Below are 54,823 nucleotides of genomic sequence, written 5' to 3'. Positions count from 1 at the left end.
GTCTCGGTCATCCCCCAGCCGCCGAGCAGGTCGTGGCCCGTGATCGCCTTCAACCGCCGCGCGGTCTCGACGGGCAGCGGCGCGCCACCGGAGGCGCAGTAGCGCAGGGACGAGAAGTCGCGCGACTCGACGCCGGGCACGGCGGAGATCGCGATCCACATCGTGGGCACGCCGGGAAAGCTGGTCGCCCCCGCCTCGATCTCGCGCAACGCCGCCTCGGCGTCGAAACGGGTGTGCATGACCATGGTCTGCCCCCCGCGCACGCAGCGCAGCATCACCGCCGACAGCGAGTAGATGTGGAACAGCGGCAGGAAGAGGAGCACCCGTTCCTCCGCCTCCCGCATAAGCCCCCACGCGCCGAACCAGAGGTCGTAGCTCTCCACTGCCGTCGACAGGTTGCGGTGCGTCAGCATCGCGCCCTTGGGCATGCCCGTCGTACCCCCGGTGTATTGCAGCAGCGCGAGGTCGTCGAGCGAGACGTCCGGAAGACACGGCTCCTCGGACAGGGAATCAACCGCCTCGGAAACTGATTCGAGAAACGAAGCAAAGTCGTTGAATTCGCAGTCCCGCGGCATGGCCCCGGTGAGCGGAGAGGGGCCAAAGGCCGCGTCCTCGCCGACGACCAGCCGGTCGGCCGATCCGGCGCGGACGAGTTCGCCTGCCCGTACCGCGAGGTCGCCGATGTTGGTCGTCACGAGCAGCCGCGCGCCGCTGTCGGCGAGCTTGTGGCGCAGCACCGCGCTGCCGTCGAGCGGCGACAGGTGCACGACGGTCGCACCGGCCTTCAGCGCGCCGAAGAAGGCGACGAGGTGGTAGAGCGTGTTCGGCAGCAGCAGCGCCACGCGCGTCCCGTGCTCGACGCCGGCCGCGCGGAAGGCCCGGGCGGCCGCGTGCACCTGCGCGGCGAGTTCGCCGAAGGTGAGGGTGGTCTCGCGGAAGACCGCCGCCGCACGGTCCGGCCACTTCCGGGCCGCCTCGTCGACGATGGCGTGCACGGGAAACCCGGCAAGCATCGCGTCGGGCGAGAGCCCTTCGGGGTAGGAAGCGCGCCAGGGAGCGGCGGCGAGGTCCATCGTCAGGCGGCCTTGCCCGTGCCGGAGGCCTTGCGGAAGCTGCCGCTCGTCGCCGCGCGCCTCAGGAGATCGGACGGCTTGAAGACGTCCTTGCCGGTCCTGCCGTGCCAGTATTCGAGCCGTTCGACGATCTTCGGCAGGCCTTCGAGTTCGGCCCAGAACATCGGCCCGCCCTTGCCGACGGGGAAGCCGTAGCCGTTGATCCAGACGATGTCGACGTCGGAGGAGCGGGCGGCGATGCCTTCCTCCAGCACCTTCGCACCCTCGTTGATCATCGGGTACATGGTGCGCTCGGCGATCTCCTCGGCGGAGATGGTGCGGCGGTTGACGCCCTTCTCGCGCGCCTTTTCCTCGATCAGCGCCTCGACCTCGGGATCGGATTTCGGCGCGCGCGAGCCGGCCTCGTAGATGTAGAAGCCCTTGCCCGTCTTCTGGCCGTAGCGCCCCGCTTCGCAGAGCGCGTCGGCGATCGCGGCGGTCTTGCCGAGCGACTTCCTGTTGCGCCAGCCGATGTCGAGCCCCGCGAGGTCGCCCATGGCGAAGGGACCCATCGGCCAGCCGAAATCGGTGAAGACCTTGTCGACCTGCGCCGGCGTGGCGCCTTCCAGCAGCAGGTCCTCCAGTTCGGCCGAGCGGGAGGCGAGCATGCGGTTGCCGACGAAGCCGTGGCAGACGCCGACGACCACCGGCACCTTGGCGATGCGGCGCGCGACGTCGAGCGCGGTGGCGAGCACGTCCGGAGCGGTCTTCGCTCCGCGGACGATCTCGAGCAGCTTCATCACGTTGGCGGGCGAGAAGAAGTGCAGGCCGAGCACGTCGGCCGGCCGAGCGGTCGAAGCGGCGATCTCGTTCACGTCGAGATAGGAGGTGTTGGAGGCGAGGATGGCGCCAGGCTTCGCCACGGAATCGAGCCTGCCGAAGACCTCCTTCTTGACCGACATTTCCTCGAAGACGGCCTCGATGATCAGGTCGCAGTCGGCGAGGTCGGCATAGTCGGTGGTGCCGGTGAGCAGGCCCATCCGCTTGCCTTTTGCCTCCTCGGTCATCGACCCGCGCTGCACGGAGATGGCGTAGTTCTTCTCCATGTTGGCGACGCCGCGGTCGAGCGCTTCGCGCGTCATCTCCAGGATGGTGACCGGGATGCCGCCGTTGAGGAAGGACATGGCGATGCCGCCGCCCATGGTGCCGGCGCCGATGACGCCCGCGCGCTTCACCGCGCGCGGCTTCACGTCGGAGCCGATGCCCTCGACCTTGGCCGCCTCGCGCTGGGCGAAGAACAGGTGCCGCTGCGCCTTCGACTGGTCGCCCTCGACGAGTTCGACGAAATAGGCGCGTTCGGTGGTCAGCGCCTCGTCGAAGGGCAGGGTGAGCGCGTTGCGCACGGCATCGGCGCAGCGCTTCGGGGCGTCGAGGCCCTTGGTCTTCTTGAGCGTTTCGGCGATCTGCGCGTCGAACCCGGCCATGTCGGCGCGGGCGGTGGCGAGCTTGTCCTCGCGGTCGCGCACGGCCACCAGCGGCCTGCCTGCAGACAGGGCGTCGCGGGCAAACACAATGGCGTGGGCGACGAGATCGTCCTCGAACACGGCGTCGACGAGACCGTCCGCCAGGGCAGTCTTGGCCCCGATCGGGTTGCCGGAGACGATGGCCGGCAGCGCCTTCCCGGGCCCGATCAGCCGCGGCAGCCGCACCGTGCCGCCGGCGCCGGGCAGCAGGCCGAGCTTGACCTCCGGCAGGCCGAACTGGGCGCGGGCGTCGGCGACGCGGAAATGGCAGCCCATGGCGAGTTCGAGCCCGCCGCCGAAGGCCGTGCCGTGGATCGCAGCCACCGTCGGCTTCGTGAAGGTCTCCAGCGTGACGATCAGCTCGCGCAGGTTGGGCGAGGCGGTGGCCCTCGGCGTGTTGAATTCCGTGATGTCGGCGCCCGCGATGAAGGTGCGGCCGGCGCAATGGATGACCACCGCCGCGACCGCCGCGTCGTCGCGCAACGCACGCAATGCGGCGTCCAGAGGCTCGCGCAGGTGGTGGGACAGCGAATTGACGGGCGGGTTGTCGAGCGTGACGACGGCAATGTCGCCCTCGCGGCGGACGGTCACGTACTGGGACATCGAGTATACTCCGGAATGGCAATCTTGGTCTTGGGGGCGGGGCGCGGTCTCTTCGCCTCGCCGACCCGCAGGTCTTCGCGGCGCGCGGCTCTAGCCCGCGAACCGCGTCTCCCGCAGGAAATTGTGCATGAGGTTGGCGACGGCCTGCGGCTGCTCGATGCAGGGCAGGTGGCCGGCATCCGGAATGATGCGGAACCGGGCGCCGCGGATCAGGTCGGCGGTCGAGCGCACGAGGTCGGGCGGGGTGGAGCCGTCCTGGTCGCCGACGATGGCGAGCACGGGCAGCGAGAGCGCCTTCGTCTGTTCCGTGTAATCGGTGTCGCGCAGCGCCGCACAGGTACCGGCATAGCCGTCGACGGTGGTGCGGGTGAGCATGGCGGTGTAGCCGACGAAATCGGGGTTGTCCGGGGACCGGTAGGCCGGCGTGAACCAGCGCTGCATGATGGCGTCGGCGAGCGAGGCGATGCCGTTCTTCGTCACGCCGTCGATGCGCTGGTTCCACATCTCGGCGGTGCCGATCCTGTGGGCGGTGTCCATCAGAACCATCACCTCGACGAGATCGGGCCGCTTCGCCGCCAGCCCCTGCGCGATCACGCCGCCGACCGACAATCCGACGACGGCCAAAGCCTTTACGTCGAGATGATCGAGAAGCGATTCAAGGTCGCCGACATGGTCGGCCATCGCATAGGGCGCCGGCGTCGCCTCCGACAGGCCGTGGCCGCGCTTGTCGTAGCGGATGTGGCGGAAACGGTCGCCGAGACGCGCGACGACCTCGTCCCAGATGCGGAAGTCGGTGCCGAGTGAATTGGAATAGACGATCGCGGGCTTCCCCGCGTCGCCACGGTCCTCGTGGTGCAGAACGACGCCGTTCACGCGTGCAAACGCCATGGATGTCCTCCCCTGACGCGCGACATACTACCGGGTATGTTGCGGAGTGCAAGAGGCGGGCTGTGCCAAAGAGAGGGTGTCAGCCGTTTCCGGTGAGCGCGGGCGCGATGTCGGTCGCAGCGAAGTCCCCGCCGATGAAGAGCAGCGGACATGCATGCTCCCTGGCGAGGGCATAGGCATAGCAGTCGCCGAGGTTGAGCGCCGCTGGATGCACGCCCTTACCCCAGCGATCATAGGCGGCGGCGACCCGCTCGGCGGAGGCTCTCGATACCGGTACGACCTCGAAGCCCAGTCCGTCGATCAGTTCCCGCATGTCCTCGCCGACGTTACGGCGATCCGCGACGACGAGCGCTTCGGCGACCGTCCCGCCCGATATGAGCAGGGCGTCCGCGCCGGCGATCGCCGACATGCACGCTTCGGCGGATGGCTCGTCCAGCACGATCGCCATCAGCGCAGACGTGTCGACCACGATCACGCTGGCAGACCGGAGTCGTCGTAGAGGAAATCCTGGCTGCGGACAGCATCGGGTCCTGCGGTCGCCTTTGCGGCGCCTGAACGGCTCACCTTCTCCATCAGCGCCCTGCGCTGCCCGGCGTCCGGTGCGGCACCCACGACGACGAGGCGAACCGCCGCCTGACCGTGGCGCGTCAGGATGATCTCCTCGCCCGCTTCGGCGCGACGGACGAGATCGGTCAACCGCGCCTTGGCGTCACTGATCGATACCTTCATCATGGCTCTCCGAGAACTGGGAGGAATCTGGTCCTCACGATGGTCCAAGTCAACATCGAACAGCGCTTGTCGCAGCCACTCGACACCGCGCCGCCGCCGCGTCCGTCGCAATCCCTCCTTGCCACGCGCCGCTGAGCCCGCTATACGCACCGTCATGTCGTCCACGCGCATCCACGCCAAAGCCTCGTCCGCCCGGTTCTTCGCCGGCGAGACGCTGCGTGCGCTGTCCTCGACGCTGCTTCTTCTCGGTCTTATCGGCGATCGCCGGGTCCGCTGACAGGGAGCGCCCGGCGATCGAATCGACGCCGACGCGCCGTGCTCCCGACACTCGCATTTCAGCAAATCCGTGATAAGAGCGCACCGGCCTGACGGTCCGGCAGCGCGGGAGCAACGACCATGAACAAGCCCGAAACCTTCGCCCGCCAGCACCCCGCCCGGGGCATGCCCGACGCGCCGCGCAAGTATCATCCCTATCCGGCGATCAACCTGCCTGACCGCACCTGGCCCGGCAAGCGCATCGAGAAGGCGCCAATCTGGTGCTCGGTCGACCTGCGCGACGGCAACCAGGCGCTCGTCGATCCGATGGGGCACGACCGCAAGTCGCGCATGTTCGCGCTGCTGCTCGACATGGGCTTCAAGGAGATCGAGATCGGGTTTCCGTCGGCCTCGCAGACCGATTTCGACTTTGCGCGCTGGTGCATCGAGGAAGGCAACGTTCCCGACGACGTCGACCTGCAGGTGCTGGTCCAGTGCCGGCCCGAACTGATCGCCCGCACCTTCGAGGCGCTCCAGGGTGCCAGGACGCCGATCGTGCACTTCTACAATTCCACAAGCGAACTGCAGCGGCGCGTCGTGTTCGAGAAGGACGTGCGCGGCATCAAGCAGATCGCAACCGACGCGGCCAAGATGATCACCGACATGGCAGCGAAGGCCGGCGGCGGCTACCGCTTCGAATATTCGCCCGAGAGCTTCACCGGCACCGAATTGGAGGTGGCGCTGGAAATCTGCAACGCGGTCGCGGAGATCGTGAAGCCGACGCCCGAGCACCGGCTGATCCTCAACCTGCCGGCGACGGTCGAGATGTCGACGCCCAACATCTATGCCGACGAGATCGAGTGGATGTGCCGCAACCTCGACAACCGCGACAGCATCATCGTCTCGCTGCATCCGCACAACGACCGCGGCACCGGCATCGCGGCGACGGAACTCGGCCTGATGGCCGGCGCCGACCGCGTCGAAGGCACGCTGTTCGGCAATGGCGAGCGCACCGGCAACGTCGACGTCGTCACGCTGGCGCTCAACATGTACACCCAGGGCGTCGACCCGCTGCTCGACTGCAGCGACATCAACCGCATCAAGGACGTATTCGAATATTCGAACCAGATGCCGGTGCCGGAGCGGCACCCCTACGTCGGCGAACTGGTCTACACCGCCTTCTCCGGCTCGCACCAGGACGCCATCAACAAGGGCATGAAGGCCAAGGCGAAGGCCAATACCGAACTGTGGGAGGTTCCCTACCTGCCGATCGACCCGCAGGACGTCGGCCGCACCTACGAAGCGATCATCCGCATCAACTCGCAGTCGGGCAAGGGCGGCATCGCCTACATCCTGCAGGCCGATTACGGGCTGAACCTGCCGCGCAACCTGCAGGTGGAGTTCTCCAAGGACATCCAGGCCATCACCGACTCGGAGGGCAAGGAACTGTCGTCGAAGCGCATCCACGATCGCTTCCTGGAACTCTACGTCGCGCAGCCGGGCGGGCGGTTGAAATTCGTCGACCACCACACCTATCCGGACACGGCGGCGAAGGGCAGGCGCATCGTCGAGGCGACGATCCTGGACGGCGGCCGAGAGATGACGATCTCGGGCTCGGGGACCGGTCCGATCGACGGCTTCGTCGACGCGCTGTCGCGCCACATCGGCGTGCCGATGACGGTGCTCGACTATTCGGAGCACTCCATGCAGAGCGGGTCGAACGCGGCCGCGATCAGCTATCTCGAAATGGAGCATCCGGGCGGCAAACTTTTCGGCGCCGGCATCAACACCAACATCGTCGCCGCGTCGCTCGAGGCGGTCGTGTCGGCAGCCAACCGGATCCTGGCGAAGCAGGAAGCTGCCTAGCCACGCATCATCCCGGGGAGGGGACGGATGACCACTGACATCCATGCGCGCGTGCAGGGGAAGGGACCGGAGACGGTCGTCCTGCTGCACGGCTTCGGCGGTCATCACGACGGCTGGTACGACATCCAGCCGGCGCTTGCCGCCGGCGCGCGGGTGCTTGCCTATGATCTGCCGGGGCACGGGCGGTCCCTGGCCTATCCCGGGGCCGGATCCGCGCATGTGGCGGCAAAGGCGATCCTGGCCGATCTCGCCGCCCGCGGCCTCTCGCGGGTGCATTTCGCCGGCCATTCCATGGGCGGCGCGATCGCGGTGCTCGCCGCACTGCGGGCGCCCGAGGCGGTCGCGTCGCTCACCCTGATCGCGCCGGGCGGCTTCGGCCCCGAGATCAATTTCGACCTGCTCCGGCGCTATGCGGCGGCGACCAACGCCGACGAACTGCGTGCCTGCATGAACGAGATGTCGGCGCGCGGCTTCCCGATGCCGACCAAATACGTCGCGGGCCTGATGGCGGTTCGGGCCGTTCCCGGGCAGCGCGAGAAACTGATCGAGATCGGTGCCCTCATCACCAGGGGCGAACGCCAGGGCGAGATCCCGCGCGACACGCTGGCGACGCTGGCCATGCCGACCAGGGTGCTCTGGGGCACCGAGGACTCCGTCCTGCCATACCGGCAGACGACGGGACTGCCGGCCGGAATGGCGCTGGAGACGTTGCCGGGCAAGGGACACATGCTGCTGGAAGAAGCCACCGAACCGGTCATCCGCGCCATCCGCAGGTCGCTGCGCTCCTGAAGGCGATGCGTTCCGTCACAGCAATCCGCACAGCTTCGGCTGTCGCCGCTCCCGGTTGTCCCTGAACGGAGCGGCGCCATCGTCGAGAGACCGGCGCCGAGGCCGTGGGACCGGCGCACCCCTAGGCCGAACGCGCCCAGCGCGAACGGCTCTCCGCCGTCAGCAGAGTCTGCGCGCTCGCCCAGACGACGACGTCCTGTCGCCGGCCGTCGAGCTGGTTGCCGCCGAGATCGTCGAAGCCGGCCAGCAGCGACTCGGCTGCCTCGGCATCCTCGCGCCGCATGTCCGACACGAGGTCGCCGCTGACGACGGCCGCACGGCCGAGGAGCCGTGTCAGTTCCTCCAGCCGGCTGGCGACGTTCACCGTGTCCCCGATGACGCCCAGTTCCAGCCGCCGGTCGGTGCCGATGTTGCCGACGACGACCGAGCCGTAATGCGCGCCCACGGCGATCTGGATCGGCTCCTCGCCGCGGCCGATCCGCCGCGCGTTCAGCTGGGCGAAGTCGTCGAGGATCGCCTTGACGCACCTGAACGCGTTGAGGGCGTCCTTCGACGTCGGTTCGGGGGTTCCGAAAGTCGCCATCACGCCGTCGCCGATGAACTTGTCGAGCGTGCCGCCGTGCCGGAACACCGCTTCCTCGAGCAGCCCGTGAACCTCCCGCAGCATGGCGATCGTCTGAGCCGGCGTGTGCCGCTCCGACCAGCGCGTGAAGCCGACGAGGTCAGCGAACAGGATCGCTGCCCTGACCTCGCGGATGTGCTGCAGCGGCTCGTCCTCGCGCGCCAGCTGGTCGACGGTGGCCGGCGGGAAGTAGCGGGCGAGGTTGAGGCGCTGGCGCTCGATGACCGCATAACGCCAGACCAGGCGCCGCGAACGCGACACGCCGGCCGCCAGCACAAGGGAGACGATGAGGAAGATCACGACCGTCTGCAGCATGACGCCGAGGTCGACCGTCGTCGGCGTGCCGATGATGCGCAGCCGCGTCTGAACGTCGTTCAGCCCGATGGCGCCATTGCCTGGCCAGATCACGATGCTGTCCGGCAGGGAGGCCAGCCAGGCGACGCCAAGGGTCCAGCCGACCGCTCCGACGATGCCGCCCCAGATGACGAGGCGCGGGCTGTCGGCGAAGGCGAGGCTCGACAGGAGCAGGAACAGATAGAGCGAGGTGTCGAAATGCAGCATCATCTGCGGCGGCAGGTCGGGTGGCGCCAGCGGATTGGGCACGACGATCATGAAGGTGAGGGCGACGAAGTCGAGCGTCACGAACATGTAGGGGTGCCATTCGCGCAGCCAGCCGCGCCTGTCGAGCCATGTCGGAATGAAGCCCGTCAGGATGAAGAGCAGCATGGTCCCCTGGTAGAAATAGGCTTCGGGGTAGGGGACGATGAAGTAGGTCAGGACGAAGGCTACGAGCAGAGAGAAGGTGCGGCCGCGGAACTGCAGCTTGCGGCCTTCCCGCTCGTGGCTGCGGAACGTCTCGTCGAGCAGCCGCGGAAAGTTCACGCGCCGACGCATCCTCCGGCCCGCGATTGCCGTCCCCACGCGATCCGCCAGTGCCATCGTCGATTCCGTCCGTTTCCCGACTCCCAAGATAGGCGGGGGAGGACGAAGTTGAAACCGTGCACTGCCTCCTTCTGCCCGTGCGTTTACGATGCCGCGAATTCGCCTTTTGTTCGCCGGTGCGGCTGTGTTAACGTTCGGTTAATTGTGTGCAGGCGCGTGGAGCCATCGGATGAACGACAGGGACAGCGTCGCTGACCGCCAGGGACGGCTCTCGCAGGCGATCCGCGAGATCAGGATCGCGGCGGCCGAGCGCGAGGACGTCGTCGTCGACATGCGCGAGGCCGCCCGGATGCGGCTGGAACTGCTGGCGCAGGAGCTGGCGCCCGTCTTCGCCGAAGTGCCCGACGAGGAGATCCTCTTCGACTTCGCCATTTCCTCCGGGCTGCAGCCGCGGCTCTGGATCGACGCGGTCAGCCATGTCGCCATGGGCCGCGACCGCCGGACCTACCGTTTCGTCCGCGACACGCGGATGGGCCGCATCGTGCTCGCCGAATCGACCGACATGCGGCCCGTGGCGCAGCAGGTCACCCGCTACATCGCCGAGCGGATGGTCGAGCGGCAGCGCTGGCTCGACGGTCCCGTGGAACCGGTGCTGGCGCAGCGCGACCGCGCGCCGGCCAATGATGGATCGTTCCGGTCTGCATCGCGCGGCCGCGGGCGGCAGAGCGCGCACGGCGACGTCCCGCCGCCGCCCCGGGATGGCCGGCAGGGGGGCTCGCTCCTGTCCTATGCAAGCCGGGGCCACGATGCGGAGGAAGAGCTGAGGGAGGAGGAAAGGCCATACCGGATGGCGCCGCGCCCCGGGCGGCTGCGCGCCTTCCTTTCCGGCGCGGGAGTGGTCCTTGCAGGCGCGCTCGCCGGCCTCGCCGTGCTCGCGGCCGTCTACTACGATCGCATCACCGCCTACTTCGCGTCGAACTGAGGCGACGCGAACAGATCCGTCGGCGTCCCTCCCTCGACTTTCAGGACCGGGAACTGGCCTCTGATGCCACGGCGCGAATGCATCACGCGCCAGGCGCCGGGTTTGCCGTCGATCTCGACGAGATTGTACTGTGCCGGCTGCTTTTCCCCGGCAGTTCCCTGGCCCGCGGCGGTGACCCCCAGCACGGGCACGCGGTGACCCTTGCCGCGGATCCACGACAGGGTCGGGTCGTGCGTGTGCCCGTGCAGGACGAGTTCGGCGCCGTGCCGGGCGACGATCTTCTGGAACAGTCCGATGCCGTAGAGGCGCTTGTGGGCCGTGGTGAGGCCGCGCACCGGAGGATGATGGATCATCACGATCCGGAAGAGGCCGCGCGCGGCGGCGATGTCGAGCAGCGTGGCCACACCCGCGGCCTGTTCCTCCCGGAAGGTGCCGAGCGCCAGGAACGGTGCCGTGGCATGAGCGGACGAAACCCCGATCAGCGCCACGTCGCCACAGGTTCGCAGGTAGGGAAAGCCGGATTCGCTGAGGCGAACGGGCGTCTTCTCGCCGGTCATCCAGGGCCGCCAGGCCCTGCAGGCCTTGTGAAGCGCGCCCGGAACGTAGGCGTCGTGGTTCCCCGGCACGACCGAGAGGCGGTCGGGCTCGCCTGCCATCGCCAGCCATTCGCGGGCGACGTCGATTTCGGCGTCGAGCGCGAGGTTGACGAGGTCGCCGGTAACTGCGAGGTGGTCGACGCCATGCCGGGCGATGTCCTGCAGCAGGGCGTCGGTCACGCCGTTGTGGATCGCCTTGCGGCGGTTCCGCTGCCAGTTGACGTAGCCTGTGATCCGCTTGGAGGCGAGTTCGCGGTAGGAGATATCCGGCAGGGGACCGAGATGCAGGTCTGAGAGATGCGCGAGACGGAACATCGCAACCTTCTAGGACAGGGATCGCGAGCGATCCAGTGCGAATGGCGGCGGCGATGAGCCGCCCCGACGACGCCGGACCATTCGGCCGCAGCCGGCTCGCGCGCCTGCGCGGACGCCTGTTCCACGTCTGGTTCCTGCTGCGGCGGCCGATGACGCTCGGCGTGCGGGCGCTCGTCTTCAACGAAGCGGAACGCAGCGTGTTCCTCGTCCGGCACACCTACGTGGCGGGATGGCAGCTGCCGGGCGGCGGTGTCGAGACGGGCGAGACGCTGGTGGAAGCGCTGCGGCACGAACTCATCGAGGAATGCAACATCGAGATGCGCGGTCCGCCGAGGCTGGCGGCGATGTACTACAACCGCGCCGCCAGTCGCCGAGACCATGTCGCGCTCTACGTCGTCAGCGACTTTCACCAGACCGCTCCGAAAATCGCCGACAAGGAGATCGCCGAAGGCGCGTTCTTCCGCCTCGACGCGCTGCCGGAGGGCACCACGCGCGCCACGCGCGCGCGGTTGGCCGAACAGCTCGAGGGTCTGCCGCCATCGCCCTACTGGTAGGCGGTGCCGCCGGCTTCCGTCCGGTCGAAGCGGTCGCGGTCGTGCGGCAGGGCATAGTCGATCGCCGGCCCGCGCGGCACGATGCGTGTCGGATTGATGGTCTCGTGGCTGCCGTAGTAGTGATGCTTGATGTGGTGAAGATCGACGGTTTCGGCCACGCCCGGCACCTGGAAGAGGTCGCGGGTATAGTTTCGGAGGTTGGGGTAGTCGGCGATCCGGCGCAGATTGCACTTGAAGTGGCCGACATAGACCGGGTCGAAGCGCACCAGCGTGGTGAACAGCCGCCAGTCGGCCTCGGTCAGGGTGTCGCCCGCCAGGTAGCGGTGCTTCGACAACTGCTCCTCCACCGCGTCCAGCGCGCCGAAGAGTTCGTCGAAGGCCTCGTCGTAGGCCTCCTGGGTCGTGGCGAAGCCGCAGCGATAGACTCCGTTGTTGATCGCCCCGTAGACGCGCCCGTTCCAGGCATCGATGTCTCCGCGAAGCCGCTCGGGATAGAAATCCACCGACGCGTCGCCCCAGGCGTCGAAGGCCGTGTTCAGCATGCGGATGATCTCGGAGGATTCGTTGGAGACGATGGTCTCCTCCTGCTTGTCCCACAGCACCGGCACCGTGACGCGGCCCGAATAGGCGGGATCGGCCCTAGTGTAGATCTGGTGCAGGAACTGCGAGCCGTACAGGGTGTCGCCCGTGGAACCGTCGCGCTCGACGAATGTCCAGCCGTCCTTGCCCATGAAATGGTCGACGATCGAGACGGAGATCACGTCCTCGAGCTTCTTCAGCGCACGGAAGATCAGGGTGCGGTGCGCCCATGGGCAGGCGAGGGAGACGTAGAGATGATAGCGGCCGGGTTGCGCCTTGAACCCGCGCGTGCGGCCCTGTCCCGGGACGCCGTCGGTGGTGACGAAATCCCTGAACTGCGATTCGGAGCGCTGGAAGCGCCCGCCGCTCTTCGAGGTGTCGTACCACTTGTCCTGCCACGTTCCGTCGACCAGCAATCCCATCGATCGTCTCCCTTTCGCTCCGCCCTAACCTAGGCAGCTTGCGCACCCACCCCAACGGCCCGGGGTCTGAACAGTTCGTCACCCGGCACCATGGAACGAAGCGACTTAATCAATTGCCGATGGACGATGCCGTGAAATGATGGTAGCGAGCCAAGGCCTGAGAGGAACGACCGTGTCCCCAACCCGTATCGCACGACGACGAATGAGCGCCCGCGCCTGACCGGCGCCGATGTTTCGCGTCTTGCCGCCCCTGCGGCATCCATCCCGACGATACGGACGAATCCCATGCACGAGATCAGCTATCTGGCCGAAACGGCCGCGCACGACCATGAGATCGAGGAGATCAACGCCGAGGCCTTCGGTCCCGGACGCTTCGCGCGCGCGGCCTACAAGATCCGCGAGGGCGGGCCGCACGAGCGGGCGCTGTCCTTCGTCGCAACCCATGACGGCCGCGTGATCGCCACGGTACGGCTGACGCGCATCGCGGTGGGGCAGGGACGTTCGCTGCTGCTCGGCCCGCTCGCCGTGCGGCCCTCGTACAAGGACCTCGGCATCGGCCGCAGGCTCGTGCGGATTGCGATCGACGCCGCGCGCAATACCGGCTGGTGCTCGGTCATGTTGGTGGGCGACGAGCCCTATTACGGCCCCCTCGGCTTCCGGCAGGTGCCGATCGGCCAGATTTCGATGCCGCGCCCGGTGGACTACCGCCGGCTGCTGATCCACGAGATCGAGGCCGGCGCGCTGGAGACGCTGACGGGCGAGATGCGGCACGCCGATTGCGTGGCGCCAGCGCCGGCGGCGGCCGTCGGACGCCTGGCTGCGGCGGGCTGAAGGTCGGTCTCTACCGCCCCTCGCGCCACCACATCGAGCCAAGCGCCAGCAGAAGCAGGCCGAGACCGAGGAAGCCGCCGAACAGCGGCACGCGGTCGACCGACCGGAGGATCGAATCCTCGGTCGTGCGCAGCCCGATCCAGTCTCGGCCCGCGGTTGCGCCCGTCGCGCGCACCGGAACGATACCGGGCATCGACAGGCCGCCGGCGAAGCCTTCCAGCCGCCGCACGCTGCCGCCGGTGGCCTCGGCCAGCGGCTGAAGCACCTCGGTCGTCGAGACGGTTTCGGCGAACTCCAGCGCGTTCACGGGCCCGACATGGGCAAGCGTGGCGAGATCGCCGTTGGCCACCTGGTAGAGGCCGATGTCCGCGACGACCGTGCTGGCGGTGAAGATGCCCGGGCTCTCGGCTTGCAAGGGCACGTCGATGCGCGCACCGGCCGGCGTGATGACGCTGGCCACGCCCGGGTCGTCGCTCATCGACTGGCGGCGGATGTCGAGCGTCATGCCGCGTCCGGAGGCGGTGAGGCGTTCCTCCTCCAGTTCCGGCTCCTTCATCAGCCAGTGCGCGATGCGCCGGTAGAGCGAGACGTGCGGGCCGCCACCCTCGAAGCCGCGCGCCCAGAGCCAGCCCTGGTCGGACAGGAACATGCCGACACGGCCCTCGCCCTTGCGGTCGAGGATGAGCAGCGGCTGGTCGTTCGGGCCGTCCATGACCACCTGGCCCTCGGGACGGTCGATGCCGATCAGGCGGAACCAGCGGCTCCAGGCAGGTGGCTCCTGCCCGGAGCCTTCCAGCCCGCGCGTAACGGGATGGCGCTGCCCGGTCTCGGTCAGGCGCGGGTAGAAGCCCTGCTCGATCACCTGTCCGGTGGGCAGGCCGGGCAGCGCCGCCATCAGCGGCGTGCGCGAGATCGACTGGGCGCCGGCATATTCCGGCCCGGCCGCGACCAGCAGCGCGCCACCGTTCTCCACGTATTCCGCGATGTAGTCGTAATAGAGGATCGGCAGCACGTCGCGGTGCTGGTAGCGGTCGAAGATGATCAGGTCGAAGTCGTTGATCTTCTCGACGAAGAGCTCGCGCGTCGGGAAGGCGATCAGCGACAGGTCGTTGATGGGCGTGCCGTCCTGCTTCTCGGGCGGCCGCAGGATGGTGAAGTGGACGAGATCGACGGCGGCATCCGACTTCAGGAGGTTGCGCCAGGTGCGCTCGCCGGCATGCGGCTCGCCTGAGACCAGCAGCACGCGCAGGTTCTCGCGGATGCCGTCCACCAGCGCGATGGCGCGGTTGTTGGTGTCGGTGATCTCGCCGTCCAGCCGGTCGATCGACAGTTCGACGATGTTGCGCCCGGCGCCCGGCACGATGATCTCGAGCGACATCTCCTCGCCGACGATCGCCGTCTCAACCGCCACCTGTTCGCCGTTCACGCTGACACGGACGTCGACCGCCTCCTGGCCCCCGGCCGTGTCGGTGACGCGGTAGGTCATGGCGAGCGGCCGGTCGACGATGCCGAAGCGCGGTGCGTTCTCGAAGCGCACGCGCCGGTCGCGCTCGTCCTCCGAGCCGGTGATCAGCGCATGGAGAGGCGCGTTCGACCCCTCCAGGCGCGCCGGCACGTCGTGGACCTGTCCGTCGGTGACGAGGATCGCTCCGGCGACCCGCGACTGCGGCACGTCGCGCAGCACGCTGTCGAGCGCGCCGAAGAGCCGCGTCTCGGTTCGGTCCTCGGTCTCGCTCGCCCGTCCGGCCTCGACGACACGCACGTCGAACTGCGGGAAGCGGGCGAGCCTCGCCTTCAGTTCCTCGACGGCAGCGTCCGTCGTGGCGGCCCTGTCACCGATCTCCTGACTCTGGCTGCGGTCGGCGACGATCGCCACGACGCTCTGCAACTGCTCGCGCTCCTCGTCGAGCAGGACGGGGTTGAGCAGGGCCAGCGCGAGCGCGGCCATCGCCGCCGCCCGGAACGGCGCGCCGCGCTGGCGCAGCACGAGGCCTGCGAGAGCCAGGAGAGCGAGCGGCACGAGAACGGCGCCGAGCCATGTCCAGTCGAGCAGCGGCTCGAAGGCGATGGACCAGTTCATGTCGGTCTCCCCGCGGCGCCAGTGGAGCGGATCATTGGCCGAGCCTTTCCAGCAGGATCGGAACGTGCACCTGGTCCGACTTGTAGTTGCCGGTGAGCATGTACATCATGATGTTGACGCCGGACCGCAGCGCGTAGACGCGCTGCATGGGGTCGGCGGGCACGGTCGGCAGGAGCGGATCACCGCTGGAATCGATTGCCCAGGCGCCGGCGAAATCATTGGCGGTGATCATGATCGGCGAGACGCCGTCGCCCGTCCGCACCGGTCGCTCCTCGATGTTGGATGCGTCGAGCGAAGCCTCCACCCAGAGCGGACTGCCATTGTAGCGGCCCGGGAAGTTCTGCAGGATATAGAAGGACTTGGTCAGCACATGGTCGTCCGGCACCGGCTCCAGCGGCGGCACGTTGAGACCGGCGACGATGTCGCGCAGTCGCCGTGTGGCGGGGCTGGCGGAACCGGACAGGCCGATGCCCGTCGAGAACTGGTCGCGCGTGTCGAAGAGAACCGTTCCGCCCTGCTGCATATAGGCGTCGACGCGGGCGACGGCGGCGTCGCTCGGCATGGGCGCGGTCTCGTCGATCGGCCAGTAGATCAGCGGATAGAAGGAGAGCTCGTCTGTCTCCACGTCGACGCCCGCCGGCTCGCCCGGCTCCAGCGCGGTCTTCTCGATCAGGAACCGTGTCAGCCCGGTCAGTCCGGCGCGGCTGACCGCATCGACGGATGCATTGCCCGTCAGCACATAGGCGATGCGCGTCCTGGAGATCGCCTCGACCGCATCGACGTCGTTCATTCCGCCTTCCGGGGCGGCGTCCTGCGCCAGCGCCCGTCCCGGCGCCGGAAGCACGAGCCCGAGCGCGGCGAGCGCGATCAGTCCCGCCGCGGCGCTGCCCTGCCGTCGCCGGCCGATCCGGCCGCCGCGCCGGAAGATGCCGCCCATCCAGAACACGGCGAGCGTGTCGAGCACCATCAACGCCAGGGCGAGCGCGACCAGCAGGCCCTTGAGATCGCGGGACTCGTCGGCAGCGTAGGCGAATTCACTGACCGGCAACGGCGTCTCGGGCCGCACGATCGGGCTGAGCACCGCGTCGGCGGCGAGCAGGTTGTGCGCGACCACGCCTTCGTCGGTGCCGTAGAGCCCCGGCGGATTGGCGATGGTGACGCCCCGCACGACGCCTGCGCCCACGGGGAGGGGTTCTGCATCCGGCGGCGGCGGCACCAGCGCCCCATTGGCGGCTATCATGCGATAGGGGGCGAGCGACTGCTCACCAGAGCGCCCGGACGCGTCGATGACGCCCTGGTTGCGCGACAGTTGCACGACCCGGCGCAGCATTTCCACGAAGCTTCCGGAAATCGGCAGGTTCGACCATGTCGCCTCCGGCGTGACGTGGAAGAGCACCAGCGTGCCGTCGCCGCGGCGGGCACCCGTCACCAGCGGCGTACCGTCGGCCAGGCTCGCCCAGGTATGCTCGAAGAGATCGGGCGTCGGCTCGGCCAGCACCTGGCGGGCGACGGAGACCTCGCGCGGCGGCGTCAGATCGGCGAAGGGGCCGCTCGCGGGGAACTCCGCCACGGCCTGCGGCTCGGTCCACGACAGGGATCCGCCCATCGAGCGCTCGCCGAGGCGCAGACGCACCGGCAGCAGTTCGGGATCGTTCTCTGCCGCGGCGAGCCGGGATCCGGCGAAGCGGACGAGCGTCCCGCCTTCGTTCAGCCACTCGATCAGCGCGTCGCGGGCATCGTCCGGCAACGTGCCGACGTCGGCCATCACGATCATCGCCGGCTTCTGCTCCAGGATCTGCGGGATCGCTTCGGCGAGGTCCGGTGTCGTCGGCTCGACGAGGTCGGCGAAGGGCTGCAGCGCGCGGCGGATGTAGTAGAGCGGCGACAGCAGCGGCTGCGCCTGATCGGCCTCCGACTGCGAGATCAGGCCGACTCGGCGGCGCTTCGAATTCTCGTCGAGGAGGCGCACGGCTGCAGCCTGGCTCTCGCCGTCGAGACGGATGGCGGCGAAGTCGTTGCGCAGTTCGAACGGCACGCGGATTTCGCCGACGGCCGTCGTCTCCCCCGGGCCGAAGGAAAAGACGGTGTCGGCGATACGCCGCCCGCGATCGTCGAAGGCGCCGCCCGTGATCTGCCGCGGAGCGGGGTCGCCGGCCGGGCGCACCGCCGTGGCGAGAAAGGCTTCGGGCTGGTTGTCGACGGCCGTCAGCCCTGCCATCGCCAGGCGGTCGGGCTCGATCCAGACGAGCCGGCCGGCGTTCTCTCCGAGCAGGGCGGAAAAGGCTGCCTGGTCGCCGGCGGTGGCAAGCCCGTCGGACAGCACCGCCACGGTGGCGCCGGGCGCCGTCTCGATGACGGCGGCGACGCGGCCGTAGACGCTTGCGCGATCGACCGGAACGGGACGTGGTTCGGCGGCGCGGAGACGGTCGACGGCCTGCTCGGCGTCGAAGGGGCCGATCTCGGCGTTCGGCTTGTCCGCCGTGAAGGCGAGGATGACCGGCGCTTCCGAGGCGCCGGCGTCGGCGATCAGCCGCTCCGCGGTGGCAACGCGCAGCTCCCAGTCGCCGGCGGTCGCCCAGCCATTGTCCATGACGATCGCGACCGCGCCGCCGCCCGTCTGCAGGCGCTCGCGCGGATTGAAGACCGGATCGGCGAGGGCGAAAATCACCAGCGCCGCCATCAGGAGGCGCAGGAGCGTCAGCCACCACGGACTCTGGTGCGGCGTCTCCTCGGGCTTCAGCACCCGCATCAGGATGCGCAGCGGCGGAAACACCTCGGTCTGCGGCTTGGGCGGCGTCAGCCGCAGGAGCCACCAGATCACAGGCAGCGCCAGCAGGCCGAACAGGACCAGCGGCTGGCCGAAGGCGAGGAAACTCATCGCGCGCCTCCCTGTCCGATGCCGCCCGACATCGCCATGTGCAGGCGGACCAGCGCCTCGGAGGCGAGCCGGTCGGTGTGGTTGACCGTATAGCTCCAGCCGAGCCGGGTGCTCCAGGACATCAGAGCCTCGCGCCGCGCGACGTAGAGACGGCGATATTCCTGCGACAGCGTCTCGGCGCGGCCGGCGGTGTATTTCTGCTGCGTCTCGGGATCGACGAACTCGGTCCGGCCTGAATAGGGGAAGGTCTCTTCGGCCGGATCGGCGATCTCGACCAGATGCACGCGGACGCCGTGCCTTGCCAGCACGTCCAGCCACTCCATCGTCTCCTCGACCGGGTCGAGGAAATCGCTTGCGACGACGAGGTCGGAGAAGCGGCGGATGCCAAGGAGATCGGGGCGCGCGGGCACGTCCGCGGCCTGGGCCAGCACGGCCGCCAGACGCTCGGCGCCGTTGCGGGCCGTAAAGGGATCCGACAGGCTAGGCCAGGCGATGCGCTCGCCGCTGCGCGACAGGAGCTCTGCCATCGCCAGCACCAGCACCAGCGCGCGCGATTCCTTCGAAACGCTCGCCGACGCGGACTTGTAGAGCATGGACGGCGAGGGATCGGCCCAGAGCCAGACCGTGTGGGCGGCTTCCCATTCGCGGTCGCGCACGAAGGTGTGCTGGTCGTCGCGAGCGGAGCGGCGCCAGTCGATTCGCGACACGGCCTCGCCTTCGACATAGGGACGGAACTGCCAGAAATTCTCGCCGACGCCCCGCCGGCGACGGCCGTGCCAGCCGGAGATCACCGTGTTGGCGATGCGGCGCGCGTCGACCAGGAGGTCGGGAACGAGCGAGGCCCGCAGCCTGCCGCGCGCCAGCGCGTCGCGCGTGGTGACCGGAGCGGTCTGCTCGCCTATTCGGGCCATCAGGCGGATGCTTTCACCAGGCGGGCGATGACGTCCCTGACGTTCATGCCTTCGGCGCGCGCGGCGAAGGTCAGCGCCATGCGGTGCTGCAGGACCGGCTCCGCCAGGGCATGGACGTCGTCGACCGAGGGAGCCAGCCGCCCGTCGTAGAGGGCACGGGCACGGGCACAGAGCGTCAGCGCCTGGCTGGCGCGCGGGCCGGGTCCCCAGGCGACATGCTTGTCGGTCTCCTTGTTTCCGCTGCCCGGTCGCGCCGAGCGGACCAGCGTGAGGATCGCCTCGACCACGCTCTCGGGAACCGGCATGCGCCGCACCAGCGTCTGGATCGCCCGCAGCCGCTCGGCCGACAGCACGTTCTCGGCGCGGCCGTCGGCCATGCCTGTCGTTTCGAGCAGGATGCGGCGCTCGGCTTCCAGTTCGGGGTAGAGGATGTCGACCTGCATCAGGAAGCGGTCGAGCTGCGCCTCGGGCAGGGGATAGGTGCCCTCCTGCTCCAGCGGGTTCTGCGTGGCGAGCACGTGGAACGGCGCCGGCAGATCGTGCCGGGCGCCCGCGACGGTGACGTGGTATTCCTGCATGGCCTGCAGCAGCGCCGACTGGGTGCGCGGGCTGGCGCGGTTGATTTCGTCGGCCATCAGCAGCTGGGCGAAGATCGGCCCGGGCAGGAAGCGGAAGAACCGTTTCCCGGCCTCGTCCTGCTCCATGACTTCGGAGCCGAGGATGTCGGAGGGCATCAGGTCGGGGGTGAACTGGACGCGGCGCGGGTCCAGCCCGAGCACGGTCCCGAGCGTCTCGACGAGCTTCGTCTTGGCAAGTCCGGGCACGCCGACCAGCAGGGCATGGCCGCCGGCCAGGATCGCCACCATGGTCCGCTCGACGACGATCTCCTGACCGAAGATCACCTTGCCGACACCTTCCCGGACCCGGGCGAGATCGGCGAGGGCGGCTTCCGCCTCGGCGATCATGTCCGCATCACTGATCGCCTTGTCTTTCGCCATAACGCCCATGCGTGAGTTCCTCTGCTGTATCCGCGAACCAAGCGCCTGTCCCCGTCGATCCCCCGATCCGCGCCTTCCCTGCGTGTTCACGGAACCGAACTTAAATCAGCCCCGCAGGCTGACAAGCGAAACGGGAGTGACTATTTCGTGACCATGGCCGACCCTGAACACGAATCCAAGAGCGACCTCGGCGACGCCCCCATCCACGGCGGCGAAGGCGGCGGATTGAAGGCGGCTGCCGATCCGGCGGGATTGGCGGCACTGGTCTCGCGCGCGGCGCGGGCCGGAAAAGGTCCGCCGCCGGTCGAACGGTGGAATCCGGCCTTCTGCGGCGATCTCGACATGGAGATCCGCGCCGACGGGACCTGGTTCTACATGGGCACGCCGATCGGCCGGCCTGCGCTGGTCCAGCTGTTCTCGAGCGTCCTGCGCAAGGACGAGGACGGCAGGACCTATCTCGTCACTCCCGTCGAGCGCGTCGGCATCCGCGTCGTCGACGCGCCTTTCGTGGCGGTGGAGGTCGACGTCGCGGGCGAGGGCCGCGACAGGATCATGACCTTCCGCACCAATGTCGGTGACGTCGTGGAGGCCGGGCCGGACCATCCGATCCGTTTCGTCGACGAGCCGGAGACCGGCGGACTGAAGCCCTATCTCATGGTGCGCGGCCGGCTGGAGGCTCTGGTGTCGCGGCCGGTGATGTACGAACTCGTCGAGCACGGCGAGGAGATCGAGGTCGACGGGAGGGCGATGTTTTCCATCCGTTCGAAGGGATGCGTGTTTCCCATCATGCCGGCCGCGGAGCTGGAAAGGCTCAGCCGCTGATCATGGATGCCGCGCTGACCAGATCCTTCTCCGCCGCGGATTTCCGCCGTCGTGCCGCGCGCGAGCAGGCACCGCATGCGGAAGAGTTCGGGGATCACGTGCTGAACCCGTCGATCGCGCACCTGATCCGGCCGGCTGCGCTGCGGGACGCGGCGGTGCTGGTGCCGGTCGTCGACCGCGGCGAAGATGCGACGCTGCTTCTGACCAAGCGTACCGAGAAGCTGCGCAGCCATTCCGGCCAGATCGCCTTCCCGGGCGGCCGGATCGATCCCGAGGACGAGACGGCAGTCCATGCTGCACTGCGCGAGGCGGAGGAAGAGATCGGGCTCGACGGCGCCTTCATCGAGGTCGTCGGGCGAATGCCGGACTACGTGACCGGCAGCGGCTACCGGATCGCGCCCGTTCTGGCGGTCGTGCGTCCGGGCTTCCTGCTTACCATCAATGCCGACGAGGTGGACGACGCCTTCGAGGTGCCGCTCTCTTTCCTGATGGATCCTGCCAACCATCGTCGCGAAAGCCGGGTCTGGCAGGAGCAGGAGCGATTCTTCTACACGATGCCGCATGGCGACCGCTACATCTGGGGCGTCACCGCCGGCATCATCCGCACCATCTGGGAAAGACTCTACGCGTGAGCACCGCCTCCATCGCCGACCGCGCGCCCTGGCTGAAGGACGAGGCGCTGCAGCGCCTGCTGGCCGTGCTCTCCGCAGATGGCGAAGAGGCCCGCATCGCGGGCGGCGCGGTGCGCAACGCGCTTCTGGGCGAAGACGCCGGCGACATCGACATCGCCAGCACGACCCTGCCGGACGAGACGATCGCCCGCGCCGAGCGCGCAGGCTTCAAGGCTGTTCCGACGGGCTACGAGCACGGCACGGTCACCGTCATCGCCGCCGGCGTCCCGCACGAGGTCACCACGCTGCGCGCCGACGTCGAGACCGACGGCCGCCGCGCGAAGGTGCGCTTCGGCCGCGACTGGTCGCAGGACGCGGCGCGGCGCGACTTCACCATCAACGCGCTTTACGCGACGGCCGATGGGACCGTGATCGATCTCGTCGGCGGGCTCGCCGACATCGGGACCCGGACGCTGCGCTTCATCGGCGATCCCGAGGACCGCATCCGCGAGGATTATCTGCGCATCCTGCGCTTCTTCCGCTTCTTCGCCCGCTACGGTGCCGGCCGGCCCGATGCCGCCGGCCTGAAGGCCTGCGCGCGGCTGAAGGAGGGGCTCGACGGACTGTCGGCGGAGCGTGTCTGGATGGAGCTGAAGAAGCTGCTGTCGGCCGCCGATCCGTCGCGGGCGCTGCTCTGGATGCGGCAGTCCGGCGTTCTGACCCGCGTCCTGCCCGAGAGCGAGAAATGGGGCATCGACGCCGTGCACGGCCTCGTCGCCGCCGAGCGCGACCTCGGATGGGCGCCGGACCCTCTGCTGCGGCTGGCCAGTATCGTGCCGCCGGATCCGGTCCGGATCGCTGCACTCGCGCTGCGGCTGAAGACCTCCAATGCCGATCGCGACCGTCTGATCGCCTGGGCGGCGGCACCGTCGATCGCGCCGACGATGGTGGAGGGCGAACTCGCCAGGCTCGCCTATCGGGCCGGCCGCGGCGGCATCGCCGACCGGCTGGCGCTGGCCCTTGCCGGCGCCCGCGCGCGGGCCGCCGGCGAGGACACGGCAATGGTGGAGGCCGGCGGCTACTGGCGGCTGCGCCGCTTCCTCGCGGGCTGGACCCCACCGGTGTTCCCGCTTTCGGGGGCGGATCTGATCGCCATCGGCGTCCCGGCAGGTCCGAAGATGGGCAATCTGCTGCGCGACCTGGAGGAGGCCTGGGTCGACGCCGGCTTCGCGCCCGACAAGGCGGGGCTGCTCGAACGGGCCGAAAGCCTTAAGAGTCAATACCTTTGAGCAAAGCCCTGCCGGATCGAATCCGGCGCAGCGCGATGAGGACAAGACGCCTCGGAGGCGCGCGGAGAGGGCTTGACGATCTGCCTCTCCGCCGAAAGGACCCGGCCGGAGCCTCCCTCCCGCCGGGCCATGAGCGCGTCACGCAGATGCGCCCTCAGGCGGCGTCGCGCCGCTTCTCGATGCGCGAGCGGATGGCGTCGATCATCGTCTCGCGGATGACCGTCTCGCCATGGTCGATGCGCATGTGCTCGACCGCGCGCCGCATCACCTCGGCCTCTTCCTCGTGCCTTGTGTGCCAGTCGCAGCCGGGAACCAGCGTCCCGCAGTGGAATTCCTTCATGACTTCCTCCTGTGGTTTCTCGTCGTTGACAGCGGCATCCTAACACAGGATGCGGCGTTTTGTTGCTTCGCCTCGTGGCCTGGACGGCCGCGGTGCTGCGGGATCAGCCATGCAGATACTTTATCCCCAGATGGTAAGCAGCAGCATCCAGTCGCCGATCACGGGTCCATAGCAAGGTACCGGGCGCCAGAAGACAGGAAGCGACAAGATGCAAGTCGACGTATCCGATCCCCAAGCTGAAGAGTTTCCGCTCTTCCAGGAGGAATAGAACTTCCTCGTGTTCGGCAAGGGGGGCTTGCGGAAGCGATGACAGGCTTTCGAGGACGAACTGACGATCCCGCAGGCTTCCGAGCGCGATCTCTCCGACGACGAATGGGTGACAGAGAGTCTCGCCGTTATCCAGAAGTCTGCTGAGCCTCGGCAGTTCCTGTCTGATGTGATCGACCCAGATGACGGAATCCACGAGAATCATTCTGCCGCGGGACGCCGCCGGTCCGGGATCTCCAGATCGGGCTGGCTACCTCCAAGCTTGGCTAGGCGTCTCGCCGCTTCACGTTCGACAAGGGCTTTGAGGGCTGCCTCGATAAGCGCCGATCTTTCATTGATGCCGCTGAAACGCTGCGCCTGTTCGAGCAGCACATCATCCAGGGTGACCGTCGTGCGCACCGGCGCCTCCTGATGTCCAGCATCGAAAATAGCATCGATCGATACCGGTTTCCATGCCTACGGCCACTTCACCATCGGCGGCATGGACGACAGGATCGACTTGACGTTGCCGCCGGTCTTCAGGCCGAAAGTGGTGCCGCGATCGTAGAGCAGGTTGTATTCGACGTAGCGGCCGCGGCGGACGAGCTGCTCGTCGCGATCCTGATCCGTCCAGGCCTGGTTGAAGTTGCGGCGCACGAGCGTCGGGTAGATCGCGGCGAAGCTCTCGCCGACGTCGCAGGTGAAGGCGAAGTCGGCGTCCCAGCCGCCGGTCTCGGCGGGCGAGTGCAGCCAGTCGTAGAAGATGCCGCCGATGCCGCGCGGCTCGTCGCGGTGCGGCAGGTAGAAGTATTCGTCGCACCAGGCCTTCAGCTTCGGATAGTCGGCGACGGCCGCATGGCGCGCGCAGGCGGCCTGCATGGCGGCATGGAAGTCGACCGTGTCGGGATCCTCCTGGGTGCGGCGACGGTCGAGCACCGGCGTCAGGTCGGCGCCGCCGCCGAACCATTGCCTGGCCGTCACCACCATGCGCGTGTTCATGTGCACGGCCGGCACGTTCGGGTTCCACGGATGGGCGATCAGCGAGATGCCGGAGGCCCAGAAGGACGGGTTCTCCTCGCCGCCCGGCATCTGCTTGCGGAACTCGGCCGAGAACTCGCCGTGGACGGTGGACGTGTGCACGCCGACCTTCTCGAAGACGCGGCCATGCATCATCGACATGATCCCGCCGCCGCCCTTGCCCTCGTCACGCTGCCAGGGCGTGCGCTCGAAACGGCCGGGCGCGCGATCCGAGAGCGGCCCGGTCAGCTCGTCCTCGAGCGCCTCGAAGCTGGCGCAGATGCGGTCGCGCAGGGCCTCGAACCAGGCGCGCGCGGCCGCTTTCGCCGCTTCGATGTCCTCGGGCATGTCGGCCGGTATCTCGGGTCGCTGCATGGGGTCCCTCCGCGTCGCGTTCTCTTTCCTCGACGGACGACATAGGACCACCGGCCCGTTCGCCGCAAGCGGCTGTGTCCCCGCCCGCATTCTCGCGGTCCGCGCCGGGGAGGGGCTGCGGGTTTCCCGGATGCGGGGACGGTCCGTCCGGGACGGCGGCGAATCAGAAATGACTCGCAATCCGGGCGGCAGACACCTAGATTTCGAGCCACAGCAAGCGAGGAGAGGTTCTGTGCGCACACCGCCACGACCGCCGCTCGACGGACTGAAGAAGCGGCTCGACCGCCACCGTACGAACGATGCGGCCCGCCTGCCGCGCGACGGCTTCGTCCGCGAGACCTACGCGCTGCCGCGCACCGCCGCCCGCGACAAGGCGCGCGAGTGGTTCGACCGCTGGCCCAAGCAGGCCTACTGGACCGCCATCGAAAGCTGGTGCGAACGCCCGGAAGACGTCATCGAGTTCACGATGCGCCGGCTGCCGACGGCGGATTGAGGACCTCGCTCTACCGCAATGCCTCTCCTGCCGCCATCGCCGCCGCCAGCGCCAGGTTGAGGCTGCGGCCGCCGCCGGGCATCGGGATCAGCAGGCGCTCGTCGGCCGCCTCGTGCACGTGGTCGGGTGCGCCGGCGCTTTCGCGGCCGAAGAGGAGCACGTCGCGGGGGCGGTAGGCGAAGCGCGTGTAGGGCAGGGTGGCCCTGGTCGTGAACAGCAGCAGCCTGTGCCCGGTCTGCCTCCGCCATGCCTCGAAGGCTGCCCAGTCGTCGTGGCGGACGAGAGCGGCCATCTCCAGATAGTCCATGCCGGCCCGTTTCAGCGCGCGGTCCGACAGGTCGAAGCCGGCCGGGCCGATGACGTCGATCGCGATGCCGAGGCAGGCGCCGAGCCTGAGGATGGCGCCCGTGTTGCCGGGAATGTCTGGTTGGAACAGGGCGATGCGGACGTCGTCTGGCAAGGCGGTCTCCTTCCGTGGCGTGGCGCATCGGCAACAGGTCGGGCCGCCGCCGCTGGCATTCGCAGAGCAGCGGGTAGCCAAACGGCCCGAAGCAGTCTATGGGCTGTCGCGTCGTCAACGCCAACCAAGGAGGCAGGAATGGACGTCATCATGTATCCATCCCGTTTCTGCCCGCGCCACGCGCGCCCGCTCTGACGGCGGCTTCGGACCCGACGATTTCTTTCCCAGACTGACGTCATCGCCGAATCCCGCCGGACACCGTTCCGACGCCACAGGATTTCGTGCCGTGAATCACCCTCTGCGCCATCGGCCGGCTCGCCGGTCCCTCGACGGTTTCAGGCCGGCCGACGCCTTCGGCCCGGCCTGGCCGGACGACCTCCTGACAGGGCCGTGGCGGGATCCCTTCGCTGATCCGCTTGCCTCGGGCCGCGTTTCCTCCATCTTCCGGCAGGCCAGCGCGCCCGGGCGGGCCGGCCTCGCGACGCGAGTCCGCTCCCGGTTGCAAGCCCCCGTTTCGAAAGACGAATGCCATGTTCCGCTGGTTTGAGTCCCGCCTCGATCCGTTCCCGGCCGAAGAGCCGCAGGAGCCGCCGAAGACGCTCGTCGCCTTCTGCCTGCACTACACGAGAGGATCGTGGCGCTGGCTGGTGCCGTCGGCGCTGCTGATGTCGATGATCGCCATCACGGAAGTGTGGATGTTCTCCTTCGTCGGCAACATCGTCGACTGGCTGGCCGTGCGCGACCGGGAGACGTTCCTGCGCGACGAGGGCCTGACGCTGGCGCTGATGGCCGCGCTCGTGCTCGTCGGCCTGCCGCTGATGGTCACGCTGCATTCGCTGATCAACCAGCAGGTGCTGATGGGCAATTACCCGATGCGCATCCGCTGGCAGGTGCACCGCTACCTGCTCAAGCAGTCGATGACCTTCTATCAAGACGAGTTCGCCGGCCGCATCGCCACCAAGCTGATGCAGACGGCGCTGGCCGTGCGCGAATGCGTCATCAAGCTCATCGACGTGATGAACTACGTCGTCGTCTACTTCCTCGGCGTGCTGGTCATCGTCGGCTCGGCCGACTGGCGGCTGGCCGTGCCGATCGCGGGATGGCTGGTCTGCTACGTGCTCCTGATGCGCTACTTCATCCCGCGTATGGGCGAGGTCGCCGAACGACAGGCGGACGCCCGCTCGATGATGACCGGGCGCGTGGTCGACAGCTACACCAACATCCAGACCGTGAAGCTGTTCTCGCACGCCCGCCGCGAGGCCGGGTTCGCGCGCGACGGCATGCGATCCTTCCTCGACACGGTCTATGCGCAGATGCGGCTGGTGACCGGCCTCTACGGCATGCTCTACATGCTGAACTCGCTCTGCCTCTTCCTCGTCGGCGTCGTCGGCATCTGGCTCTGGCTCGGCGAGGCCGTGTCGGTCGGGGCCATCGCGGTGGCACTCGCGCTGGTGCTGCGGCTCTGGGGCATGTCGCAGTGGATCATGTGGGAACTCTCGGCGCTGTTCGAGAACATCGGCACCGTGCAGGACGGCATCAACTCGATCTCGATGCCGCGGCTGGTCGAGGACAGGCCGGAGGCGAAGGAGATCGACGTCCCACGCGGCGAGATCCGCTTCGACGACGTGCGCTTCCACTACGGCAAGCAGAAGGGCGTGATCGAGAAGCTCGCCTTCACCATCCGCCCGGGCGAGAAGGTGGGTCTGGTCGGCCGGTCGGGTGCCGGCAAGTCGACGCTGGTCAACCTGCTCCTGCGCTTCTACGACATCGAGAGCGGCCGCATCCTGATCGACGGGCAGGACATCTCCCGGGTCACGCAGGACAGCCTGCGCGCCAATATCGGCATGGTGACGCAGGACACTTCGCTGCTGCATCGCTCGGTTCGCGACAACATCCTCTACGGGCGCCCCGACGCGACCGAGGAGATGATGCTGGAGGCCGCGCGCAAGGCCGAAGCGCTGGACTTCGTCGCCACGCTCGGCGATCCGAAGGGCCGCAAGGGCTTCGATGCGCATGTCGGCGAGCGCGGCGTGAAGCTGTCGGGCGGCCAGCGCCAGAGAATCGCCATCGCGCGGGTGATGCTCAAGGACGCGCCGATCCTGATCCTCGACGAGGCGACGTCGGCGCTCGATTCGGAGGTGGAGGCGGCCATCCAGGAGAACTTGTACCGGCTGATGGAGGGCAAGACGGTGATCGCGATCGCGCACCGGCTGTCCACCATCGCGGCGATGGACCGGCTCATCGTCCTCGACAAGGGTCAGGTGATCGAGGAGGGCACGCACGAGGAACTGATCGCGCGCGGCGGTCTTTACGCCCAGTTGTGGGAGCACCAGTCGGGGGGCTTCCTTGACGCGGGCGAGGCGCAGGCGGCCGAATGACGACCACGGGGCCGCGGCCGCGGCGGCCCCGAACACCACCTCCAGAAAGGCGACATGACGACGATCAGCGACGACGACGGCGAGACGGCGGGTCTCCGCGAGAGGTTCTGGCGGCGCGTGGAAGGGGTGCTCGATCCCTTCCACGACACCGATCGCGAGGTGCTGCCGAAGGATGCCTGGAGCTTCATCCTCCATTTCGCGCGGCAGGCGCGCGGGCCCTTCGTGCTGCTCCTCGTGATGGGCGGGCTGGTCGGCGCGGTGGATGCCGCGCTGTACTGGTCGATCGGCTGGCTCGTGGACCTGCTCGACCGGTCCGACCCCGCGCTGCTCGTCGCCGAACACTGGCCCGAACTGCTCGCGCTGGTGCTGCTCGTCTTCGTCGTGCGGTCGGCCGTGCTGATCGGTTCGGCGCTGGTCGAGCAGCAGATCATCGTCCCGGCCTTCTTCTCGATGGTGCGCTGGCAGGCGTTCCGGCGGGTCATCGAACAGCCCTACGAGTTCTACCAGAACGATTTCGCCGGCCGCATCGCGCAGAAGATCATGCAGGGCGGCGAGGCCGTGGGCGACTTCATCGTCTCTGTGCTCCAGTCGATCTGGTCCTTCGTGACCTTCCTCTTCCTGGCGGCGGCGCTTCTGGCCGCACTGGATCCGCTGATGGGCGTCGTGCTGCTCGCCTGGTGTGCCGGCTACGGCCTGATCATCCGCTACCTGTTGCCCGAACTGCGCAGGGCCGGCCGCGCGACCGCCGACCAGCGCTCCATCTTCTCGGGCCGCATGGTCGATTCCTTCACCAACATCATGGCAGTGAAGCTGTTCGATTCGGGCCGTCGCGAGCACGCCTTCGTGCGCGAGGGGCTGTCGAACTACTACCGCGCCGTGACCCGGCTGACGCGCAACATCACCAGCGTGCGTGCCGCCGTGAACCTGCTCAACGGGGCGATGATGGCGGCCATCGGCGCGCTGGCGGTGATCGGCTGGACGGGCGGGACGATTTCGACCGGTGCGGTGGCGGCCGCGCTCGGCCTCGTGTTCCGGCTCAACAACATGTCGAGCTGGATGATGTTCAACATCAACGGCCTGATCCGTTCCTACGCCACCGTGCAGGACGCCACCGGAACGCTTTCGGTCGAGCCCGCGATCCGCGACCAGCCCGGCGCGGTGGCTGCACCGCGCGCCTCGGGTGACATCCGCTTCGAGAACGTGACCTTCAACTACGGCCGGGGGGAGGGCGTGATCGAAGGCCTGCACCTCCACATCCGACCCGGCGAGCGGGTCGCCCTGATCGGCCCGTCCGGAGCCGGCAAGACCACCATCGTCAATCTCCTGCTGCGGCTGTTCGACGTCGAGCAGGGCCGCATCCTGCTCGACGGCGTGGACATCCGGACGCTCACCCAGGCGTCGCTCAGGGCGCAGTTCGGCGTGGTGAGCCAGGAGCCGATGCTGATGCATCGCTCCATCCGCGACAACATCGCCTACGGCCGGCCCGGCGCGAGCGATGCCGAGATCGAGGATGCCGCCCGCAAGGCGGCAGCACTGGACTTCATCGCAGACGTGCGCGACCCGAAAGGACGCAAAGGGTTCTCCGCCTATGTCGGCGAGCGCGGGGTGAAGCTGTCGGGCGGCCAGAGGCAGCGAATCGCGATTGCGCGGATGATGCTCAAGAACGCGCCGGTGCTGATCCTCGACGAGGCGACCTCGGCGCTCGATTCGGAGGTCGAGGCGGCGATCCAGGACAATCTCGGCCGGATGATGGAGGGGCGCACCGTGATCGCAGTGGCGCATCGCCTCTCGACGATCGCCGCGCTCGACCGCCTCATCGTCCTCGATCGGGGCCGGGTGGTCGAAGAGGGCACCCATGTGGACCTGCTCGCCCGCGACGGCCTCTATGCGCAGCTGTGGAAGCGGCAGTCCGGCGGATTCCTGCCCGGCAGCCTGGCAGCGGAGTGACGGATCGTGTCACTGCGACCGCCCGATCTGAAGGCGCAGGACATCTTTCTCGATCCGCTCGGCGTCGAGATCATGGGAGAGAAGGCGTCTTCGCTCGGGCGGGCCGGCGAAAAGGTCGAGAGGGCGATCGCCGCGCTGGCTGCCCATGGCAGCGACGACGCGACGCGCCGGCGCCTGGTCGTGCAGGCTGCCGATGCCGTCTATGCCTATTTCATCCAGCGGGAACTGTGCGGTTTCCGGCGCCACCACGAGGTGATCGCGGACTACCGGATTCCGCGCGAGGTGCTTGCGAGGCTGGGAGCGCGGTAATCGCCTGCGCGATCGCGGGCGGGCAGCGGATCGATCCGTTTGCCGACGCTGCGAAAAGCCCGCGACAAACTGCCCACCTTCATGGCTATCATATGGACAAGATAAGGCATCGCGCCTAGAAACCACGCCAATCGCCGGGGGATTCCTGCCGGTCGCGTAGCCGTGGTTGCGTGATCTGGCACCCGACCTAGGGATGCGGAAGCCCGCGCCGGCGAAGAGTGGCGAGAGGAATAGGGCCCGTGAGCGCACACGACACCACTGAACCCAATCGCAGGGATTTCCTGTACGTCGCGACCGGGACCGCCGCCGTCGTGGGCGCGGCGGGGGTCGCCTGGCCGTTCATCGACCAGATGCGGCCCGACGCCTCCACGCTGGCGCTGGCGACCGTCGAGGTCGACGTTTCGGCGATCGAGGAGGGTATGTCGATCACCGCCAAGTGGCGCGGCAAGCCGATCTTCATCCGCAACCGCACGGCACAGGAGCTCGAGGAAGCGCGCGGCACGCCGCTCTCCGATCTCAAGGATCCGATCGCCCGCAACGACAACCTGCCGGCGGATGCGCCCGCCACCAGCGACGACCGCTCGGCCGGCGAAGGCCGCGAGAACTGGATCGTCATGATCGGTTCCTGCACCCATCTCGGCTGCGTGCCGCTCGGCCAGGCCGGAGACTTCGGCGGCTGGTTCTGCCCCTGCCACGGTTCGCATTACGACACGGCGGGCCGCATCCGCAAAGGTCCGGCGCCGACGAACCTTCCGATACCGACCTTTTCCTTCATTTCCGACACGACCATTCGGATCGGCTGAGACCCAGGGGAGCGAACAACATGGCCGGTGGACATTCGACCTACACGCCCTCCACGGGTATCGGACGCTGGGTGGACAAGCGGCTGCCGCTGCCCCGGCTCGTCTATGACAGCTTCGTGGCCTATCCGGTGCCGCGCAACCTGAACTACGCCTACACCTTCGGCGGCATCCTCTCCATCATGCTGGTCATCCAGATCCTGACGGGTGTGGTGCTCGCCATGCATTACGCGGCCAGCACCGAGCTCGCCTTCGCCTCGGTCGAAAAGATCATGCGCGACGTGAATTCGGGCTGGCTTCTGCGCTACATGCACGCCAACGGCGCCTCCTTCTTCTTCATCGCCGTGTACATCCACATCTTCCGCGGTCTGTACTACGGCTCCTACAAGGCGCCGCGCGAACTGCTCTGGATCCTCGGCTGCATCATCTACCTCCTGATGATGGCGACCGCCTTCATGGGTTACGTGCTGCCCTGGGGCCAGATGTCCTTCTGGGGCGCCACGGTCATCACCGGCTTCTTCACCGCCATCCCGCTCGTCGGCGAATGGATCCAGCAGCTGCTGCTCGGCGGCTTCGCCGTCGACAATCCGACGCTGAACCGCTTCTACTCGCTGCACTACCTGCTGCCCTTCATGATCGCGGGCGTGGTGGTGCTGCACGTCTGGGCGCTGCACGTGACGGGCCAGACCAACCCGACCGGCATCGAGGTGAAGTCGAAGACGGACACGGTGGCCTTCACGCCCTACGCGACCATCAAGGACGGCTTCGCGATGGTGGTCTTCCTGGCCGTGTACGCCTACTTCGTCTTCTACATCCCGAACTTCCTCGGCCACCCCGACAACTACATCCTGGCCAATTCGCTGAAGACGCCGGCGCACATCGTGCCGGAGTGGTACTTCCTGCCCTTCTACGCGATCCTGCGCGCCATCACCTTCAACATCGGACCGATCGATTCGAAGCTCGGCGGCGTGCTCGCCATGTTCGGCGCCATCGCGGTCCTGTTCGTGGTGCCCTGGCTCGACACGTCGAAGGTGCGGTCGGCGGTCTACCGTCCCTGGTACAAGCTGTTCTTCTGGGTCTTCGTGGTCAACGCCATCTTCCTCGGCTGGCTCGGCTCGCGGCCGGCCGAAGGCTGGTACATCCCGGCCATGCAGATCTCGACGCTCTACTATTTCGGCTTCTTCATCATCATCATGCCGCTGCTCGGCCTGATCGAGACGCCGCGCCGCCTGCCGAATTCGATCACCGAGGCCGTGCTCGCCAAGACCAGGGGCAGCGCGACGGTGACGCCGGAAGGCGCCGCCGCCGCTCCCGAGAAGCGCGTCTGAGCCGACCTTGGAATCTGAAAGGACTTATCGAATGAAGACGATTCTGAGCGGTCTGGCGGCGGTCGGCCTGGTGTTTTCGGCGGCGGTCGCCACCGCTGCCGAAGGGGGCGGGCACAGCGCCGCCGAGCCGACGCATTTCCCCATCCTGAAGCCGCAGGAGATGGACTGGTCCTTCGCCGGTCCGTTCGGCACCTACGACAAGGGCCAGCTGCAGCGCGGCTTCAAGGTCTACCGCGAAGTCTGCTCCGCGTGCCACTCGATGAACCTCGTCACCTTCCGGACGCTGGAAGGTCTCGGCTATTCCGAAGCGCAGGTGCGGGCGATCGCCGCCGAATACACGGTGACGGACGGACCGAACGCGGACGGCGACATGTTCGAGCGGCCGGCGCTGCCGTCGGACCACTTCCCGTCGCCGTTCCCCAACGAGGCGGCTGCGGCCGCCGCGAACGGCGGCGCGGCCCCGCCGGACTTCTCGCTCATCGCCAAGGCGCGGGCGGTGGAGCGCGGCTTTCCCACTTTCGTGTTCGACGTGTTCACCCAGTACGCGCAGTCCGGGCCCGACTACATCCACGCCCTTCTCACCGGCTACGAAATGGAGCCGCCGGAGGGGATGGAGATCGCGGAGGGCACCTACTACAACCCGTACTTCATCGCCGGCAAGTCGCTCGCGATGGCGCAGCCGATTTCCGACGGCCAGGTCACCTACGAGGACGGCTCGCCGGAGACGATCGATCAGTATTCGCGCGACATCTCGGCCTTCCTCATGTGGGCGGCAGAACCGCATCTCGAGGAGCGCAAGAAGACCGGCTTCCGGGTCATGATCTTCCTGCTGATCTTCGCAGGCCTGGTCTATCTGACCAAGCGCAAGGTCTGGACCGAAGTGGCGCACTGAGCGCTGCCGTCCGCGAAACGAACGATGAAGGGGCGTCCTCCGGGGCGCCCCTTTCGGCATTCCGGCGATGCCGGCGAACCCGGTCCGAGCGGCGTCGCGCTTCGGTCCGGCGGTATCGCCCTCAGCGGTCCATCGATCGCACGCCGAGCGCTCGGAGGTCGGCTTGCGCTGCCGTGGCGACAAGTCCTATCCCTGCACCGCCAAGTCCTGTACCAAGGCGGGCCGGCGCGATTCCACCGGAAGGCGCCCCTTTGAATGACCGACGAGCCGAGCACGCGCCCATGAACACCACCCTCCAGGACACGCTGCTGTCGGCGATCCGCACGATCCCCGACTATCCCAAGCCAGGTATCCTGTTTCGCGACATCACCACGCTGCTTGGCAATGCCCGCGCTTTCCGGCGGGCGATCGACGAGCTCGTGCATCCCTATGCCGGGACCAAGATCGACAAGATCGCCGGCATCGAGGCGCGCGGCTTCATTCTGGGCGGCGCGATAGCGCACCAGCTTTCGGCGGGCTTCATCCCGATCCGCAAGAAGGGCAAGCTGCCGCACGATACGGTGCGGGTGGCCTACAGTCTGGAATACGGGGTCGACGAGATGGAGATGCATCGCGATGCCGTGTCGCCCGGAGAAAAGGTTATTCTCGTCGACGACCTGATCGCGACCGGCGGAACTGCCGAAGGAGCCTGTCGCCTTCTCACCCAGATGGGCGCCGACATCGTTGCAGCGTGCTTCGTCATCGACCTTCCCGAACTCGGCGGGCGGTCAAAGCTCGAGGCCATGGGCGTCGATGTGCGCACGCTGATCGCCTTCGAGGGGCATTGACCCTCGGACGCGCCTTTGCTGTACAGAGGCGCGCCGCAATTCCAAGTTGTTGTCATCATTGCATTTTGTTGCCGCGTGCCGCTTCTTTGTGCGGGCAATCCTTACGCCCGGTTAACGAATCGCGGCTAGTCTCTCCTGGCAATGCCGAGAGCTTCCCGATGATCCCGCAACCATCGCTCCATGGCGCCCGCGAACACCGAAGGCGCGTTCTCAAGGGCGCGACCATCCTCCTTGGCCTGAAACACTCCGAGATTTCCTGCACGATCCGGAACATGCACGAGCATGGCGCCGAGATCCGCCTGCCGCCATCGACGGTCGTTCCCGAGACCTTCCTCCTCTACGTGCCGACCGACGGCATCGGTTATCGCGCGAGCCTGCGCTGGCGCAACGGCGACCGGATCGGTGTCCAGTTCCTGGGCAAGGAGCCGAAGCCCAGCTGGCACTATGGCATGTAGGGGCGGGCGCCGCAGGATCAGCCCGTCTTCATCAGCACCATCGTCGAAAAGCGCATCACCACCGTTCCGTCCGGCGCGAGAGCCTCATTCTCCATGGTCACCATCCGCCAGCCGGGCCGCGAGGCGAGGGGGCGATGGCCGAGGGCCTTGCGGGTGAAGGTGATCGTGTCGCCGACATAGACAGGCTTCAGCCATTTCAGGTCTCGGATGCCGGCCGCGGGGCCGAACTCGATCGCTTCTCCGAATGCCCTCGATCGTTCGATGATGGCGGGCATGGCCGCCGCATTGTATTTCATCCACGTCGAGATCGTATGCCAGCCGGAGGCGCACAGGCGGCCGAAGACGCTGGCTTTCGCAGCCTCTTCGTCGAGGTGGAAGCGCTGCGGGTCGAACTTCGCGGCGAAGGCCTTGATCTCCTCGGCGCCGAAGGTGTGGCTGCCGAGCACGATCGTCTCGCCGATCGCCAGTCTCTGGTCGAGGCTCATGCGGCAGCTCCGGGGTTGCGCAGCAGGAACATGCCGGTGTTGGTCATTTCGCAGACCAGTTCGCCGTGCTGGTTGAACAGTTCGTGCCTGACCGAAACGAAGCCGAGACCGGGGCGGGACGATGAGACGCGGCGGGAGAGCACGGTCGTGCGACCCGTCAGCGTATCGCCGGCCAGCAGCGGCTTGCGGAAGTTCAGCATGTCGACGCCGGGAGATCCCTGGGACGAGGAATCGAGCAGGTAGGCGTCGCACATCATTCGCATGAAGATCCCGGCGGTGAAGAGGCCCGACGCCGCGAGTCCGCCGAGAATGCTCGCCTTGCCTGCCTCCTCGTCCAGATGCATCGGCTGCGGGTCGAATTCGGCAGCGAACTCGACCATTTCCGCGGCATCGACCGTGCGCGGGGGAAGGTCGATCACCTTCCCGACCTCGAAGTCCTCATAGGCCCATGTCTTGTCCGTCATCCCGGTCACCTTGTTCAAAGCCGAACGGTTTTTCGCCGGTTTACGGAGCCGGTGCAAGCGTCGAGGGACAACTGCGGTGGATCGACGCTCCGGGCTTCCGCGCCGGTGATGCGCGCGACGATGCAGGCACGGCTGCGCTGAGACAGCAGGAGGGAACATGGCGCAGTCATGGAGGCGCGGGCGGCCGGCCGGACCGGTCTGCGACGAGAGCTTTGCGATGTTCCAGCGCCGGTGGATCGGGCAGTCCTCCGGAGGGCTGTGGTCGCCCCGTGTAATGACGTCACCGACCGGATCATCTCGATGGCCGGAACATTCCGCGCGGACCGGCTCAGTGATGGGCCATGCCGAAGATGAAGTAGGCCGGAACGGCCGCGTAGAGCACCAGCGCCAGCGCCAGCACCGCGCGGACGCGCCGTGATCGGTACCGCCGGAAGAGCACCAGGATCAGCACGATGCCGAGCGCGGCTTCGAACAGGCCGAACCAGGTGCCGCCGTGGGCCGGATCCCAGTAGGACAGCGGCGAGCGGAACCGCCACTCGGTCAACGGCCAGAACTGCATGTGCGCGTCGTCGCGGTGGACGAGGAAGTCGATCGCCGCATGCAGCAGCGCCGAGGCCGAGATTGCGAAGAGCAGCGGCGCGGATCGTGCCAGGCAGCCGGTCGCGGGCGCGGTGTCTCGCCGATCGTGGTGCGCGGCCGGCGCGAAGCGATCCGACCAGGGCCGGGGAAGCAGGGCGAGCGATACGGCGACCAGTCCGCCCCAGAGAAGGAAGGAGTGGCCGACCGCGTTGGCGACCTGCCACCAGTCCTCCCAGTAGAGCCGCTCGAAGATCTCGCGCATCGGATAGCCGATCATGCGCAGCCCGGCGACGATCACGTACATCGGGATGTCCGGAGCGACGCCGCCCGCGACCGCGGCCCAGGCGAGCCGCGGCAGCGGCCGGCCGAACAGGGCGGCGCCCATCAGCATGTGGGTCTGGGTGTTCATGGTCCAGACATCGCACGCGGTGGGGAACGGCGGAAGGCCGGAACGGGCAGGGACATGCCGAAACCCCCGGTCATGAGCAGAGCCGCCGTGCCGGTCGTCCGTCGTGGTGCGTCGTTGGTCGCGGGGACCCGGTTCAGACGTTGAACTTGAACAGGAGCACGTCGCCGTCCTGGACGACGTAGTCCTTGCCTTCGTCGCGCGCCTTGCCGGCCTCCTTGGCCGGGACTTCGCCGCCGAGACCGACGAAATCGTCATAGGCGATGGTCTGGGCGCGGATGAAGCCCTTCTCGAAATCGGTATGGATGACGCCGGCCGCCTGCGGCGCCTTGGTGCCGCGATGGATGGTCCAGGCGCGCGTCTCCTTGGGGCCGACGGTGAAATAGGTGATCAGGTGGAGCAGGTCGTAGCCGGCGCGGATCAGCTTGTCCAAGCCCGGTTCCTCGAGCCCGAGGTCGGCGAGGAATTCCTGCGCCTCCTCGTCGGGAAGCTGCGCCACCTCGGCTTCGATCGCCGCCGAGATGACGACGGTGCCCGCACCCTGCGCCGAAGCCATCTTCTCCACGGCGGCCGTGTGCGCATTGCCGCTGGCGGCGTCGGCCTCCGAGACGTTGCAGACGTAGAGGACGGGGTGTGCGGTCAGGAGATTGAGCGACTGCAGGATCGCCAGTTCGTCCGGCTCGAGCCGGGAGAGCAGGATGCGCACCGGCTTGCCGTCCTGGAGCAGGGCGAGCGCCTGTTCCATCACCGGCAGGATCGTGAGCGCCTCCTTGTCCTTCACGCCGGCGCGCTTGCGGAACTGGACGATGCGGCGTTCGAGGCTGTCGAGATCGGCCAGCATCAGCTCGGTCTCGACCGTCTCGGCATCGGCCACGGGATCGATGCGGCCCTCGACATGGGTGATGTCGTCATCCTCGAAGCATCGCAGCACATGCACCACCGCGTCGACCTCGCGGATGTTGGCGAGAAACTGGTTGCCGAGCCCTTCTCCCTTCGAGGCACCGCGCACGAGGCCGGCGATGTCGACGAAGGAGATGCGGGTCGGGATGATCTCCTTCGACTTGCCGGCGGCGGCGAGCTTCTTCAGCCGCGGATCGGGCACCGCCACCTCGCCGGTGTTCGGCTCGATGGTGCAGAAGGGATAGTTGGCGGCCTGCGCGGCGGCCGTCCGGGTGAGCGCATTGAACAAGGTCGACTTGCCCACGTTGGGAAGCCCAACGATGCCGCATTTGAAGCCCATGGGTATGTGTCCTAGTGGAAGCGGAGTTGGGGCGGGCTATGCAGGAACGGATTGATGATCGTCAAGCCGTGAATTCCGGGTCCGTCGCTCATGTCCTCAGAGAGGAAACCGGCGCACCGCAGCTCTACTGCGGAGGCAAGCAGCAGGCAGTCCCACCACTGGTACCTGGTGCTCAGGCGAATGAGTCGCGCGGCAGTCATGATTTCGCGCGAGACCGGCATCGTGCCGAACGAACCGAAGGTATCCACGACTTTGAAGACCTGCTCCGGCGACATGACTCTGCGCTTGAGCAGGACGTTTGTGACTTCGTTCAGCACTTGCAGGTTGGTGACGCCACTGCCTGTCTGGAGGAGGTAGTCCAGCCACCGACCGGCGTGAACCGACTTCACGGCATCCTGACTCTCGATGGAGTAGAGCAGGACATTGCTGTCGATGAAGATTCTAGCGCTCGTTTCGTTCATCCGACGTCGGCATCCGGCCGTCTCTCATGATCGCCCATTTCGGTCCCTTGAGCATCGCATCCAGCGCGGCGATCTGCTCTTCCCGCGTCGCGGCCGTGCCGGGCAGGCGGACGCTTCCCACATCGGCCTCCACCAGCCCCGCCATGTATTTCGACAGGCTCTTGCCGGCGCGCGCGGCCTTCACCCTCGCTTCCGCGAGAATGGCTTCATCCATAGAGACGGTTACGTTCTTCATGGCGCATCCAAGAAATCACGAGGTTTGTGTTCTAGTGATATCGTGTTTTCGTGTGTCTGCGTCAAGCGAGTCCTGAGTCGCCCGCTGGTGTCACCCCACCATCCACCAGACGAACCACACTACGCCTGCAGCGATCGCCAGGCCGACTGCCACCAGCAGGCCGTCCTCGGCCACGAAGCCCAGCCCGAAGAAGGCGATCGCGCAGGCGGCGAGCGAGGCGGAGAAGGGGATGAACTCCAGCACCGGAACCACGCAGGCGATGCCGATGCAGATGGCCAGCGGCAGCAGGCTGAGCGGCCGCCTGACGAGCATGGTCAGCCGTCGCCGCGTGACCTTGTCGATCCAGCGGGCCGGGGGCTCGATCCAACCCGCGGCCTTGTCGAGCTTCGAACGGGCCATCTTCTGCCGGCGAATGAAATCCGGCAGCCAGATCGTATCGCGCCCCGCCGCCATCTGGATGGCGGCCAGCAGGATGATGACGGCTCCGGCCGTCGACAGGCCGGGTATGCCGGACGCCGGCGTGATCATGATCAGCGCCGGCACCAGGATCAGCGCGCCGAGCCCGTCATCGCCGATCGCCTCGACGATGTCGGCGACGCGCACCTCGTCATGTCCCTCGCCGGCTCGTTCCAGATCGTCGACGAGAGTCTGGACGGCTTGGCGTTCGTGGCGGTCGGGGCGGTTCGTCATGCGGGCGGAAACGCACGAGGCGGGCTTTTGTGCCACTTTGCGGACGATGTTGCGCAATGCCGGGGAATGCCGGGGCAAGCCCGAGGTCCCGGCTCAGTCCTTGCCGAACAGCTTCTTCAGCATGGCAGCCATCGGTCCGCTCTCGGGCAGCCTGACCGGCTGCTGTGCCGGGCGTGCCTGCCTGATGTGGCTCTTGCCCTTCGGGGGGGCGGGCGCATCGCCGTCGGCCACATCGCGCCCGGCCTTCGCTGCGCCGGGAACGGCCAGGGCGGCCTTGTTCATGAAGGAGTTGTCGTCGCCCCTGGCCAGCATGTCGGCATGGTCGGCGATGGCGTCGATCAGCGGGTCGAGCCAGACCGAATCGGCCTTGGCGAAGTCGCCGAGGACCCAGTTGTGAACCAGCGCCTTGTCCCCGGGATGGCCGATCCCGATGCGGACCCGGCGGTAGTCCTTGCCGACGTGGCTGTCGAGCGAGCGGATGCCGTTGTGACCGCCGGCGCCGCCGCCGGTCTTGATGCGGATCTTGCCGGGCGCGAGGTCGAGCTCGTCATAGAGGACGACGATGTCGGAGGGGGCGAGCTTGTAGAAGCGCATCGCTTCGCCGACGGATTCGCCGGACGCGTTCATGAAGGTCTGCGGCTTGATCAGCAACACCTTCTCACCGCCGAGCGTGCCTTCGGCGATCTCAGCGCGAAACTTCTTCGCCCAGGGCGAAAAGGAATGGCGGCGGGCGATGGCGTCCACCGCCATGAAACCGACATTGTGCCGGTTTCGGGCGTATTTCGACCCGGGATTGCCGAGACCTGCGATGATCTGCACGGTTCAGCCCTCCCGGACGCGGGATCACTCGCCGCCTTCGGCTGCCGCTTCGTCGGACTCCGAGCGCAGACCGGCCGGGGCCGCGATCGTGGCGATCGTGAAGTCGCGATCCGAGATCGTCGGCCTGACGCCTTCCGGCAGCTTGACGGCCGAGATGTGGATGGAGTCGCCGAGATCCGTGCCCTCGAGGTCCACGGTGATGGATTCGGGGATCGCGTTGGCGGGGCAGACGAACTCGACCTCGTGGCGGACGATGTTGAGAACGCCGCCGCGCTTGAGGCCGGGGCTCTTCTCCTCGTTCACGAAGTGGACGGGCACCTCGACGGTCACCACGGAATCGCGGTCGACGCGCAGGAAGTCGACGTGGATGGGGAAGTCCTTGACCGGGTCGAGCTGGAAGTCCTTCGGCAGGACCTGGATCTTCTCGCCGTTCACGTCGATCGTCGCGACGGTGGTCAGGAAGCCGCCGCCGTGGATCTTCATGTAGACGTCCTTGTAGGACAGGGCGATGGCGACGGGGGGCTGCTTGCCGCCGTAGATCACGGCGGGAACCTTACCGTTGCGGCGAACATCCCGGGCGGACCCCTTACCGACCCGTTCGCGCGCCTCGGCCTTCAGCTCGTAAGCCTGATGGCTCATGGCATTTCCTTTCGGTGTTGCTGGAGCGCCTGAGACCGGCACGGCCGACCTCAAACGTCGAAAGCCGCCTGATGGGGCGGCCCTCCGCCGCGTTGCCTCCAAGGGTGTCTACGCGGGTGGCGGTCCTATAGCCGAAGGGCCGCGGCAGCGCAAGTTGGGCATCCGGCGCGTCCGATGGAACCTCCGGCGCCGCTGCGCGTCTGCCACCCGGCGCGGGGGGTACTCCGCGGCCGGCGGCTCGGCTAGACTGCACAGCCACGTTCCATACGATCAACCCGCCAGGGAGGTCAGGCTCTTGAAGCCGATCGGACGCACCATCGTCATCGGGCTGCTCACGGCCGCGCCCCTCGTCATCACCTTCGTGATCGTCCGATTCCTTTTCCAACTGCTCTCGAGCGTCGGCGAACCCTGGATCCGCGGCGTCGCCCGCGGGTTGCGGGCGACCAATCCCGGCGTCGCCGACCTCCTCCTGAACGACACGCTGCAGTCGATCGCCGCCGTGCTCGTGGTGCTCGCCTTTCTCTACGTGCTGGGCTGGGGTACGGGGCGTGTCATCGGGCAGCGCCTGATCTCCCTGTTCGAGAAGGCGGTCGGAGCCATTCCCTTCGTCGAGACGATCTATCGCGCCACCAAGCGGTTCCTCGCCATCAGCGGGCCGTCGGGCGAGGGGACCCAGCGCGTGGTGCTGATCGACTTCCCGTCCCGCGACATGAAGGCGATCGGCATCGTCACCCGGACACTGCGCGATGCGACGACGGGGGAGGAACTGGCCGCCGTCTACGTGCCCACCGCGCCCAACCCCACCAACGGCTACATCGAGATCGTGCCGATCGACAAGGTGACCTTCACCGACTGGACTTTCGACCAGGCCATGGCCTTCGTGGTCACCGGCGGGTCCAACGCCCCCGACACGGTGCACTACCGGCAATCCGCGCCCGGACCGGCCGTCGCCTCCGGCGACGCGCCCGCAGGATCCGCTTGACGGACGGTACCGTCTGCGATCCCTTGTCAACCAGGGCAAAGGAGGCGCGGATGCGACTTTTCACCAGCGGTCAGCGGCCAAGCAGGCGGGCGTCGCCGGACTGGTTCACCGGAACGGTCTGGCAGGAAGCCATCGTCGAGGCGGAGGCGCCGGCCCGGGTGCGCGCCGCCACGGTGCATTTCGAGCCCGGCGCGCGCACCAACTGGCACACGCATCCGCTCGGCCAGACGCTGCACGTGGTCGCGGGCTTCGGCCTTGCCCAGAAGCTCGGCGAGCCGGTGATCGAACTGCGGCCCGGCGACACGTTGTGGATCGCGCCGGGCGAAAAGCACTGGCACGGCGCCGGACCCGACACGGGAATGACCCACATCGCCATCCACGAGGCGCTCGACGGCATTCACGTCGAGTGGCTGGAGCCGGTGACGGACGAGCAGTATCCGGGCAGATAGGCGCAGGCGCCGCGGTCAGCGGCCTGGTCGCAGTTCCTTCATCGACGGCAGGAACACCGTCAGCAGGCCGAGGAAGGGCAGCAGCGAGCAGAGCCAGTAGACGAACTCGATGCCCTTTGCGTCGGCGAGCACGCCGAGAACGGCGGCCGCGATGCCGCCGATGCCGAAGGCCATGCCGAAGAAGATGCCGGCGATCATGCCAACCCGTCCGGGCACGAGTTCCTGTGCGAAGACCACGATCGCCGGGAAGGCGGAGGCGAGGATGACGCCGATCAGCAGGGTCAGCACGCCGCTCCAGAACAGGTCGGCATAGGGCAGGGCGAGCGTGAACGGCAGCACGCCGAGGATCGAGAACCAGATGACCGTCTTGGAGCCGAAGCGGTCGCCGAGCGGCCCGCCCAGCACCGTGCCCAGCGCCATGGCGCCAAGGAACAGGAACAGCATCATCTGCGACTGCTGCACCGACACGTCGAAGCGTTCGATCAGGAAGAAGGTGTAGTAGCTGGTGATGGAGGCCGTATAGGTGTTCTTGCTGAACATCAGGAGGGCCAGCACCACGATCGACATCACCACGCGGTTGCGCGAGATCGGCAGCGTCTTGCTGGCGGCCGGACGGCCGGCATTCGCGGCGTTGTAGCGCCCGTACCAGTTGCCGACCTGGCGCAGGATGACCATTCCCAGCAGGGCGACGAGCGAGAACCAGGCGACGCTGGCCTGGCCGCGCGGCACGACGATGAAGGCGGCGAGCAGCGGCCCGATCGCGGTGCCGAAATTGCCGCCCACCTGGAACAGCGACTGCGCCAGACCGTAGCGGCCGCCCGAGGCGAGGCGGGCCACGCGGGAGGCCTCGGGATGGAAGATCGCCGAGCCGATGCCGATCATCGCCGCACCCGCCAGAAGCAGCGGATAGGTGGTCGCATAGGCGAGCAGCAGCAGGCCGGCCATGGTGGACGCCATGGCGAAGGGCAGCGACTGCGGCATCGGCCGCTTGTCTGTGTAGAAGCCGATCGCCGGCTGCAGCAGCGATGCGGTGACCTGGAAGGTGAAGGTGAGGAGCCCGATCTGCCAGAAGTCCAGGGCATAGTCGGTCTTGAGCATCGGATAGATGGCCGCCAGCAGCGACTGCATCACGTCGTTCAGCAGGTGGCAGAGACTCACCGCGAAGATGACGGGGAAGACTGTGGCGGAAGCCGTGCGGCGGACGGCGCCGATGGTCGTGTCGGTCAAGATGCTGATCCTGGATGTGCCCTTCGCGTCTACGCCTCTTGCGGCCGTTCGTCCTTCGTGGTTCGCTCGAAATTCTTCGGGAGTGGGCCAGCCTCGGGAGGACCCTCTTGGCTTCGACACGAATGGGCGCGACGGCGCACCGAGACGACGAGCATCGCCGGCGGCTCGACTGGATCGAAGCGGCGGCGGGCGACGTGGTCGCCGCGGCGGGCGACTATCCCGACGGACATCGTGTGGCACCGCATTCGCACCGCCGCTCGCAGCTTCTGCATGCGCTGTCGGGCGTGGTGCTGGTGTCGACGGCGCAGGGGCGGTGGATGGTGCCGCCCGGCCACGCCATGTGGATCCCGGCAGGCATCACCCATGCGGTCGAGATGCTTGGCGACGTGCGGATGCGGTCGGCCTACGTGCTGCCCGGTGCGGCCCCCGGCCTGCCGTCGGTGCTCCGCGTCCTGGCGATGAGCGGGCTGATGCGCAGCCTCGTGGTCGAGGCGGTCGACCTGAGCGCCGCGGGCGCCGACGACGAGCGCGCGCGGGCGATCCTGCGCCTCGTCCTGCTCGAGATCCCCAGGCTGGCCGTCAGGCCCTTCGCGCTTCCCCTGCCGTCAGACGAACGTCTCGCGCGTCTCTGCCGCGGTTTCCTGGACGCGCCGACGCCGCATGTCACCATCGACGACTGGGCCGATCGGGCGGGCATGAGCCGGCGCGGCTTCACCCGCGCCTTCCAGCGCGAGACGGGCCTCAGCCTGTCGCTGTGGCGCAGACAGGCGACGCTGCTCGCGGCGCTGCCGCGGCTCGCTTCCGGCGTCGCGGTGACGACGGTGGCGTTGGACCTCGGCTACGACAGCGTTCCCGCCTTCACGACGATGTTCCGGCAGATGCTGGGCGTCTCGCCGCGCGGCTATCTCGCGGCCCGCGAGCGCGAGCCGGCGGCCGCGGACTGACCGGCACGCGTGCCGGGGAACGGTCTTGCCGATCCCGGTTCTGCCGCTTGATCGACGCCTTGCGCCGCGATAGCGTCGCTGCGCGGGGGCATGGGTGGACACTCCGCCGGAGGCTTGGGCCAAGTCCGCCTTCGCTCGTCTCTTGCGGAGGCCCGTCCTGCCGACATCCACCCCTCTCGCCGACCTCGCGCGTCTGCGCGAAGCCCCCCTTCTGATCGACGTCCGGAGGGCCCCCGCCCGTGCCGAATCGGGCCTGACCATTTCCGATTCGCTGTGCGGCGAACCCGGGCGCGTGGCCGACGGGGCGCGCGCGCTCGACGGTCGCATGGTCGTCGTCTTCTGCGTGCATGGACACGAGGTCAGCCAGGGCATCGCCGAACGGCTGACGGCGCTCGGCGTCGACTGTCGCTATCTCGAGGGCGGCTTCGCTGCCTGGCAGGCCCTGGGCAATCCCGTCGCGGCAATCGGAGCGGACGCATGAGCCAGTCATCCCGACCGTCGGCCGCGGGTCCGGTGCCGTTCGGCGAGGCCGTCACCGTCTTCGCCCGCATCGGCCTGCTCTCCTTCGGCGGACCTGCCGGCCAGATCGCGCTCATGCACCGGATGCTCGTCGAGGAGAGGAAGTGGCTCGACGATGCGCGTTTCCTGCACGCGCTGAACTACTGCATGCTGTTGCCGGGACCCGAGGCGATGCAGCTCGCCACCTATACCGGTTGGCTCCTTCACGGCGTGCGCGGCGGGCTTGTCGCGGGCCTGCTGTTCGTCCTGCCGGGTGCTGCGCTCATCACCGCGCTGACCATCGCCTACATGCTGGCCGGCGAGCTGACGATCGTGCAGGGCCTGCTCTTCGGCCTCAAGGCGGCGGTGCTGGCCGTCGTGCTCGAAGCGCTGATCAAGGTGTCGAAGCGCGCGCTGAAGAGCCGGGCCATGGTCGTGCTCGCCGTCGCGGCCTTCGTCGCGATCGCCTTCTTCGACGTTCCGTTCCCGGTGATCATCCTCGCCGCCGGCGCGATCGGTGCGGTGCTGCATGCGGCGGGGAGGACGCCGGCAACCGGTGCCGGCGGCCCGTCGGGCGACGTCCCGGCCGGCGACGCAGCGGGGCCGGACTGGACGCGACCGTCGCTCCGCCGCTTCCTGACGACCAGCGCCACCTGGCTTTCGCTCTGGATCGTGCCGCTCCTCGCGCTGCGCATGCTGCTCGGGCCGCAAAACGTGTTCGCGGTCGAGGCCGGCTTCTTCTCGACCATGGCCGCCGTCACCTTCGGCGGCGCCTATGCGGTCCTGGCCTACGTCGCCCAGCAGGCGGTCGAGGTCCACCAGTGGCTGCGGCCCGACGAGATGCTGACCGGCCTCGGTCTGGCGGAAACCACGCCCGGTCCGCTGATCCTGGTGCTCCTCTTCGTCGGGGCGCTCGGAGGTGCCCGGCTGTCGGGTCTCGACCCGGTCGTCGGCGGGCTCGCCGGGGCACTGGTGACGCTCTGGTTCACCTTCGTGCCGTGCTTCCTCTGGATCTTCGCCGGTGCGCCCTATGTCGAAACGGTTCGCAACGTTCGCTGGCTGGCGGCCGCTCTCTCCGCGGTGACGGCCGCCGTGGTCGGCGTCATCGCCAATCTCGCCATCTGGTTCGCCCTGCACGTGCTGTTCGCCGAGGTGGCGGAAGCCTCGTTCGGCCCTTTGTCCCTGCCCATGCCGGTGCTGTCGACCTTCGATGCAGCGGCAGCGTTGATCGCGGCCGCGGCAGGCATCGCGCTGCTGCGGTTCCACGTCAACCTGCTGGCCGTGCTGTGCGTCTGCGCGCTGGCCGGGGCGGCGCTCGCCCTGTCGTGACCGTCGCGTCGGTCAGCGTGCGGCGTTGCCGGTCAGACCTTCGCGGTGGACGCCCTTGCCGGCGGCCTTGGCCGCGTACAGCGCCTGGTCGGCGCGGTCGAGAAGAGACTGCGGCGGCTCGCCCGGTTCTTCGGCGATCGCGCTGCCCGCGCTGACGCCGATGCGCACAAGCCGGTCGATGCCGAGATCGTAGGGCCGCGAAATGGCGGTGATCAAGCGCGCCGCGACGAAGGAGGCCTCGGCCGCCGAGGTATCCGGAAGCAGCAGGACGAACTCGTCGCCGCCCACGCGGCAGGCGATGTCCCGGTCACGGATCGACTGGACGATCCGCCCCGCGACGGCCTGGAGCAGGGCGTCTCCGGCCGCATGTCCGTACTGGTCGTTCACCGCCTTGAAGCCGTCGAGGTCGAGGCAGAGGACCGCGAAGGGCGACGTGTCGGGAGTCGTGAGGCGGTCGTCGCAGAGTTCCGAGAGGCGCTCTTCCAGGTGGATGCGGTTGGGAAGGTCCGTCAGACGGTCGGTGCGCGCGGCGAGGTGGTTGGTCCATTCGGCATTGATCATGCGCAGCATGATCTCGTGGTTCTGCAGCATCACCAGCATCATGCCGCCCGTGAGCAGGGTCGTCATGACGAACACCATCAGCATCCCGGGTGCGCCGTAGAGATAGAGGCCGAACCCGAAGGGCAGGCCCGACAAGGCCATGACGATGACGCCGAGCCGCGGCAGGGGCGCGTTGCGGGAGGCGATGTTGCCGACGGCACCGGCGGTGTTGATCGCGCCCATGACGACGAGCAGATCGATCCCGCTCGCAGCGCAGGCGAACTGTCCGAGCCCGAAGGTCACGGACCAGGCGATGCCGAGGAACACCAGTCTCGCATAGGCGGCATGCCTTTCGTGCTCCGGCCGAGCGGCGATCCTGTCGACGTTGCGGTAGCGACCCGCAAAGAGCAGGATCTCGGCGACGATCCACGCAGCCGGCCATGCGGCGCCCGTCAGCAGCAGCGCTGCGGCCGCGGTGACGATCGAGGTGAACACGCCGAACAGGACGGCCAGCCGCCGCTCGAACATGGTGCGGATCAGCCGCTCGCGGATTTCCGGCGTGTCTGCATGCCGCGGGGTCGTCAGCCATCGAAAGATGGCGCGGAACGCGTGGGAGGCGGCTGCGGAGGCGTCCGCGCCACGGGCAGCATGTCTCTGTCGTTCAGGCGCTTCTGAATGCCGGTTCAGCATGCCCCGACGTTAGGGGCAATTTGTAAAGGAACTCGCAAAGCCGCATCCCGAAGACGCGGTCGAGCGCGATTCGCACGCGTGGCAGACCTTAGTCGAACAGGCTCGACACAGACTTCTCGGTCGCCGTGCGCGAGATGGCCTCGCCGATCAGGTCGGCGATCGACACCACGCGGATGTTCGGTGCCGCCTCGACGCCCGAGGTGGGCTGGATCGAATCGGTGATCACCAGTTCCTTGAGCTTGGAGGAGGCGATGCGCGCGACGGCGCCGCCCGACAGGACGCCGTGGGTGATGTAGGCGGTGACGCTGGTCGCGCCATTGGCCAGCAGCGCATCCGCGGCGTTGCAGAGCGTGCCGCCGGAATCGACGATGTCGTCGATCAGCAGGCAGTCCTTGCCCGCGACGTCGCCGATGATGTTCATGACCTCGGATTCGCCCGGCCGCTCGCGGCGCTTGTCGACGATGGCGAGAAGGGTCTCCACCCGCTTGGCGAGCGCACGCGCCCGCACCACGCCGCCGACGTCGGGCGATACCACGACGACGTTCGAGGTCTGGTAGTGCGCCTTGACGTCGCGCACCAGCACCGGCAGCGCGAAGAGGTTGTCGGTCGGGATGTCGAAGAAGCCCTGGATCTGCCCCGCATGGAGGTCGAGCGTCAGCACGCGGTCGGCGCCGGAACGGGTGATCAGGTTGGCGACCAGCTTGGCCGAGATCGGGGTTCGGCCCGAGGCGCGCCGATCCTGTCGGGCATAGCCGAAATAGGGGATGACGGCGGTGATGCGGCGTGCCGACGACCGACGGAAGGCGTCGATCATGATCAGCAGTTCCATCAGGTGGTCGTTGGCGGGATACGAGGTCGACTGGAGGATGAACACGTCCTCGCCGCGGACGTTCTCCTGAATCTCGACGAAGATCTCCTGGTCGGCGAAGCGGCGGACGCTCGCGCGCCCCAGCGGAATGTTCAGGTAGCGGGCGACGGCCTCGGCCAGCACCCGATTGGAATTTCCCGCAAACAGTTTCATGCAGTTTCCCCGGCTGACGCCACGCACGGATCGTGAGGCGGCTTTTAGCGCCTGACCGCGCTATTGCAAGCGCCGGCTGCCGGCATTCGCCCGCTATTCCAAAGAAAGGGTATCGTCCGCGCCCCGCTCAGCCGTTGCGCGACGTCGACCAGGCGACGATTTCCCCGATCGTCCGGTCCGCGATCTGCTCCATCGTGGCGCTGGGAACCGACCGCCACGGGTCCGCGCCGGCCCTGGCGGCGACGCGTTCCTGTCCCTGGATACGGTGCAGCCTGTTTCCGGCGGTGTCGAGAACGTCCCAGACGAAGATGACGATGGTCTCGCCGCCGTCTCCGATCGCCGACAGATAGCCCTTGACGAGGTACTCCCCGGGCGCGGCTCCGCCTGGGACGATCTCTATGCCGCGCTGCGGGGCCTGCAGCGACAGCCGGCGCGACAGCGGCGTGACGGCATCGACTGTGGCGCCCACGACGGGCGCGAATTCCATCCGCAGCCGCGAACTGGCGACCGGGCCGGTGGCAGCGGGGGCGAGGGGGCCAGGCGGCGGCGCCGGCTGCGCGGGTGCGGCAGCGGGCTGACCGCTGAACAGGGCGCGGGGGTCGAGCGCCTCCGACGTGCTGCAGGCCGAGACCGCGAGACAGGCGAGCAGGATCGCATGTCTTCGCGCCGCTGCACGCATGGTCCCCTGTCTCCCTGTTGCCGCCCCGCCGGCGACCGTCGATGATTTATGCTTTCATCGCACGATCAAGTCCAGATCATGACGCGACAGCGGCCTGGCCTCGCCTTCCGTGGTCAGGTAGGTGCGGCCCAGGGTCATGGCGGTCTCGGCTTCGGAATCCATGATGATCATGTGGGCGAAGAGCGTCATGTCGGGCGCGATCGGCTCGGGGTTGCCGGCAAAGAACATCGGCATATCCATCCAGGACGGCGTGAAGCGGGCGCCGAGAGAGTAGCCGCAGGCGTTCAGCCGGTGGCGCGTCAGGCCGTGGGCTTCCATCACGCGTGCATGCGCGTCGAAGACGTCGCCGAAGGTCTTGCCCGGCACCATCGCCGTCTCGACGGCCACGAGCGCGTCGCGCGCCGCTTCGAACAGTTCCTGGTGGCGCTTCGACACCTTGCCGAGCACGATCGTGCGCATCATGGCGGCGTGGTAGTGGTGGAAGCTGCCTGCCCATTCCAGCGTCAGCTGGTCGTTCTTGTTGAGCTTGCGGCGTCCCGCCTTGTAGCGGCAGAGAAGCGCGTCCGGACCGGAACCGATGATGAACTCGTTGGCGGGGTAGTCGCCGCCGCCCTCGAAGACCGCGCCCTGCATGGCCGCAAGGATCTTGCCCTCGTCTACGCCTTGCCTGACCAGCGGCAGCGCGGCGTCGAGGGCATCGTCGGCCAGTGCTGCGGCGCGCGTCGTCTTGACGATTTCGGCCGGGCTCTTGAACAGCCGGAGCCGCGGGATGACGCCAGACGCGTCGACGATCTTGCCGAAGGTCTGCAGTTGCTCGTCCAGACGCCGGCCGTTGAAGGCGGTGAGGCCGTGGGTGTCATACTCCACGCCGATCTGGCAGCCGAGCAGATCGAGGTCGTTGAGCAGGTTGCGCAGGTCGACGGCGGGGTTGGCGCCGGCTCGGTCGGTCCACAGCCGGATGTCCTCGATGGTGGAGGTGTGTCGCGCCTGCCGCAGGTCGGCCGAGCGGGTCAGCAGCACCATCGTGCCGTCCGCCTTCACCACCAGGCACTGGAAGAAGCAGAAGCCGAAGGTGTCGTAGCCGGTCAGCCAGTACATGCTCTCCTGCGCGAAGAGCAGCATGGCGTCGAGCTTGCGGTCGGCCATCTCGATGACGAGCCGGTCGCGCCGGGCGTCGAACTCCGTCCTCTCGAAGTGAAGCGCCATCAGATATCCTCCAGGACGATTGCCGATATCTGCCGCCCGTAATCGGGTTCGGCTCGGTGGGTGGTGCGCCGGTACGAAAAGAAGAGGTCTTCGTCGGCATAGGTGCAGCGGCCGAGCTGCGAGGCCCGGACACCGGCGCGGACGAGGCGGTCGACGGTGTAGCCGTTGAGGTCGAACAGCGAATGTCCGGTCCGCGTCGAAGGCGAGAACCAGCGCTCGTTTTCAGCGCCGGAGGAGACGAAGCGGGCGACGAATTCCGGCCCGACCTCGTAGTTGGCCTGGCTGATCGACGGCCCGAGCACGGCCACGATGCGGGACGGTTCCGCCCCCAGCGCCGCCATCGCCTCGATGGTCGCTTCCAGAACGCCGTCGAGCGCTCCCTTCCAGCCGGCATGGGCGGCCCCGATGACGCCGGCCCTCGCATCGGCGAAGAGCACCGGTCCGCAGTCGGCGGCCAGCACGCCGAGCGCCAGGCCCGGGCGGTCGGTGACGACGGCGTCGGCTTCCGGGCGCTCCGTCCACGGTGCGGCGACCGTGACGGCGCGGGGCGAATGGATCTGGTGTGGCGTGCAGAGCCGCTCGGCCGCGACGCCGAGATGAGCGGCGACGCGGGCGCGATTCTCGATGACGGCCGCGCGTTCGTCCTTCGAACCCAGCCCGACGTTCAGGCCGCCGTAGAGGCCCGTGGAGACGCCGCCGCGCCGGGTGAAGAAGCCGTGGCGGACGCCCTCTGCCGCCAGCGCGTCGAGCGCGGGAGAGCGCAGCGGGGCCGGCCGCTCCTCAGTGGACGGATTGCTCATGTCGTTCGTTTCCCTCGTGCGCGAATGGTGGGGCAGGGGGTGGGCCAAGTCAATGCGAGGGCGGGCATCCGCAAGGTGACGCCCGGGAGGGCGACGTCCCGGGCCGGGCGTGCCGTCCACGCTGAACGGGCCTCACGCCGGGCGCGTCACCAGCAGCGCCTTGAAGAGGTCGCCCATCGCGCCGCTCCCCGCCAGCCGCTCGGCTTCGCCGGTGATCCTCTCGCGCTCCGCCCCGCTTTTTCCCGCCGACAGCGCCTCGACGCGTTCCGCCAGCCCGAGCGCAAACAGGACGTCCCGCTGGGGCGCGGTCTGGACGGCGAGGCCGCACCGTTCGGCGACCGCGGCCAGGCTGCGGAAATCGACATGGCTCGTCAGGTCCGCCTCGCCGGGATGATCGAGAACGCCGTCCGGCGCATGAAGACGCACCGCCTGCAGCGTGTCGCCGAAGCCGGGTTCCAGATGGCCATAGTCGAAGAACAGGGCCGCTCCGCCGAATCGCGCGAGGCGTTCGGCCACTGCCTGCATGAAGGCTTCGCGGGCCGGCGCGTGCTCCAGGACCGTGCCGTCGAGCACCCGGTCGGCGCCGGGCGGCAGAAGCGAGGCATGAGCCACGCCCGAGCCGAGCACGAAGCGAAGGCGGCCATGATCGTCGAGGCCGACGCAGCGTTCGGGCCAGCGTGCGCCGTGCTTGACGTACTGGCGCGCGGGGATGGCGTCGAAAATCTCGTTGCCGACGAAGAGGGTCGGCAGGTCCGGAAGCCCATCGATGCGGTCGTGCCATTCGAATCGGGCAGGTGCAGGTGCGAGTGTCGCGCGCTGGACCTCGACGAGGCGTGGGCTCGCTTCGACGAGGGCGAAGCGTGTCCGGTCGACGAAGGCGCGATCGAACTGGGCGAGCGTGCGGACCATGTCCTTCATCAGCGTGCCGCGGCCCGGACCGAGCTCGGCCACGCAGACCTCCGGCGGGCTGCCCGCACCCTGCCACGCCATGTAGACCCAGACGGCGACGAGTTCGCCGAACATCTGGCTCACCTCCGGCGCGGTGGTGAAGTCGCCGCCCGAGCCGAAGGGCTCGCGCGTCGTGTAGTAGCCGTGCTCCGGGTCGAACAGACACAGTGCCATGTACTCGGCGATCCCGATCGGCCCTGCCTGCGCCACCAGCGCGGCGATCTTCTCGCCCAGCCGCGTCATGCGGCGCTCTTCGCGTCGAGCGGCGTCATGCGGCGGGCTCCGTGCGAAGCCGCATCATGCCGCCGCGCGCCGCGCGCGCAGCATCGCCCAGAGACCGACCATCACCATCGGCAGCGACAGCACCATGCCCATCGTCAGCCAGCCGCCGAAGAGGTAGCCGAGCTGCGCGTCGGGCTCGCGAAAGAACTCGACGACGATGCGCGACAGGCCGTAGCCGGTCACGAAGGCGCCGGCCACGAAGCCCGGGCTCTTCAGCCTGCCGAAGCCGTGCGTGAGCAGGCGCAGCACGACGAACAGCACCAGGCCTTCGAGCGCGGCCTCGTACAGCTGGCTCGGATGGCGCGGCACCTCGCCGCCATTGGGGAAGACGACGCCCCAGGAAACGTCCGTCACGCGGCCCCAGAGTTCCGAATTGATGAAATTGGCCACCCGCACGAGGCCGAGGCCGACGGGAACGCCCGCCGCCACCACGTCGAACATGCTCCAGATTCCCGCGCCGCGCGAGCGCGCGAACAGCATCATGGCGATGGTCGTGCCGAGGAACCCGCCATGGAAGGACATGCCGCCTTCCCAGACCGCCAGGATCGCCAGCGGGTTCTCGACGTAGCGCGGAAGGTCGTAGAACAGGATGTAGCCGATCCGCCCGCCGAGCACGATACCGACGGCGGCCCAGACGATGAAATCGTCGAGATCGTCCGGCTTGAGCGGCGCCCGGCCGTCCCGCCAGAGCGCGGAGTTCGCCAGCAGCCGCCGACCGTACCACCAGGCGAACAGGATGCCCGCGACGTAGCCCAGCCCGTACCAGTGGATGGCCAGGGGGCCGAGCTGGACGATGACGGGATCGATATCGGGGAAGGGCAGTGCCGCGAGCGGCAGGAGAAGATGTTCCAAAAGGGGTCCGTCCGGGCTTGTTGCGGCGGGCGGACCATGGTCGAAGCCGGACGGAAAGGTCAAGCCGGGCGGCTGCGACGGATGGGCCGGGTCGGGTGCCGGGCCGCCATGCGTCTTGCAAAGCGGGCGCCGCGTCCCTAGTTCACTGTGACGCCGCCGCATGCGCGGCGGCCGCGCGAAGCAGAAGGGTCGACGCCATGACCAACGGACCGAACCGCATCCTGGACGATCTGGCGAAGCTGATGACGGACGCGGCCGGTGCCGCGCAGGGTGTCCGGCGCGAGGTCGAGACCGCCTTCCGCGGTCAGGCCGAGCGGATCCTCAATTCGATGGACGTGGTGCAGCGCGAGGAGTTCGAAGCCATGCGGGACATGGCGGTGAAGGCCCGCGCCGAGAACAAGAAGCTCGCCGCCCGCCTCGACGAACTCGAGGCGAAGGTCGCGTCGCTCGCCGGAAACAGGGCCGGAACCGGCGTCTGATCGCCCGCCGTCAGGCCTCGCGCAAAAAGTTCAGCGGGTCTGTCCACAGGCGCCCCAGCGCGAAAAGGTGTTCGCGCTGAATCGCTTACGCTGCGGCGCAGCAAGCCGGCGCCCGATCTATCCACACCCCCCGACGCGCCGCGCGAAAAAACCGCTGGAACCGCGTCCTCGCATCAATACACTGAATCTACAGCATGATTCGAGCATGCGCCGGGCAGGGGTGGCCCGGGTGGAGGTATGAGGCCTTCTTCGTCCGTCCCGGTTCGTCGTCGCGTCACGTGCGTTTCCGGTGGAGCGCGCGAACGGCGCTCCCATAGCCACAGGAAGCAACCATGAGCCTTCTGGAAATCGACCTGTCCCGCGAAGCGCATCCCGTCGATGTGATCGAGGCGGTCGCCAACGCCAACGAATGGGCCTTCGAGAGGGCCGGCGACGACGAGATCGCGATCTCGGTCGCGGGCAACTGGACCGATTATCACATCTCCTTCTCCTGGATGGAGGATTTCGAGGCGCTGCATCTGGCCTGCGCCTTCGACATCAAGGTCGCGGAGCCGCGGGTGACCGAGGTCTTGCGGCTGCTGGCGCTGATCAACGAGCAGATGCTGTTCGGCCATTTCGACCTGTGGGAGCAGGAGGGGGCGATCATGTTCCGCCAGGCGCTGATGCTGAACGGCGGAGTCGAACCCACCGGCCAGCAGGTCGAGGTGCTCCTGTCGACCGCGCTCGAAGCCTGCGAATGCTACTTCCAGGCCTTCCAGTTCGTCGTATGGTCGGGCGTCTCGGCGCGCGATGCGCTGCAGAGCGTGCTCTTCGAGACGCACGGGACCGCCTGACCGTGTCGGCCGGTTCCGAGCGCAAGCCCGACATCACCTTCGGGGATTTCGACCGCGTCGACATCCGGGCCGGCACCATCGTGGAGGCCGAGCCTTTCCCGG

Annotated in this window: 59 protein-coding genes (2 of these 59 only partly in view); 25 read left to right on the top strand and 34 right to left on the bottom strand. The window is 68.0% G+C overall.

Annotation, left to right across the window (positions count from 1 at the left end; genetic code table 11):
• The 5 genes from IAI54_RS10500 to IAI54_RS10480 form a co-directional block, all read right to left on the bottom strand.
• Nucleotides 1-1,073: the 5' portion of an AMP-binding protein gene (locus tag IAI54_RS10500; protein ID WP_187972287.1), read on the bottom strand. Its footprint begins 613 nt before the window's first position; only the first 1,073 of its 1,686 coding nucleotides appear in the window; the start codon lies at nt 1,071-1,073; the stop codon falls past the left edge of the window.
• 2 nt (nt 1,074-1,075) lie between these two features.
• Nucleotides 1,076-3,178, bottom strand: a complete 2,103-nt coding sequence (locus IAI54_RS10495) for a 3-hydroxyacyl-CoA dehydrogenase NAD-binding domain-containing protein (protein ID WP_187972286.1) — start codon at nt 3,176-3,178, stop codon at nt 1,076-1,078.
• A gap of 90 nt (nt 3,179-3,268) precedes the next feature.
• Nucleotides 3,269-4,066: a 3-oxoadipate enol-lactonase gene (gene pcaD, locus IAI54_RS10490; RefSeq protein ID WP_187972285.1), complete on the bottom strand. Its 798-nt coding sequence runs from the start codon at nt 4,064-4,066 to the stop codon at nt 3,269-3,271.
• A 79-nt stretch (nt 4,067-4,145) separates the two neighbouring features.
• Nucleotides 4,146-4,541, bottom strand: coding sequence for a type II toxin-antitoxin system VapC family toxin (locus IAI54_RS10485; protein ID WP_187972284.1), 396 nt, complete (start codon nt 4,539-4,541; stop codon nt 4,146-4,148).
• Nucleotides 4,538-4,795: a type II toxin-antitoxin system Phd/YefM family antitoxin gene (locus IAI54_RS10480; RefSeq protein ID WP_187973108.1), complete on the bottom strand. Its 258-nt coding sequence runs from the start codon at nt 4,793-4,795 to the stop codon at nt 4,538-4,540. Before IAI54_RS10480 ends, IAI54_RS10485 begins: the two co-directional genes overlap by 4 nt.
• 441 nt (nt 4,796-5,236) lie before the next feature.
• Between IAI54_RS10480 and leuA the strand changes: the two genes are divergently transcribed.
• Both leuA and IAI54_RS10470 read left to right on the top strand, forming a co-directional pair.
• Complete coding sequence (leuA, locus tag IAI54_RS10475) at nt 5,237-6,916, top strand: 2-isopropylmalate synthase (RefSeq protein WP_187973107.1); 1,680 nt, start codon at nt 5,237-5,239, stop codon at nt 6,914-6,916.
• Nucleotides 6,917-6,943: 27 nt separating this feature from the next.
• Nucleotides 6,944-7,705, top strand: coding sequence for an alpha/beta fold hydrolase (locus IAI54_RS10470; RefSeq protein WP_187972283.1), 762 nt, complete (start codon nt 6,944-6,946; stop codon nt 7,703-7,705).
• A gap of 121 nt (nt 7,706-7,826) precedes the next feature.
• Here the strand turns inward: IAI54_RS10470 and IAI54_RS10465 are convergent, their stop codons facing one another.
• The gene (locus IAI54_RS10465) at nt 7,827-9,209 is read right to left on the bottom strand and encodes an adenylate/guanylate cyclase domain-containing protein (RefSeq protein WP_187972282.1); all 1,383 of its coding nucleotides are present in this window, start codon (nt 9,207-9,209) and stop codon (nt 7,827-7,829) included.
• Nucleotides 9,210-9,438: 229 nt separating this feature from the next.
• Between IAI54_RS10465 and IAI54_RS29285 the strand changes: the two genes are divergently transcribed.
• Nucleotides 9,439-10,191: a hypothetical protein gene (locus tag IAI54_RS29285; RefSeq protein WP_420838273.1), complete on the top strand. Its 753-nt coding sequence runs from the start codon at nt 9,439-9,441 to the stop codon at nt 10,189-10,191.
• Here the strand turns inward: IAI54_RS29285 and IAI54_RS10455 are convergent.
• A complete protein-coding gene (locus IAI54_RS10455) occupies nt 10,173-11,102 on the bottom strand; it encodes a metallophosphoesterase family protein (protein WP_187972281.1) in 930 nt (309 codons plus the stop codon). The genes IAI54_RS29285 and IAI54_RS10455 overlap by 19 nt on opposite strands.
• Before the next feature lie 53 nt (nt 11,103-11,155).
• Between IAI54_RS10455 and IAI54_RS10450 the strand changes: the two genes are divergently transcribed.
• A complete protein-coding gene (locus IAI54_RS10450; RefSeq protein WP_187972280.1) occupies nt 11,156-11,656 on the top strand; it encodes an NUDIX domain-containing protein in 501 nt (166 codons plus the stop codon).
• Here the strand turns inward: IAI54_RS10450 and IAI54_RS10445 are convergent.
• Nucleotides 11,647-12,657 carry a glutathione S-transferase family protein gene (locus IAI54_RS10445; RefSeq protein ID WP_187972279.1) on the bottom strand — a complete coding sequence of 337 codons (1,011 nt, stop codon included), beginning with the start codon at nt 12,655-12,657 and terminating at the stop codon, nt 11,647-11,649. The two genes, IAI54_RS10450 and IAI54_RS10445, sit on opposite strands and share 10 nt — an antisense overlap.
• Before the next feature lie 285 nt (nt 12,658-12,942).
• Between IAI54_RS10445 and IAI54_RS10440 the strand changes: the two genes are divergently transcribed.
• A complete protein-coding gene (locus IAI54_RS10440; RefSeq protein WP_187972278.1) occupies nt 12,943-13,488 on the top strand; it encodes a GNAT family N-acetyltransferase in 546 nt (181 codons plus the stop codon).
• 10 nt (nt 13,489-13,498) lie between these two features.
• On the opposite strand, the gene IAI54_RS10435 is transcribed toward IAI54_RS10440, so the two are convergent.
• The 4 genes from IAI54_RS10435 to IAI54_RS10420 are packed head-to-tail and all read right to left on the bottom strand — an operon-like array spanning nt 13,499 to nt 20,364.
• Nucleotides 13,499-15,568, bottom strand: a complete 2,070-nt coding sequence (locus tag IAI54_RS10435) for a hypothetical protein (RefSeq protein ID WP_187972277.1) — start codon at nt 15,566-15,568, stop codon at nt 13,499-13,501.
• Between the two features lie 31 nt (nt 15,569-15,599).
• Entirely contained in the window at nt 15,600-18,446 is a 2,847-nt protein-coding gene (locus IAI54_RS10430; protein ID WP_187972276.1) for a DUF4159 domain-containing protein, read from the bottom strand.
• Complete coding sequence (locus tag IAI54_RS10425) at nt 18,443-19,357, bottom strand: DUF58 domain-containing protein (protein ID WP_187972275.1); 915 nt, start codon at nt 19,355-19,357, stop codon at nt 18,443-18,445. The genes IAI54_RS10430 and IAI54_RS10425 overlap by 4 nt, the downstream gene beginning before the upstream one ends.
• The gene (locus IAI54_RS10420; RefSeq protein WP_187972274.1) at nt 19,357-20,364 is read right to left on the bottom strand and encodes an AAA family ATPase; all 1,008 of its coding nucleotides are present in this window, start codon (nt 20,362-20,364) and stop codon (nt 19,357-19,359) included. Before IAI54_RS10420 ends, IAI54_RS10425 begins: the two co-directional genes overlap by 1 nt.
• A gap of 144 nt (nt 20,365-20,508) precedes the next feature.
• Between IAI54_RS10420 and IAI54_RS10415 the strand changes: the two genes are divergently transcribed.
• The 3 genes from IAI54_RS10415 to IAI54_RS10405 are packed head-to-tail and all read left to right on the top strand — an operon-like array spanning nt 20,509 to nt 23,077.
• The gene (locus tag IAI54_RS10415) at nt 20,509-21,177 is read left to right on the top strand and encodes a DUF1285 domain-containing protein (RefSeq protein WP_187973106.1); all 669 of its coding nucleotides are present in this window, start codon (nt 20,509-20,511) and stop codon (nt 21,175-21,177) included.
• A 2-nt stretch (nt 21,178-21,179) separates the two neighbouring features.
• Entirely contained in the window at nt 21,180-21,809 is a 630-nt protein-coding gene (locus IAI54_RS10410) for a CoA pyrophosphatase (protein ID WP_187972273.1), read from the top strand.
• Nucleotides 21,806-23,077, top strand: a complete 1,272-nt coding sequence (locus IAI54_RS10405) for a CCA tRNA nucleotidyltransferase (RefSeq protein WP_187972272.1) — start codon at nt 21,806-21,808, stop codon at nt 23,075-23,077. The genes IAI54_RS10410 and IAI54_RS10405 overlap by 4 nt, the downstream gene beginning before the upstream one ends.
• A gap of 154 nt (nt 23,078-23,231) precedes the next feature.
• On the opposite strand, the gene IAI54_RS10400 is transcribed toward IAI54_RS10405, so the two are convergent.
• From IAI54_RS10400 to hemF, 4 genes are all read right to left on the bottom strand, one after another.
• Entirely contained in the window at nt 23,232-23,417 is a 186-nt protein-coding gene (locus tag IAI54_RS10400) for a DUF1059 domain-containing protein (RefSeq protein ID WP_187972271.1), read from the bottom strand.
• 103 nt (nt 23,418-23,520) lie between these two features.
• Nucleotides 23,521-23,889 (bottom strand): type II toxin-antitoxin system VapC family toxin, encoded by a 369-nt coding sequence (locus IAI54_RS10395; protein WP_187972270.1) that lies wholly within the window; start codon nt 23,887-23,889, stop codon nt 23,521-23,523.
• Nucleotides 23,886-24,083 (bottom strand): type II toxin-antitoxin system VapB family antitoxin, encoded by a 198-nt coding sequence (locus tag IAI54_RS10390; RefSeq protein ID WP_187972269.1) that lies wholly within the window; start codon nt 24,081-24,083, stop codon nt 23,886-23,888. The genes IAI54_RS10395 and IAI54_RS10390 overlap by 4 nt, the downstream gene beginning before the upstream one ends.
• A 57-nt stretch (nt 24,084-24,140) precedes the next feature.
• On the bottom strand, nt 24,141-25,055 hold the full coding sequence (hemF, locus tag IAI54_RS10385; RefSeq protein ID WP_187972268.1) for an oxygen-dependent coproporphyrinogen oxidase: 915 nt from the start codon (nt 25,053-25,055) through the stop codon (nt 24,141-24,143).
• Between the two features lie 232 nt (nt 25,056-25,287).
• Between hemF and IAI54_RS10380 the strand changes: the two genes are divergently transcribed.
• Nucleotides 25,288-25,548, top strand: coding sequence for a hypothetical protein (locus IAI54_RS10380; protein ID WP_187972267.1), 261 nt, complete (start codon nt 25,288-25,290; stop codon nt 25,546-25,548).
• 10 nt (nt 25,549-25,558) lie between these two features.
• On the opposite strand, the gene IAI54_RS10375 is transcribed toward IAI54_RS10380, so the two are convergent.
• Nucleotides 25,559-26,008: a tRNA (cytidine(34)-2'-O)-methyltransferase gene (locus IAI54_RS10375; RefSeq protein ID WP_187972266.1), complete on the bottom strand. Its 450-nt coding sequence runs from the start codon at nt 26,006-26,008 to the stop codon at nt 25,559-25,561.
• 530 nt (nt 26,009-26,538) lie between these two features.
• Here IAI54_RS10375 and IAI54_RS10370 point away from each other — a divergent pair.
• The 8 genes from IAI54_RS10370 (at nt 26,539) to IAI54_RS10335 (ending at nt 34,944) form a co-directional block, all read left to right on the top strand.
• Nucleotides 26,539-28,386: an ABC transporter ATP-binding protein gene (locus IAI54_RS10370; protein WP_187972265.1), complete on the top strand. Its 1,848-nt coding sequence runs from the start codon at nt 26,539-26,541 to the stop codon at nt 28,384-28,386.
• A 54-nt stretch (nt 28,387-28,440) separates the two neighbouring features.
• Nucleotides 28,441-30,333 carry an ABC transporter ATP-binding protein gene (locus IAI54_RS10365; RefSeq protein ID WP_187972264.1) on the top strand — a complete coding sequence of 631 codons (1,893 nt, stop codon included), beginning with the start codon at nt 28,441-28,443 and terminating at the stop codon, nt 30,331-30,333.
• A gap of 6 nt (nt 30,334-30,339) precedes the next feature.
• Entirely contained in the window at nt 30,340-30,642 is a 303-nt protein-coding gene (locus IAI54_RS10360; RefSeq protein WP_187972263.1) for a DUF6665 family protein, read from the top strand.
• Between the two features lie 239 nt (nt 30,643-30,881).
• Nucleotides 30,882-31,445, top strand: coding sequence for a ubiquinol-cytochrome c reductase iron-sulfur subunit (gene petA, locus IAI54_RS10355; RefSeq protein ID WP_187972262.1), 564 nt, complete (start codon nt 30,882-30,884; stop codon nt 31,443-31,445).
• Between the two features lie 20 nt (nt 31,446-31,465).
• On the top strand, nt 31,466-32,770 hold the full coding sequence (locus tag IAI54_RS10350) for a cytochrome b (protein ID WP_187972261.1): 1,305 nt from the start codon (nt 31,466-31,468) through the stop codon (nt 32,768-32,770).
• 31 nt (nt 32,771-32,801) lie between these two features.
• Nucleotides 32,802-33,662 carry a cytochrome c1 gene (locus IAI54_RS10345; protein ID WP_187972260.1) on the top strand — a complete coding sequence of 287 codons (861 nt, stop codon included), beginning with the start codon at nt 32,802-32,804 and terminating at the stop codon, nt 33,660-33,662.
• A 281-nt stretch (nt 33,663-33,943) separates the two neighbouring features.
• Entirely contained in the window at nt 33,944-34,489 is a 546-nt protein-coding gene (locus IAI54_RS10340) for an adenine phosphoribosyltransferase (protein ID WP_187972259.1), read from the top strand.
• A gap of 158 nt (nt 34,490-34,647) precedes the next feature.
• Nucleotides 34,648-34,944, top strand: coding sequence for a PilZ domain-containing protein (locus tag IAI54_RS10335; RefSeq protein ID WP_187972258.1), 297 nt, complete (start codon nt 34,648-34,650; stop codon nt 34,942-34,944).
• Between the two features lie 17 nt (nt 34,945-34,961).
• Here IAI54_RS10335 and IAI54_RS10330 read toward each other — a convergent pair whose 3' ends face one another.
• From IAI54_RS10330 to IAI54_RS10290, 9 genes are all read right to left on the bottom strand, one after another.
• Complete coding sequence (locus IAI54_RS10330; RefSeq protein WP_187972257.1) at nt 34,962-35,429, bottom strand: MaoC family dehydratase; 468 nt, start codon at nt 35,427-35,429, stop codon at nt 34,962-34,964.
• Complete coding sequence (locus IAI54_RS10325) at nt 35,426-35,893, bottom strand: MaoC family dehydratase (protein WP_187972256.1); 468 nt, start codon at nt 35,891-35,893, stop codon at nt 35,426-35,428. The genes IAI54_RS10330 and IAI54_RS10325 overlap by 4 nt, the downstream gene beginning before the upstream one ends.
• Nucleotides 35,894-36,221: 328 nt before the next feature.
• Nucleotides 36,222-36,881 (bottom strand): hypothetical protein, encoded by a 660-nt coding sequence (locus IAI54_RS10320; protein ID WP_187972255.1) that lies wholly within the window; start codon nt 36,879-36,881, stop codon nt 36,222-36,224.
• Between the two features lie 133 nt (nt 36,882-37,014).
• A complete protein-coding gene (gene ychF / locus IAI54_RS10315) occupies nt 37,015-38,118 on the bottom strand; it encodes a redox-regulated ATPase YchF (RefSeq protein ID WP_187972254.1) in 1,104 nt (367 codons plus the stop codon).
• A gap of 11 nt (nt 38,119-38,129) precedes the next feature.
• Nucleotides 38,130-38,579 (bottom strand): PIN domain-containing protein, encoded by a 450-nt coding sequence (locus tag IAI54_RS10310; protein WP_187972253.1) that lies wholly within the window; start codon nt 38,577-38,579, stop codon nt 38,130-38,132.
• Nucleotides 38,560-38,814, bottom strand: a complete 255-nt coding sequence (locus tag IAI54_RS10305; protein ID WP_187972252.1) for a hypothetical protein — start codon at nt 38,812-38,814, stop codon at nt 38,560-38,562. The genes IAI54_RS10310 and IAI54_RS10305 overlap by 20 nt, the downstream gene beginning before the upstream one ends.
• A gap of 90 nt (nt 38,815-38,904) precedes the next feature.
• Nucleotides 38,905-39,504: an exopolysaccharide biosynthesis protein gene (locus IAI54_RS10300; protein ID WP_187972251.1), complete on the bottom strand. Its 600-nt coding sequence runs from the start codon at nt 39,502-39,504 to the stop codon at nt 38,905-38,907.
• 93 nt (nt 39,505-39,597) lie between these two features.
• Nucleotides 39,598-40,323: an aminoacyl-tRNA hydrolase gene (gene pth / locus IAI54_RS10295; protein ID WP_187972250.1), complete on the bottom strand. Its 726-nt coding sequence runs from the start codon at nt 40,321-40,323 to the stop codon at nt 39,598-39,600.
• A 24-nt stretch (nt 40,324-40,347) separates the two neighbouring features.
• Entirely contained in the window at nt 40,348-40,962 is a 615-nt protein-coding gene (locus tag IAI54_RS10290; protein WP_187972249.1) for a 50S ribosomal protein L25/general stress protein Ctc, read from the bottom strand.
• A 295-nt stretch (nt 40,963-41,257) separates the two neighbouring features.
• Here IAI54_RS10290 and IAI54_RS10285 point away from each other — a divergent pair, with 295 nt between their 5' ends.
• Together IAI54_RS10285 and IAI54_RS10280 are read left to right on the top strand one after the other, a co-directional pair.
• Nucleotides 41,258-41,944 carry a DUF502 domain-containing protein gene (locus IAI54_RS10285; RefSeq protein ID WP_187972248.1) on the top strand — a complete coding sequence of 229 codons (687 nt, stop codon included), beginning with the start codon at nt 41,258-41,260 and terminating at the stop codon, nt 41,942-41,944.
• Between the two features lie 50 nt (nt 41,945-41,994).
• The gene (locus tag IAI54_RS10280; protein WP_187972247.1) at nt 41,995-42,393 is read left to right on the top strand and encodes a (R)-mandelonitrile lyase; all 399 of its coding nucleotides are present in this window, start codon (nt 41,995-41,997) and stop codon (nt 42,391-42,393) included.
• 15 nt (nt 42,394-42,408) lie between these two features.
• Here IAI54_RS10280 and IAI54_RS10275 read toward each other — a convergent pair whose 3' ends face one another.
• A complete protein-coding gene (locus IAI54_RS10275; RefSeq protein WP_187972246.1) occupies nt 42,409-43,620 on the bottom strand; it encodes an MFS transporter in 1,212 nt (403 codons plus the stop codon).
• Nucleotides 43,621-43,742: 122 nt separating this feature from the next.
• Between IAI54_RS10275 and IAI54_RS10270 the strand changes: the two genes are divergently transcribed.
• The 3 genes from IAI54_RS10270 to chrA all read left to right on the top strand — a co-directional run bounded on the left by IAI54_RS10270 (nt 43,743) and on the right by chrA (nt 46,391).
• Nucleotides 43,743-44,564: an AraC family transcriptional regulator gene (locus IAI54_RS10270; protein ID WP_187973105.1), complete on the top strand. Its 822-nt coding sequence runs from the start codon at nt 43,743-43,745 to the stop codon at nt 44,562-44,564.
• A gap of 94 nt (nt 44,565-44,658) precedes the next feature.
• On the top strand, nt 44,659-45,045 hold the full coding sequence (locus tag IAI54_RS10265) for a rhodanese-like domain-containing protein (protein ID WP_187972245.1): 387 nt from the start codon (nt 44,659-44,661) through the stop codon (nt 45,043-45,045).
• A complete protein-coding gene (gene chrA / locus IAI54_RS10260; RefSeq protein ID WP_187972244.1) occupies nt 45,042-46,391 on the top strand; it encodes a chromate efflux transporter in 1,350 nt (449 codons plus the stop codon). The genes IAI54_RS10265 and chrA overlap by 4 nt, the downstream gene beginning before the upstream one ends.
• A 12-nt stretch (nt 46,392-46,403) precedes the next feature.
• On the opposite strand, the gene IAI54_RS10255 is transcribed toward chrA, so the two are convergent.
• From IAI54_RS10255 to lgt, 7 genes are all read right to left on the bottom strand, one after another.
• Nucleotides 46,404-47,459, bottom strand: coding sequence for a GGDEF domain-containing protein (locus tag IAI54_RS10255; protein WP_187972243.1), 1,056 nt, complete (start codon nt 47,457-47,459; stop codon nt 46,404-46,406).
• Nucleotides 47,460-47,709: 250 nt separating this feature from the next.
• The gene (locus IAI54_RS10250; RefSeq protein ID WP_187972242.1) at nt 47,710-48,642 is read right to left on the bottom strand and encodes a ribose-phosphate pyrophosphokinase; all 933 of its coding nucleotides are present in this window, start codon (nt 48,640-48,642) and stop codon (nt 47,710-47,712) included.
• 127 nt (nt 48,643-48,769) lie between these two features.
• Nucleotides 48,770-49,321, bottom strand: coding sequence for a hypothetical protein (locus IAI54_RS10245; protein WP_187972241.1), 552 nt, complete (start codon nt 49,319-49,321; stop codon nt 48,770-48,772).
• Nucleotides 49,322-49,375: 54 nt separating this feature from the next.
• The gene (locus IAI54_RS10240; protein ID WP_187972240.1) at nt 49,376-50,527 is read right to left on the bottom strand and encodes a M24 family metallopeptidase; all 1,152 of its coding nucleotides are present in this window, start codon (nt 50,525-50,527) and stop codon (nt 49,376-49,378) included.
• Entirely contained in the window at nt 50,527-51,327 is an 801-nt protein-coding gene (gene pgeF, locus IAI54_RS10235) for a peptidoglycan editing factor PgeF (RefSeq protein ID WP_187972239.1), read from the bottom strand. Before pgeF ends, IAI54_RS10240 begins: the two co-directional genes overlap by 1 nt.
• A gap of 132 nt (nt 51,328-51,459) precedes the next feature.
• On the bottom strand, nt 51,460-52,518 hold the full coding sequence (locus tag IAI54_RS10230; RefSeq protein ID WP_187972238.1) for a class I SAM-dependent methyltransferase: 1,059 nt from the start codon (nt 52,516-52,518) through the stop codon (nt 51,460-51,462).
• A gap of 54 nt (nt 52,519-52,572) precedes the next feature.
• Nucleotides 52,573-53,409: a prolipoprotein diacylglyceryl transferase gene (gene lgt / locus IAI54_RS10225; RefSeq protein WP_187972237.1), complete on the bottom strand. Its 837-nt coding sequence runs from the start codon at nt 53,407-53,409 to the stop codon at nt 52,573-52,575.
• A 197-nt stretch (nt 53,410-53,606) separates the two neighbouring features.
• Here lgt and IAI54_RS10220 point away from each other — a divergent pair, with 197 nt between their 5' ends.
• From IAI54_RS10220 to IAI54_RS10210, 3 genes are all read left to right on the top strand, one after another.
• On the top strand, nt 53,607-53,888 hold the full coding sequence (locus tag IAI54_RS10220; protein ID WP_187972236.1) for an accessory factor UbiK family protein: 282 nt from the start codon (nt 53,607-53,609) through the stop codon (nt 53,886-53,888).
• Between the two features lie 332 nt (nt 53,889-54,220).
• Nucleotides 54,221-54,721 (top strand): type III secretion system chaperone family protein, encoded by a 501-nt coding sequence (locus IAI54_RS10215; RefSeq protein ID WP_187972235.1) that lies wholly within the window; start codon nt 54,221-54,223, stop codon nt 54,719-54,721.
• 2 nt (nt 54,722-54,723) lie between these two features.
• On the top strand, nt 54,724-54,823 hold the start of the coding sequence (locus IAI54_RS10210; RefSeq protein WP_187972234.1) for a tRNA-binding protein. It continues 260 nt past the right edge of the window; 100 of the gene's 360 nt are visible here — the first part of the coding sequence; the start codon lies at nt 54,724-54,726; the stop codon falls past the right edge of the window.

The organism is Aquibium microcysteis, assembly GCF_014495845.1.
GTDB classification, from domain to species: Bacteria; Pseudomonadota; Alphaproteobacteria; order Rhizobiales; family Rhizobiaceae; genus Aquibium; species Aquibium microcysteis.
The sequence above is the reverse complement of the archived record's forward strand: the minus strand, read 5'-3'. Positions and strand labels throughout refer to the sequence as shown.

Bases quoted from the DNA above. Each gene is read 5' to 3' on its own strand.
- IAI54_RS10310 (WP_187972253.1), bottom strand. From the start codon at position 38,579: ATGAACGAAACGAGCGCTAGAATCTTCATCGACAGCAATGTCCTGCTC.
- IAI54_RS10325 (WP_187972256.1), bottom strand. From the start codon at position 35,893: ATGACGGACAAGACATGGGCCTATGAGGACTTCGAGGTCGGGAAGGTG.
- IAI54_RS10430 (WP_187972276.1), bottom strand. From the start codon at position 18,446: ATGAGTTTCCTCGCCTTCGGCCAGCCGCTGGTCCTGTTCGGCCTGCTG.
- IAI54_RS10330 (WP_187972257.1), bottom strand. From the start codon at position 35,429: ATGAGCCTCGACCAGAGACTGGCGATCGGCGAGACGATCGTGCTCGGC.
- IAI54_RS10450 (WP_187972280.1), top strand. From the start codon at position 11,156: ATGAGCCGCCCCGACGACGCCGGACCATTCGGCCGCAGCCGGCTCGCG.
- IAI54_RS29285 (WP_420838273.1), top strand. From the start codon at position 9,439: ATGAACGACAGGGACAGCGTCGCTGACCGCCAGGGACGGCTCTCGCAG.
- pgeF (WP_187972239.1), bottom strand. From the start codon at position 51,327: ATGAGCAATCCGTCCACTGAGGAGCGGCCGGCCCCGCTGCGCTCTCCC.
- IAI54_RS10220 (WP_187972236.1), top strand. From the start codon at position 53,607: ATGACCAACGGACCGAACCGCATCCTGGACGATCTGGCGAAGCTGATG.
- IAI54_RS10280 (WP_187972247.1), top strand. From the start codon at position 41,995: ATGCGACTTTTCACCAGCGGTCAGCGGCCAAGCAGGCGGGCGTCGCCG.
- IAI54_RS10320 (WP_187972255.1), bottom strand. From the start codon at position 36,881: ATGAACACCCAGACCCACATGCTGATGGGCGCCGCCCTGTTCGGCCGG.
- IAI54_RS10495 (WP_187972286.1), bottom strand. From the start codon at position 3,178: ATGTCCCAGTACGTGACCGTCCGCCGCGAGGGCGACATTGCCGTCGTC.
- IAI54_RS10350 (WP_187972261.1), top strand. From the start codon at position 31,466: ATGGCCGGTGGACATTCGACCTACACGCCCTCCACGGGTATCGGACGC.
- IAI54_RS10215 (WP_187972235.1), top strand. From the start codon at position 54,221: ATGAGCCTTCTGGAAATCGACCTGTCCCGCGAAGCGCATCCCGTCGAT.
- chrA (WP_187972244.1), top strand. From the start codon at position 45,042: ATGAGCCAGTCATCCCGACCGTCGGCCGCGGGTCCGGTGCCGTTCGGC.
- IAI54_RS10250 (WP_187972242.1), bottom strand. From the start codon at position 48,642: ATGAAACTGTTTGCGGGAAATTCCAATCGGGTGCTGGCCGAGGCCGTC.
- IAI54_RS10245 (WP_187972241.1), bottom strand. From the start codon at position 49,321: ATGCGTGCAGCGGCGCGAAGACATGCGATCCTGCTCGCCTGTCTCGCG.
- IAI54_RS10300 (WP_187972251.1), bottom strand. From the start codon at position 39,504: ATGACGAACCGCCCCGACCGCCACGAACGCCAAGCCGTCCAGACTCTC.
- IAI54_RS10340 (WP_187972259.1), top strand. From the start codon at position 33,944: ATGAACACCACCCTCCAGGACACGCTGCTGTCGGCGATCCGCACGATC.
- hemF (WP_187972268.1), bottom strand. From the start codon at position 25,055: ATGCAGCGACCCGAGATACCGGCCGACATGCCCGAGGACATCGAAGCG.
- IAI54_RS10240 (WP_187972240.1), bottom strand. From the start codon at position 50,527: ATGGCGCTTCACTTCGAGAGGACGGAGTTCGACGCCCGGCGCGACCGG.
- IAI54_RS10440 (WP_187972278.1), top strand. From the start codon at position 12,943: ATGCACGAGATCAGCTATCTGGCCGAAACGGCCGCGCACGACCATGAG.
- IAI54_RS10410 (WP_187972273.1), top strand. From the start codon at position 21,180: ATGGATGCCGCGCTGACCAGATCCTTCTCCGCCGCGGATTTCCGCCGT.
- IAI54_RS10470 (WP_187972283.1), top strand. From the start codon at position 6,944: ATGACCACTGACATCCATGCGCGCGTGCAGGGGAAGGGACCGGAGACG.
- IAI54_RS10290 (WP_187972249.1), bottom strand. From the start codon at position 40,962: ATGAGCCATCAGGCTTACGAGCTGAAGGCCGAGGCGCGCGAACGGGTC.
- IAI54_RS10305 (WP_187972252.1), bottom strand. From the start codon at position 38,814: ATGAAGAACGTAACCGTCTCTATGGATGAAGCCATTCTCGCGGAAGCG.
- IAI54_RS10480 (WP_187973108.1), bottom strand. From the start codon at position 4,795: ATGAAGGTATCGATCAGTGACGCCAAGGCGCGGTTGACCGATCTCGTC.
- IAI54_RS10400 (WP_187972271.1), bottom strand. From the start codon at position 23,417: ATGAAGGAATTCCACTGCGGGACGCTGGTTCCCGGCTGCGACTGGCAC.
- IAI54_RS10395 (WP_187972270.1), bottom strand. From the start codon at position 23,889: ATGATTCTCGTGGATTCCGTCATCTGGGTCGATCACATCAGACAGGAA.
- IAI54_RS10270 (WP_187973105.1), top strand. From the start codon at position 43,743: ATGGGCGCGACGGCGCACCGAGACGACGAGCATCGCCGGCGGCTCGAC.
- IAI54_RS10345 (WP_187972260.1), top strand. From the start codon at position 32,802: ATGAAGACGATTCTGAGCGGTCTGGCGGCGGTCGGCCTGGTGTTTTCG.
- ychF (WP_187972254.1), bottom strand. From the start codon at position 38,118: ATGGGCTTCAAATGCGGCATCGTTGGGCTTCCCAACGTGGGCAAGTCG.
- IAI54_RS10230 (WP_187972238.1), bottom strand. From the start codon at position 52,518: ATGACGCGGCTGGGCGAGAAGATCGCCGCGCTGGTGGCGCAGGCAGGG.
- IAI54_RS10445 (WP_187972279.1), bottom strand. From the start codon at position 12,657: ATGGGATTGCTGGTCGACGGAACGTGGCAGGACAAGTGGTACGACACC.
- IAI54_RS10365 (WP_187972264.1), top strand. From the start codon at position 28,441: ATGACGACGATCAGCGACGACGACGGCGAGACGGCGGGTCTCCGCGAG.
- IAI54_RS10425 (WP_187972275.1), bottom strand. From the start codon at position 19,357: ATGGCCCGAATAGGCGAGCAGACCGCTCCGGTCACCACGCGCGACGCG.
- IAI54_RS10420 (WP_187972274.1), bottom strand. From the start codon at position 20,364: ATGGGCGTTATGGCGAAAGACAAGGCGATCAGTGATGCGGACATGATC.
- leuA (WP_187973107.1), top strand. From the start codon at position 5,237: ATGCCCGACGCGCCGCGCAAGTATCATCCCTATCCGGCGATCAACCTG.
- IAI54_RS10415 (WP_187973106.1), top strand. From the start codon at position 20,509: ATGGCCGACCCTGAACACGAATCCAAGAGCGACCTCGGCGACGCCCCC.
- IAI54_RS10435 (WP_187972277.1), bottom strand. From the start codon at position 15,568: ATGAACTGGTCCATCGCCTTCGAGCCGCTGCTCGACTGGACATGGCTC.
- IAI54_RS10455 (WP_187972281.1), bottom strand. From the start codon at position 11,102: ATGTTCCGTCTCGCGCATCTCTCAGACCTGCATCTCGGTCCCCTGCCG.
- IAI54_RS10335 (WP_187972258.1), top strand. From the start codon at position 34,648: ATGATCCCGCAACCATCGCTCCATGGCGCCCGCGAACACCGAAGGCGC.
- IAI54_RS10255 (WP_187972243.1), bottom strand. From the start codon at position 47,459: ATGTTCGAGCGGCGGCTGGCCGTCCTGTTCGGCGTGTTCACCTCGATC.
- IAI54_RS10370 (WP_187972265.1), top strand. From the start codon at position 26,539: ATGTTCCGCTGGTTTGAGTCCCGCCTCGATCCGTTCCCGGCCGAAGAG.
- pcaD (WP_187972285.1), bottom strand. From the start codon at position 4,066: ATGGCGTTTGCACGCGTGAACGGCGTCGTTCTGCACCACGAGGACCGT.